Source organism: Rhodopseudomonas telluris (assembly GCF_042432815.1).
In the GTDB taxonomy this organism is placed as follows: domain Bacteria; phylum Pseudomonadota; class Alphaproteobacteria; order Rhizobiales; family Xanthobacteraceae; genus Rhodopseudomonas; species Rhodopseudomonas telluris.
In genome coordinates this window covers 1,250,264-1,307,934 of record NZ_JBHLWM010000001.1, presented here as the reverse complement: position 1 = coordinate 1,307,934, position 57,671 = coordinate 1,250,264, and the positions used below count along the sequence as shown (strand labels likewise).

41 protein-coding genes (1 of these 41 cut by a window edge) are annotated in these 57,671 nt (G+C 65.0%); 14 read left to right on the top strand and 27 right to left on the bottom strand.

Annotated features, from left to right (window positions below; all coding sequences use genetic code 11):
• Positions 1-109: 109 nt before the first annotated feature.
• The 4 genes from pimC to ACFFJ6_RS05905 all read right to left on the bottom strand — a co-directional run bounded on the left by pimC (position 110) and on the right by ACFFJ6_RS05905 (position 6,583).
• Positions 110-1,300, bottom strand: coding sequence for a pimeloyl-CoA dehydrogenase large subunit (gene pimC / locus ACFFJ6_RS05920; RefSeq protein WP_378385323.1), 1,191 nt, complete (start codon positions 1,298-1,300; stop codon positions 110-112).
• Positions 1,301-1,456: 156 nt separating this feature from the next.
• A complete protein-coding gene (locus tag ACFFJ6_RS05915) occupies positions 1,457-2,644 on the bottom strand; it encodes an acetyl-CoA C-acyltransferase (RefSeq protein WP_378385321.1) in 1,188 nt (395 codons plus the stop codon).
• Positions 2,645-2,662: 18 nt separating this feature from the next.
• The gene (gene pimA / locus ACFFJ6_RS05910) at positions 2,663-4,321 is read right to left on the bottom strand and encodes a dicarboxylate--CoA ligase PimA (RefSeq protein ID WP_378385319.1); all 1,659 of its coding nucleotides are present in this window, start codon (positions 4,319-4,321) and stop codon (positions 2,663-2,665) included.
• Between the two features lie 162 nt (positions 4,322-4,483).
• Complete coding sequence (locus ACFFJ6_RS05905) at positions 4,484-6,583, bottom strand: 3-hydroxyacyl-CoA dehydrogenase NAD-binding domain-containing protein (protein WP_378385317.1); 2,100 nt, start codon at positions 6,581-6,583, stop codon at positions 4,484-4,486.
• A gap of 151 nt (positions 6,584-6,734) precedes the next feature.
• Between ACFFJ6_RS05905 and ACFFJ6_RS05900 the strand changes: the two genes are divergently transcribed.
• The 9 genes from ACFFJ6_RS05900 to ACFFJ6_RS05860 all read left to right on the top strand — a co-directional run bounded on the left by ACFFJ6_RS05900 (position 6,735) and on the right by ACFFJ6_RS05860 (position 16,844).
• Positions 6,735-7,613: an IclR family transcriptional regulator gene (locus ACFFJ6_RS05900; RefSeq protein ID WP_378385315.1), complete on the top strand. Its 879-nt coding sequence runs from the start codon at positions 6,735-6,737 to the stop codon at positions 7,611-7,613.
• A gap of 63 nt (positions 7,614-7,676) precedes the next feature.
• A complete protein-coding gene (locus ACFFJ6_RS05895) occupies positions 7,677-8,474 on the top strand; it encodes an ABC transporter ATP-binding protein (RefSeq protein ID WP_054164293.1) in 798 nt (265 codons plus the stop codon).
• Entirely contained in the window at positions 8,471-9,184 is a 714-nt protein-coding gene (locus ACFFJ6_RS05890; protein WP_378385312.1) for an ABC transporter ATP-binding protein, read from the top strand. Before ACFFJ6_RS05895 ends, ACFFJ6_RS05890 begins: the two co-directional genes overlap by 4 nt.
• An 11-nt stretch (positions 9,185-9,195) precedes the next feature.
• Positions 9,196-10,074, top strand: a complete 879-nt coding sequence (locus ACFFJ6_RS05885; RefSeq protein ID WP_378385310.1) for a branched-chain amino acid ABC transporter permease — start codon at positions 9,196-9,198, stop codon at positions 10,072-10,074.
• Between the two features lie 2 nt (positions 10,075-10,076).
• Complete coding sequence (locus ACFFJ6_RS05880) at positions 10,077-11,090, top strand: branched-chain amino acid ABC transporter permease (protein WP_378385308.1); 1,014 nt, start codon at positions 10,077-10,079, stop codon at positions 11,088-11,090.
• Between the two features lie 265 nt (positions 11,091-11,355).
• Positions 11,356-12,585, top strand: coding sequence for an ABC transporter substrate-binding protein (locus tag ACFFJ6_RS05875; RefSeq protein WP_378385306.1), 1,230 nt, complete (start codon positions 11,356-11,358; stop codon positions 12,583-12,585).
• Positions 12,586-12,738: 153 nt separating this feature from the next.
• Positions 12,739-13,974 carry an ABC transporter substrate-binding protein gene (locus tag ACFFJ6_RS05870; protein WP_378385304.1) on the top strand — a complete coding sequence of 412 codons (1,236 nt, stop codon included), beginning with the start codon at positions 12,739-12,741 and terminating at the stop codon, positions 13,972-13,974.
• Positions 13,975-14,158: 184 nt separating this feature from the next.
• The gene (locus ACFFJ6_RS05865; protein WP_378385302.1) at positions 14,159-15,385 is read left to right on the top strand and encodes an ABC transporter substrate-binding protein; all 1,227 of its coding nucleotides are present in this window, start codon (positions 14,159-14,161) and stop codon (positions 15,383-15,385) included.
• A 229-nt stretch (positions 15,386-15,614) separates the two neighbouring features.
• Positions 15,615-16,844: an ABC transporter substrate-binding protein gene (locus tag ACFFJ6_RS05860; protein ID WP_378385300.1), complete on the top strand. Its 1,230-nt coding sequence runs from the start codon at positions 15,615-15,617 to the stop codon at positions 16,842-16,844.
• Positions 16,845-17,074: 230 nt separating this feature from the next.
• Here the strand turns inward: ACFFJ6_RS05860 and ACFFJ6_RS05855 are convergent, their stop codons facing one another.
• Complete coding sequence (locus ACFFJ6_RS05855; RefSeq protein ID WP_378385298.1) at positions 17,075-17,575, bottom strand: YciE/YciF ferroxidase family protein; 501 nt, start codon at positions 17,573-17,575, stop codon at positions 17,075-17,077.
• 136 nt (positions 17,576-17,711) lie between these two features.
• Positions 17,712-18,881: a M20 aminoacylase family protein gene (locus tag ACFFJ6_RS05850; RefSeq protein ID WP_378385296.1), complete on the bottom strand. Its 1,170-nt coding sequence runs from the start codon at positions 18,879-18,881 to the stop codon at positions 17,712-17,714.
• Positions 18,882-19,025: 144 nt separating this feature from the next.
• Here ACFFJ6_RS05850 and ACFFJ6_RS05845 point away from each other — a divergent pair, with 144 nt between their 5' ends.
• Together ACFFJ6_RS05845 and ACFFJ6_RS05840 are read left to right on the top strand one after the other, a co-directional pair.
• Positions 19,026-20,645, top strand: coding sequence for a GMC family oxidoreductase (locus tag ACFFJ6_RS05845; RefSeq protein WP_378385294.1), 1,620 nt, complete (start codon positions 19,026-19,028; stop codon positions 20,643-20,645).
• 212 nt (positions 20,646-20,857) lie between these two features.
• A complete protein-coding gene (locus ACFFJ6_RS05840) occupies positions 20,858-23,536 on the top strand; it encodes a response regulator (RefSeq protein WP_378385292.1) in 2,679 nt (892 codons plus the stop codon).
• Positions 23,537-23,542: 6 nt separating this feature from the next.
• Here the strand turns inward: ACFFJ6_RS05840 and hpnO are convergent, their stop codons facing one another.
• Both hpnO and hpnN read right to left on the bottom strand, forming a co-directional pair.
• Positions 23,543-24,934 carry an aminobacteriohopanetriol synthase HpnO gene (gene hpnO / locus ACFFJ6_RS05835; protein WP_378385290.1) on the bottom strand — a complete coding sequence of 464 codons (1,392 nt, stop codon included), beginning with the start codon at positions 24,932-24,934 and terminating at the stop codon, positions 23,543-23,545.
• A gap of 318 nt (positions 24,935-25,252) precedes the next feature.
• A complete protein-coding gene (hpnN, locus tag ACFFJ6_RS05830; protein ID WP_378385288.1) occupies positions 25,253-27,859 on the bottom strand; it encodes a hopanoid transporter HpnN in 2,607 nt (868 codons plus the stop codon).
• Positions 27,860-28,158: 299 nt separating this feature from the next.
• Here hpnN and ispH point away from each other — a divergent pair, with 299 nt between their 5' ends.
• Together ispH and hpnH are read left to right on the top strand one after the other, a co-directional pair.
• Complete coding sequence (gene ispH, locus ACFFJ6_RS05825; RefSeq protein ID WP_378385286.1) at positions 28,159-29,103, top strand: 4-hydroxy-3-methylbut-2-enyl diphosphate reductase; 945 nt, start codon at positions 28,159-28,161, stop codon at positions 29,101-29,103.
• Positions 29,104-29,143: 40 nt separating this feature from the next.
• The gene (gene hpnH, locus ACFFJ6_RS05820; RefSeq protein WP_378385284.1) at positions 29,144-30,304 is read left to right on the top strand and encodes an adenosyl-hopene transferase HpnH; all 1,161 of its coding nucleotides are present in this window, start codon (positions 29,144-29,146) and stop codon (positions 30,302-30,304) included.
• Between the two features lie 247 nt (positions 30,305-30,551).
• Here the strand turns inward: hpnH and ACFFJ6_RS05815 are convergent, their stop codons facing one another.
• The 6 genes from ACFFJ6_RS05815 to ACFFJ6_RS05790 form a co-directional block, all read right to left on the bottom strand.
• Complete coding sequence (locus ACFFJ6_RS05815; RefSeq protein WP_378385282.1) at positions 30,552-31,289, bottom strand: phosphorylase; 738 nt, start codon at positions 31,287-31,289, stop codon at positions 30,552-30,554.
• Positions 31,286-33,250, bottom strand: a complete 1,965-nt coding sequence (gene shc, locus ACFFJ6_RS05810; RefSeq protein WP_378385280.1) for a squalene--hopene cyclase — start codon at positions 33,248-33,250, stop codon at positions 31,286-31,288. The genes ACFFJ6_RS05815 and shc overlap by 4 nt, the downstream gene beginning before the upstream one ends.
• 46 nt (positions 33,251-33,296) lie before the next feature.
• On the bottom strand, positions 33,297-34,547 hold the full coding sequence (gene hpnE / locus ACFFJ6_RS05805) for a hydroxysqualene dehydroxylase HpnE (RefSeq protein WP_378385278.1): 1,251 nt from the start codon (positions 34,545-34,547) through the stop codon (positions 33,297-33,299).
• Positions 34,547-35,386, bottom strand: a complete 840-nt coding sequence (hpnD, locus tag ACFFJ6_RS05800; protein WP_378385276.1) for a presqualene diphosphate synthase HpnD — start codon at positions 35,384-35,386, stop codon at positions 34,547-34,549. Before hpnD ends, hpnE begins: the two co-directional genes overlap by 1 nt.
• Positions 35,383-36,261, bottom strand: a complete 879-nt coding sequence (hpnC, locus tag ACFFJ6_RS05795) for a squalene synthase HpnC (RefSeq protein WP_378385274.1) — start codon at positions 36,259-36,261, stop codon at positions 35,383-35,385. The genes hpnD and hpnC overlap by 4 nt, the downstream gene beginning before the upstream one ends.
• Positions 36,262-36,517: 256 nt before the next feature.
• On the bottom strand, positions 36,518-36,763 hold the full coding sequence (locus tag ACFFJ6_RS05790) for a hypothetical protein (RefSeq protein ID WP_378385272.1): 246 nt from the start codon (positions 36,761-36,763) through the stop codon (positions 36,518-36,520).
• A 400-nt stretch (positions 36,764-37,163) separates the two neighbouring features.
• Between ACFFJ6_RS05790 and ACFFJ6_RS05785 the strand changes: the two genes are divergently transcribed.
• Positions 37,164-37,664: a hypothetical protein gene (locus tag ACFFJ6_RS05785; protein WP_378385270.1), complete on the top strand. Its 501-nt coding sequence runs from the start codon at positions 37,164-37,166 to the stop codon at positions 37,662-37,664.
• Positions 37,665-37,891: 227 nt separating this feature from the next.
• On the opposite strand, the gene ACFFJ6_RS05780 is transcribed toward ACFFJ6_RS05785, so the two are convergent.
• From ACFFJ6_RS05780 to ACFFJ6_RS05720, 13 genes are all read right to left on the bottom strand, one after another.
• Positions 37,892-38,218 (bottom strand): AtuA-related protein, encoded by a 327-nt coding sequence (locus ACFFJ6_RS05780; RefSeq protein WP_378385268.1) that lies wholly within the window; start codon positions 38,216-38,218, stop codon positions 37,892-37,894.
• Between the two features lie 48 nt (positions 38,219-38,266).
• Positions 38,267-39,604 (bottom strand): acyclic terpene utilization AtuA family protein, encoded by a 1,338-nt coding sequence (locus ACFFJ6_RS05775; protein ID WP_378385266.1) that lies wholly within the window; start codon positions 39,602-39,604, stop codon positions 38,267-38,269.
• A gap of 119 nt (positions 39,605-39,723) precedes the next feature.
• On the bottom strand, positions 39,724-42,090 hold the full coding sequence (locus ACFFJ6_RS05770) for an efflux RND transporter permease subunit (protein WP_378385264.1): 2,367 nt from the start codon (positions 42,088-42,090) through the stop codon (positions 39,724-39,726).
• 302 nt (positions 42,091-42,392) lie between these two features.
• Positions 42,393-43,169: an ethanolamine ammonia-lyase subunit EutC gene (eutC, locus tag ACFFJ6_RS05765; RefSeq protein WP_378385262.1), complete on the bottom strand. Its 777-nt coding sequence runs from the start codon at positions 43,167-43,169 to the stop codon at positions 42,393-42,395.
• A gap of 60 nt (positions 43,170-43,229) precedes the next feature.
• On the bottom strand, positions 43,230-44,813 hold the full coding sequence (gene hpnP, locus ACFFJ6_RS05760) for a hopanoid C-2 methylase (RefSeq protein ID WP_378385260.1): 1,584 nt from the start codon (positions 44,811-44,813) through the stop codon (positions 43,230-43,232).
• Positions 44,814-45,062: 249 nt separating this feature from the next.
• Positions 45,063-46,445 carry an ethanolamine ammonia-lyase subunit EutB gene (locus ACFFJ6_RS05755; RefSeq protein WP_378385258.1) on the bottom strand — a complete coding sequence of 461 codons (1,383 nt, stop codon included), beginning with the start codon at positions 46,443-46,445 and terminating at the stop codon, positions 45,063-45,065.
• Between the two features lie 63 nt (positions 46,446-46,508).
• Entirely contained in the window at positions 46,509-48,212 is a 1,704-nt protein-coding gene (locus ACFFJ6_RS05750; protein ID WP_378385256.1) for a methyl-accepting chemotaxis protein, read from the bottom strand.
• A 53-nt stretch (positions 48,213-48,265) separates the two neighbouring features.
• Entirely contained in the window at positions 48,266-48,697 is a 432-nt protein-coding gene (locus ACFFJ6_RS05745) for a cache domain-containing protein (RefSeq protein ID WP_378385753.1), read from the bottom strand.
• A 199-nt stretch (positions 48,698-48,896) separates the two neighbouring features.
• Positions 48,897-49,775, bottom strand: coding sequence for a transglutaminase family protein (locus tag ACFFJ6_RS05740; RefSeq protein WP_378385254.1), 879 nt, complete (start codon positions 49,773-49,775; stop codon positions 48,897-48,899).
• The gene (locus ACFFJ6_RS05735) at positions 49,772-52,273 is read right to left on the bottom strand and encodes a circularly permuted type 2 ATP-grasp protein (protein ID WP_378385252.1); all 2,502 of its coding nucleotides are present in this window, start codon (positions 52,271-52,273) and stop codon (positions 49,772-49,774) included. Before ACFFJ6_RS05735 ends, ACFFJ6_RS05740 begins: the two co-directional genes overlap by 4 nt.
• Before the next feature lie 23 nt (positions 52,274-52,296).
• The gene (locus ACFFJ6_RS05730; RefSeq protein WP_378385250.1) at positions 52,297-55,641 is read right to left on the bottom strand and encodes a transglutaminase family protein; all 3,345 of its coding nucleotides are present in this window, start codon (positions 55,639-55,641) and stop codon (positions 52,297-52,299) included.
• A gap of 323 nt (positions 55,642-55,964) precedes the next feature.
• Positions 55,965-56,741 (bottom strand): HpcH/HpaI aldolase family protein, encoded by a 777-nt coding sequence (locus ACFFJ6_RS05725; RefSeq protein ID WP_378385248.1) that lies wholly within the window; start codon positions 56,739-56,741, stop codon positions 55,965-55,967.
• Between the two features lie 124 nt (positions 56,742-56,865).
• Positions 56,866-57,671: the 3' portion of a malate/lactate/ureidoglycolate dehydrogenase gene (locus tag ACFFJ6_RS05720; protein ID WP_378385247.1), read on the bottom strand. Its footprint extends 280 nt past the window's final position; the window shows 806 of its 1,086 coding nt (coding positions 281-1,086); its start codon lies beyond the right edge, outside the window; the stop codon is at positions 56,866-56,868.

Below are 57,671 nucleotides of genomic sequence, written 5' to 3'. Positions count from 1 at the left end.
ATCGACCGGGCGTCATTGCGAGGAGCGAAGCGACGAAGCAATCCGGCTTCCGTGCGTGTGGCTCTGGCTTGCTTCGCTTCGCTCGCAATGACGGAGGGGACGCCGCGCCTTACAGCCCGAGCACCGCCTTGGTGATGATGTTGCGCTGGATCTCGTTCGAGCCGCCGTAGATCGACACCTTGCGGTTGTTGAAGTAGCTCGGCGCGATCTGCGCGGTCCAATCCATCGTCTCGTTGCTGTCGTCGTCACCGTGCACGTCGTAGGGCGCGGCGAACGGGCCGATCACTTCCATCAGCAGTTCGGTGGTGGCCTGCTGGATCTCGGAGCCCTTGATCTTCAGCACCGACGATGCCGGGTTCGGCTTGCCCTTGCCGTGCTTGCCTTCGTCGGCGACGACGCGCAGCTGCGTCAGTTCGAGCGCCTTCAGCTCGATCTCGACCGCGGCCAGCTTCTCTCGGAACTTGCTGTCCTCGATCACCGGCTTGCCACCGGCTTCGACCTTGGAGGCGAGTTCCTTGATGCGGCGGATGCGCTCCTTCGACATGCCGACGCGGGCGATGCCGGTGCGCTCGTTGCCGAGCAGGAACTTGGCGTAGTCCCAGCCTTTGTTCTCTTCACCGACGAGATTCTCGATCGGCACCTCGACGTCGTCGAAGAACACCTCGTTGACCTCGGCGCCGCCGTCGATCGTCTGGATCGGGCGCACGGTGATGCCCTTGGTCTTCATGTCGACCAGGATGAAGGAGATGCCTTCCTGCTTCTTGGCGGTCGGATTGGTGCGGCACAGGCAGAAGATCCAGTCGGCGTATTGCGCCAGCGTGGTCCAGGTCTTCTGACCGTTGATGATCCACTTGTCGCCCTTGCGCTCGGCCTTGGTCTTGAGCGAGGCGAGGTCCGATCCCGAGCCCGGCTCGGAAAAGCCCTGGCACCACCAATCCTCGACGCTGGCGATGCGCGGCAGGAAGCGCTTCTTCTGCTCCTCGCTGCCGAAGGTGTAGATCACCGGGCCGACCATCGACACGCCGAAGGCGAGCGGCTGCGGCGCGGGCGCGGCCTGCAGCTCTTCGTTGAAGATGTAGTGCTGCACGCTGCTCCAGCCCGTACCGCCGTATTCCTTCGGCCAGTGCGTCACGCCCCAGCCTTTCTTGTGGAGGATGCGATACCACTCCACCATGTCTTCCTTCGACGGATGCCGGCCCTCGACCAGCTTCTGCCGGGTCTTCGGCGGCACGTTGTCCTTGAAGAACTGCCGCACCTCGTCGCGAAACGCGATTTCTTCCTTGGTGAAATTCAGATCCATCGGATCCTCCTGGGTCGAATTAGCTATCGAACTATCCGCGTCATTCCGGGGCGCGAGCGCAGCTCGCGAGCCCGGAATCCATACTCACCGCCAGGGGTTATGGATTCCGGGCCTGCGCCCCAAGAGGGGCGCATCCCGGAATGACGAACTCTTTTGTTACTGCACGATCTCGAACAAGCCCGCCGAGCCCATGCCGCCGCCGACGCACATCGTGACCACCGCATACTTCGCCTTGCGGCGACGGCCTTCGATCAGCGCGTGGCCGGCGAGGCGTGCACCCGACATGCCGTAGGGGTGGCCGACCGAGATCGCGCCGCCGTTGACGTTGAGCTTTTCCGGATCGATGCCGAGCTTGTCGCGGCAGTACAGCACCTGCACGGCGAAGGCCTCGTTGAGCTCCCACAGGCCGATGTCGTCGACGCTGAGGCCGTGGCGCTTCAGCAGGCGCGGCACCGCGAACACCGGGCCGATGCCCATCTCGTCCGGCTCGCAACCGTAGGAGACCATGCCGCGGAAGATGCCGAGCGGCTTGAGGCCCTTCGCGGCCGCGGTCTTGTCGCTCATGATCACCGTGGCGGAGGCGCCGTCCGAAAGCTGGCTGGCATTGCCGGCGGTGATGGTGAAGCCCTCGCCGCGCACGGCCTTGAGGCCGGCGAGACCTTCGGCGGTCGTCTCCGGCCGCGGACCTTCGTCCTGCGACAGGGTGATGTCCTTGAACGACACCGCGCCAGTGGCCTTGTCGACGACGCCCATCTTGGTTGCAATCGGCGCGATCTCGTCGGCGAACTTGCCGCCCTGCTGCGCGGCCGCGGTGCGGCGCTGGCTCTCCAGCGCATACTCGTCCTGCGCCTCGCGCGAGATGTTGTAGCGCTTCGCCACGGTCTCGGCGGTGTCGAGCATCGCCATGTAGACGTCGCCCTTCAGCGCTTCGAGCGCCGGATCGACGGCGTGGAAGGTGTTCATCTTGTCGTTCTGCACCAAGCTGATCGACTCACCGCCGCCGCCGACCGCGATCTCGACGCCGTCGAAGATCACTGAACGCGCCGCGAGCGCCATCGCCTGCAGGCCGGAGGCGCACTGCCGGTCGATGGTGGTGCCCGCGGTGGTCACCGGCAGGCCGGCGCGGAGCAGCGCCTTGCGGGCGATGTTGCCGCCGGTGGCGCCCTGCTGCAGCGCCGCGCCCATCACCACGTCTTCGACTTCCTTCGGGTCGATGCCGGCGCGCTTGACGGCGTGCTCGATGGCGTGGCCGAGCAGGGTCGCGCCCTCGGTAGCGTTGAGAGCGCCGCGATACGCCTTGCCGATCGGCGTGCGCGCGGTGGAAACGATGACGGCCTCGGTCATGAGCGGGCTCCTTGCCTGTTACGCTTGGGCTTTGAGGTGGGTTGAGATTTGACTACGTAGTTCGTGGCGCGACAGCTTGCCGACGGGCGTGCGCGGCAACTCGTCGACGAATTCGACGGCGGCGGGCAGCTCGTGCTTGCCGAGCTTGCCGGTGAGGAACGCCCGCAGGTCTTCGATGCTGAACGGCGCCGCGCCGTCGCGCAGCTTGACGAACGCCTTCGCGGCTTCGCCGCGATAATCGTCCGGGATACCGATCACGATCACTTCCTGCACGGCGGGATGCTCATAGATCGCCTGTTCGATCATCTGCGGATAAACGTTGAAGCCGCCGGAGATGATCATGTCCTTCTTGCGGTCGACCAGGAAGAAGTAGCCGTCGGCGTCCATATAGCCGATATCGCCGGTGAGAAAACGATCGCCCACGAAGGATTCCGCGGTTTCCTCGGGCCGGTTCCAGTAGCCCTTGGTGACGTTCGGGCCGCGTACGCGAATCTCGCCGACTTCGCCCGGCGGCAGCACCTTGGTGGGATCCTGCAGCGAGACGACGTCCATCTCGATGCCCGGCAGCATCAGACCGATCGAGCCGGGCTTGTCCGGTCCCACCGGCGGATGGCCGGTGCCGGGCGAGCAGGTCTCGGTCATGCCCCAGCCGCTCTTGAGCTGCAGCCCCGTCTTGCGCTCGAACAACCGCGCCACCTCGACGGGCAGCGGCGCGCCGCCGGAGCCGGCTGTCACCAGCGACGACAGATCGCGGCTCTCCAGCGACGGATCGTTGGCGAGCGCGATCCACATCGTCGGCACGCCGGGGAACGCGGTGGCGCGCTTGACCTCGATGTCGTGGAAGATCGCCGCGACGTCGAAGCGCTGATGCAACGACAGCAGCTCGCCGCGCTTCAGGCCGCGCGTCAGGATCACGGTCAGCGCGTAGATGTGGAACAGCGGCAACACGCAGATCACCCGCGACTGACCGTCCGGCGCGTCGCGCACTACGCGCCACAGATCGAAGATCGACACCGCCGCGGTGAGATTGGCGTGGGTCAGCATCGCGCCCTTTGGCAGGCCGGTGGTGCCACCGGTGTATTGCAGCAGGGCGATGTCGTGCTTGTTGATCACCGGCCAGGCGGCGGGCGCCTTCGCGTCCTTGACGAAGTCGGCGTAGCGGATGACGCGCGGATCGTTCGGCAGCGGTGCCAGCGGCGCGGTCGAGGCGCCCCACGCCGCATCGGCGCAGACGATCAGGCGGTCGAGCAGGCCCTTGGCGAGAAACTTCTCGGCCATCGGCAGCAGCGCGGCGGACTCGGTGGTGATCAGCACCCGCGCGCCGGAGTCGCTGAGCTTGTGTGACAGTGCGCGCTCGCCATCGAGCGGCGACAGATGCACGACGCGAGCGCCCGCCTTCAGCGCGCCGAAGAAGTTGATCGGATGGTCCGGCGTGTTGCCGAGGAACAGCGCAACAGAAGCGCCGGGGCCGTAACCGGCGGCGAGCAGCGCCGCGGCGGCGGTATCGGCGTAGTTTTGTAGCTGCGTGTAGGTGATCTGGCGGTCGCGGAATTCCAGCGCGGGGCGATCGGTGTAGTCCTTCGCGGCCTGCGCCAGCAGATCCGGCAAGGTGCCTGTCGCGATCTCCGCATCCCAGCGAAGGCCGGGCGGGTAGTACTGCTCACCGGGATGGGTCATGCACCAACCATTGCTGAATGAACTAAGGATTGTTCCGAAGCGAGGCGAGCGTATCTCCCCTCCCCCTTGCGGGGAGGGGTCGGGGTTGGGGGTCCCCAGGCACGGTGCCCGCGTCGCCCTCACCCCGGCCCTCTCCCGCAAGCGGGAGAGGGAGAAGAGCAATCACGCCGCCGCCTTGCTCGGCTGCCCGACGGAGGCGAAGGTCTTACCTTCGTCGGCGAGCTTCTTCAGCAGCGGGGCCGGCTCCAGCGACGGGTCGTTGGTGGCCTTGGCGTAGTAGCTGAGCCGCTCGGCGATGTGCTTGAGGCCGACGCTGTCGGCGTAGTGCATCGGGCCGCCGCGATAGATCGGCCAGCCGTAGCCGTACAGCCAGACCACGTCGATGTCGCTCGGCCGCGCCGCGATCTTCTCTTCGAGGATGCGGGCACCTTCGTTGATCATCGGATAGACCATGCGCTCGAGGATCTCCTCGTCGCTGATGTCGCGGCGCTTGAGGCCGAGCTTGGTCAGCGTGTCGTTGATCAGCGTCTCGACATCCGGATCCGGCAGCGGCGAGCGCGAGCCCTGTTCGTACTTGTAGTAGCCCTTGCCGGTCTTCTGGCCGAAGCGGCCGGCTTCGCACAGCGCGTCGGCGATCTCCGACTTGATGCCGCGGTCCTTGCGCGAGCGCCAGCCGATGTCGAGGCCGGCGAGATCGCCCATCGCGAACGGCCCCATCGGCATGCCGAACTTGGTGACGACGGCATCGACCTGCTGCGGCAGCGCGCCTTCGAACAACAGCTTCTCGGACTGCTTGGAGCGGGCCGCGAGCATGCGGTTGCCGACGAAGCCGTCGCAGACGCCGACCACGACCGGCACCTTGGCGATCTTCTTGGCGATCGACACCGCGGTGAGCAGCGCGTCCGGCGCGGTCTTGGCGCCGCGCACGATTTCGCACAGCTTCATCACGTTGGCGGGCGAGAAGAAGTGCATGCCGAGCACGTCCTGCGGCCGCTTGGTGGTGGCGGCGATGTCGTCGACGTTGAGATAGGACGTGTTCGAGGCCAGCACCGCGCCGGGCTTGGCGTAGGCGTCGAGCGCGGTGAACACTTCCTTCTTCACCGCCATGGTTTCGAACACCGCCTCGATGATCAGGTCGGCATCCTTGACGTTCTCGAGGCCGACCACGCCGGTGATCAGGCCCATGCGCTTGGCGGGCGCGTCCGCCGGGATGCCGCCGCGCGCCGCGGTGGCTTCGTAGTTCTTCTGCATGATGCCCATGCCGCGCTTCAGCTGTTCCTCGCCGGTCTCGATCAGAGTCACAGGGATGCCCGCATTGGCGAACGACATCGCGATGCCGCCGCCCATCGTGCCGGCGCCGATGATCGCGACGCGCGACACCGGGCGCGGCTTGGTGCCGTCCGGCACGCCGTCGACCTTGGCGGCTTCACGCTCGGCGAAGAACGCATAGCGCTGCGCCTTGGACTGATCGGACACGAGCAGCTTCAGGAAGCCCTCGCGCTCCTTCTTCATGCCCTCGTCGAACGGCAGATCGATTGCAGCCCCCACCGCATCGGCGCAGGCGAACGGCGCTTCGAGACCGCGCGCCTTCTTGGTCATCGCCGCGACCGCGTTGGTGAAGATCGAACGATCGGCCTTCGCAGCTGCGAGCTTGCTGTCGTCGTCGCGCAGCCGGCGCGTCGGACGCTTCTCGGCCACCACCTTCTTGGCGAACGCAACCGCACCCGCGGTCGGGCCTTCGACGATCTCCTGGATCAGGCCATGCTTGAGCGCCTCGGCCGCGCCGATCGGGCTGCCGCCGACGATCATCTGCACCGCGAGTTCCGGGCCGACCGCGCGCGGCAGGCGCTGCGTGCCGCCGGCACCCGGCAACAGACCGAGCTTGACCTCGGGCAGACCGAGCTTAGCCTCCTTCACCGCAACGCGGAAATGGCAGCCGAGCGCGACTTCGAGACCGCCGCCGAGCGCGGTGCCGTGGATCGCGGCGATCGTCGGCTTCGGCGAGTCTTCCAGCGCGGCGATGACGTCGGTGAGCGCCGGCGGCTGCGGCGGCTTGCCGAATTCGGTGATGTCGGCGCCGGCGATGAAGGTGCGCCCCGCGCACACCAGCACGATCGCCTGCACCTCGGGGTCCGCGACCGCCGCGTTGACGTTTTCCAGAATGCCGCGGCGAACAGCCGCACTGAGCGCATTGACGGGCGGACTGTCGACGGTGACAACCGCGATCGCATCATGGCGTTCGCGCGTTACGACTTCGCTCATTGCATTCTCCTTGGGTTCACGTTTCTTGATTGATCTCGACCGAGTTCGAGAGGTTTCGCAGTGCGAAATTTAATTCCACATCTTGACAGCGAGGGTTATTTTGAAGAGCGTCGCTTGTCAACGACCAGCATAATCAACAAACGCGTCGGGAATGAAACGTCCTCCGAAAAAAGCCGCGACAGATCGCAGTTTCGTCGTCGCGCTGTCGCGAGGGCTGGAGGTGCTCCGCGCGTTCGGTCCCAATGACGGACTGCTCGGCAATCAGGAAATCGCTGCGCGAACCAAACTGCCGAAGCCGACGATCTCGCGACTGACCTACACGCTGACCAAGCTCGGCTACCTCACGCCGGTGCCGCGATTTGAGAAGTATCAGCTCGCGCCAGCCGCGATGTCGCTGGGCTATGCGGCACTCGCCAATCTCGGCGTGCGTCATCTGTCGCAATCCTTCCGCGACGAATTGATGCAGGAAACCGGCGGCGCAGTCGCGGTCGGCGCGCGCGACCGGCTCAGCATGATCTATGTCGGACAGGCGCGATCGAGCCTCACTGTCGGCGTCCAGCTCGACGTCGGCTCGCGTATTCCGATCGCGACGACCGCGATGGGCCGCGCTTACTTGTCCGCGCTGCAAGGCGAGGAACGCGCGGCTTTGCTGCGCGACATGCGTGAATACTACGGCAGCCGCTGGCCGCGCATCAAAGACGGCATCGAGCGTTCGGACGAGATGGTCGCCAGATACGGATTCACCATTTCGGCCGGTGAGTGGCAGGACGACGTCCACGCCGCCGGCGTCGCGCTGACGATGAACGACGGCACCGGGCCTTACGCTTTCAACTGCGGCGCGCCTGCATTCCGCTTCACGGAAGAACGACTGATCAACGACATTGGACCTCGTCTGTTGGCGATGGTAAGGAAAATTGAAGCGGCGCTCGGCGGGACAGCGGCGCCGCTATCAAGACGAACCGACAAATCTGAAAACAAGAAAACTAAGTCAGGAGGGAAAGTTGCGCGTGTCGTCGAGGGGATCAGGTAGCATCCGTCGTCGCGAAGCGACGCCGATGATCATGCTCCGCCGCCCGGTTCAGGGCCGCAGCAAATGATGCAGGCACATTCGGGACAAACCGCGTCACCGCTACTCGCGGTGCGCGACGTCAGCGTCGTGTTCGGCGGCATCGTGGCGTTGAACGGCATTTCGTTCGACATGAAGAAGGGCCAGATTCTCGGACTGATCGGCCCCAACGGCGCCGGCAAGACCACGCTGTTCAACTGCCTGTCGCGGCTGTATCAGCCGAGCAAGGGCGACATCCTGCTCGAAGGCGACAGCATCCTCACCCGGCCGCCGCATCGCATCTCGGAGATGGGCATCGGCCGCACGTTCCAGAACGTCGCGCTGTTCCCGAATCTTTCGGTGCTCGACAACGTGCGCGTCGGCACGCATGCGCGCACCAACAGCGACATCGTTTCGGATTCCCTCCGGCTGCCGTGGATTCGTCGCGGCGAGAAGGAGATGAACAAGCGCGTCGACGATATCCTCGGCTATCTCGAACTGCGCAACGTCGCTCACACCCCGGTGTCGGGCCTGCCGTTCGGCACGCAGAAGCGCGTCGAGCTGGCGCGCGCGCTGGCGACCGAGCCGAAGATCCTGCTGCTCGACGAGCCGGCCGGCGGCCTCAATCACGAGGAAGTCTACATCCTCGGCGACCTAGTCAGGAAGATCCGCGACGACCGCGGCGTCACCGTGCTCCTGGTCGAACACCACATGGGTCTGGTGATGTCGATCGCCGACCACGTCGTCGCGCTGAATTTCGGCCGCAAGCTCGCAGAGGGAACGCCCACGCAGGTGCAGAACGACCCGGATGTGATCAAGGCCTATCTGGGGAGCAAGGACCAATGACAGCGCTGCTCAACGTTCGCGACCTGCGCGCCTATTACGGCCAGGTCCAGGCGCTGCACGGGCTCGCCTTCGAGCTGCAAGAAGGCAGCCTGACCACCCTGCTCGGCGCCAACGGCGCCGGCAAGACCACGACGCTGCGCGCGATCTGCAACATGGTCCGCTCCACCGGTTCGATCGAGTTCGAAGGCAAGTCGCTGACGAAGAGCTCGACCGAGTCGATCGTGAAGCTCGGGATCGCCCACGTTCCCCAAGGCCGCGGCACCTTCACGACGCTCACCGTGCACGAGAATCTCGAACTCGGTGCGATCAGCCGCAAGGACCGCAAGGCGATCGAATCCGATATCGAGCGGATGTACGCGCACTTCCCGGTGCTGAAGCAGCGCCATACCCAGCAGGCCGGTACGCTGTCCGGCGGTGAACAGCAGATGCTCGCGGTCGCCCGCGCGCTGATGCTGCGTCCGCGGCTGATGCTGCTCGACGAACCGTCGTTCGGTCTCGCTCCGCTGGTGGTGCGCGACCTGTTCAAGATCCTCGGCAAGATCAATCGCGAAGACAAGGTCAGCATCCTCGTCGTCGAACAGAACGCGCAGCTCGCGCTCGAACTGGCCGACCAGGCCTACGTCATCGAGACCGGCCGCATCGTGATGTCCGGCAAAGCGGACGACATCGCCAATAACGAAGACGTCCGTAAATCCTATCTCGGATACTGAGGAGACCTGCCATGGAACTTCTGCTGAATCAGGTCCTGGCAGGTATCGCCACGGGCGCCATCTACGCATGTATGGCGCTGGCCGTGGTGATGATCTATCAGGCGATCGACCACCTCAACTTCGCCCAGGGCGAAATGGCGATGTTCTCGACCTTCATCGCCTGGCAGCTGATGCAATGGGGCGTCCCCTATTGGAGCGCATTCGTGCTGACGCTGGCGCTGTCCTTCGCGGGCGGAATCGTCATCGAGCGCGCTCTGTTCAAGCCGCTCGGCAACGCGCCGGTGCTGACCCACGTCGCGGGCTTCATCGCGCTGTTCGCGATCATCAACTCGGTCGCGGGCCTGACCTGGGACTTCACCATCAAGCAGTTTCCGTCGCCGTTCGGCTCCTCGCCGTTCCTCGGAAGCCAGCTGATCTCGACCCACCAGGCCGGCATGATCGGCGTCACCTTGGTGCTGCTACTCCTGCTGTACTTCTTCTTCCAGTTCACCCGGATCGGTCTGGCGATGCGGGCGGCGGCGGCGCAGCCTGAATCGGCTCGTCTGGTCGGCGTCAACACCTCCTGGATGATTGCGCTGGGCTGGGGCATGGCGGCCGCGATCGGCTCGATCGCCGGCATGCTGATCGCTCCGGTGGTGTTCCTCGAGCCCAACATGATGGGCGGCGTGCTGATCTACGGCTTCGCCGCGGCGGTGCTCGGCGGTCTGTCCAGCCCGCTCGGCGCGGTGATCGGCGGCTTCCTCGTCGGCGTCTTCGAGAACCTCGCCGGCACCTACATCCCCGGTGTGGGCAACGAACTGAAACTGCCGATCGCGCTGGCGCTGATCGTCACCGTTCTGGTCGTCAAACCCACGGGCCTGTTCGGCCGCAACATCGTCAAGCGAGTCTGATCATGAGCGCGTTGCAGGAAATCGTAAACGACACCCAGCCGATCGAGGCCACGCCGAAGAAGTACTTGGCGCTGGGCACCTACGCCTCGGTCGTGGTGGTGCTGCTGCTGTGCATCGCACCACTGTTCATGAAGAACTTCGTCATCTTCCAGATGACGATGGTCCTGATCTACGCGATCGCAGTGCTGGCCCTGAACATCCTGACCGGCGGCTCGGGCCAGTTCTCGCTCGGCCAGAGCGCATTCTACGCGCTCGGCGCCTACACCTCGGCGATCCTGATGGATACGTTCGGCGTCAATTACGCGCTGACGCTGCCGATCTCGGGCGCGATCTGCTTCATCGCCGGCTATCTGTTCGGCCTGCCGGCGCTGCGGCTCAGCGGCATCTATCTGGCGCTCGCGACCTTCGCGCTCGCCACCGCGATGCCGCAGCTCCTCAAGCTGCACTACTTCGAAGCGTGGACCGGCGGCGTCCAGGGTCTGGTCATCACCAAGCCCGACGCGCCGTTCGGCCTGCCGCTGTCGCAGGACATGTGGCTGTACTACTTCGTGCTGGTGATCTCGATGGTGATCTACGTCGCCTCGGTGAACCTGCTGAAGTCGCGCTCCGGCCGCGCCATGATGGCGATCCGCGACAACGAAATCGCGGCCTCCGCGATGGGCGTGGACGTGGCGCTGTACAAGACGCTGGCGTTCGGCGTCTCGGCCGGCATCACCGGCGTCGCCGGCGGCCTCGGCGCCATCGCGGTGCAGTTCGTGGCTCCCGACAGCTACACCATCCAGCTCGCGATCGCGCTGTTCCTCGGCATGGTGGTGGGCGGCGTCGGCTGGCTGCCGGGCTCGATCGTCGGCGCGGCGTTCATCGTGTTCGTGCCGAACATCGCCGAGCACTTCTCCAAGGGTCTGTCGGGCGCGGTGTTCGGCCTGATCCTGATCCTGATCATCTTCGTCCTGCCGCACGGCGCGCGGCAGGTCGCCTACACGGTGCAGAACTGGGTCCACAAGGTACGCAAATAACGGACCCGGTCTGACGATGCCTGGCCCCCGGCGACACTCTCGCCGGGGGCTTTTTCTTTGGGCGACGCAGCTGTTCGCGCCATGGCAGGCACACCCTCTCCATGCGTCATGCGCGGCCATGACAGAATTGAACTCTCCACGACAGCCGCTGACGCACCCGACTGCGCATCTGCAGGGCTGCCCCACGATCGGATGATGCAACGTGGCGGCGATCGGGCGTATGGATGCCTCGTTCGCGCCGTGTGCGCCCTGCCAGAGATCGTCGATGCTGTCCTTCTGCCTTCGCCCCACGCGCCGTGGCGCACTTTTCGCGCTGCTTGCCCTCGTCTTTGCGACAGAAGCTTTCGCACAGAAAGCCTACGATCCGGGCGCCAGCGACAGCGCGATCCGGATCGGCAATCTGATGCCTTATTCGGGGCCTGCCTCAGCCTACGCGATCGTCGGCCGCATCGAGCAGGCCTATTTCCGGATGATCAACGACCAGGGCGGCATCAACGGCCGCAGGATCGAGTTCGTCTCCTATGACGACGCCTACAGCCCGGCCAAGGCGGTGGAACAGACCCGCAAGCTCGTCGAGAGCGATGAGGTGCTGCTGATGTTCAGCCCGATGGGCACGCCGTCCAACGCCGCGATCCAGAAATATCTCAACGCCAAGGGCGTCCCGCAACTGTTCGCGGCCAGCGGCGCGACGCGGTTCGGCGCCCCCCAGGCGTTCCCGTGGACGATGGGCTGGCAGCCGCCGTACCAGGTCGAGGGTCGGGTCTATGCCAAGTACATCATGGCGACGAAGCCGAACGGCCGGATCGCGGTGCTGTATCAGAACGACGACCTTGGCCGCGACCTCCTGAAGGGGCTGAAGGACCGCCTCGGCGACAACACCACGATGATCGTCGCCGAAGAGAGCTACGAGGTGACCGAACCCAGCGCCGACAACCATATCGCGCGACTGAAAGCATCCGGCGCTGACGTGTTCGTCTCGATCACCACCCCGAAATTCGCCGCGCAGAGCATCCGCCGCGCAGCCGAGATGGCCTGGCGGCCGCTCTACATCCAGGCGCTGGTGTCGGCCTCGATCGGCGCCGTGATCCGGCCGGCGGGCCTCGAGAACGCCCAAGGGCTGGTCTCTGCCGCTTACAACAAGGATGCAGCCGACCCGCAATGGACGGACGATCCGGGCATGAAGCGCTTCCATGCCTTCCTCGACGCCTATGCGCCGGACGTGAACCGCGGCGACAATTCCGTGGTTTACGGCTACGGCGCCGCGCAGTGCCTCGTCGAAGTGCTGCGCCGCGCCGGCGACACGCTGACCCGCGCCAATGTGATGCGCCAGGCCGCGAGTCTCAAAGGATATGCTCCCGATACGCTGCTGCCCGGGATCACGATCACCACCGCGCCGGACGACTTCCATCCGATCGAACAGCTCAGGATGATGCGCTTTTCAGGCGATCATTGGGAACTATTCGGGCCGGTGATCGAGGGCGAGCTGCGGAACTAACCGGCTCTGCCGTTCCACGTCCAGTTCTCGGCTGCCGGCGGCTTGGTCGCCGGTCCACACTCTTGCTGCAACAGCGAGAAATGTGTTCAATCCTGCTCGAACTCAACGATGTTCGAACAACAATAACAACCCGCGACCAAGGAGCCCTTCGTAATGCAAACTTTACGTACGCGCGCGCTCGTCTTTTCAGCAGCCGCCGCATTCAGCCTCGCCGCCTTCAGCGGCACGGCGTTCGCCCAGAAGAAATACGACACCGGGGCGTCCGACACCGAGATCAAGATCGGCAACATCATCCCCTATTCGGGCCCCGCGTCGGCCTACGGCACCATCGGCAAGACCGAGGAAGCGTATTTCCGGATGGTCAACGACAACGGCGGCATCAACGGCCGCAAGGTGACCTTCATCAGCTACGACGACGCCTATTCGCCGCCTAAGGCCGTCGAGCAGGTCCGCAAGCTGGTCGAGAGCGACGAGGTGCTCGCGGTGTTCAATCCGCTCGGCACGCCGTCCAACACGGCGATCCAGAAGTATCTCAACGCCAAGAAGGTGCCGCAGCTGTTCGTCGCCACCGGCGCCACCAAGTGGAACGACCCGAAGAACTTCCCCTGGACGATCGGCTGGCAGCCCTCCTACCAGAGCGAAGCGCAGATCTACGTCAAGTATCTGCTGAAGGAGAAGCCGAACGCCAAGATCGGTATCCTCTACCAGAACGACGACTTCGGCAAAGACTACCTGAAAGGCACCAAGGACGCGCTCGGCGCCAAGGGCGCCTCGATGATCGTCGCCGAGGAGACTTACGAAATTTCGTCGCCGACGATCGACAGCAACATCGTCAAGCTCAAGTCCGCCAACCCCGACGTCGTGCTGCTCTACGTCACGCCGAAGTTCGGCGCGCAGTCGGTCAAGCGGATCGCCGAACTCGGATGGAAGCCGCTGGTGATCCTGACCAACGTTTCCGCCTCGGTCGGCAGCGTGATGCAGCCCGCCGGCTTCGAAAACGCCCAGGGCGTGCTCTCGGCCAGCTACGCCAAGGACGCGACCGACCCGCAATGGGCCAACGATCCGAAGTTCAAGAATTGGTATGCCTTCGTCGACAAGTACATGCCCGGCTCGAACAAGTCGGACAGTAATATGGTGTACGGCTACGGCGCCGCCCAGACGCTGCACAAGGTGCTCGAAATGTGCGGCGACGACCTGACCCGCGCCAACGTCATGAAGCAGGCCGCCAGCCTGAAGGACTTCGAGCCCGACACCCTGCTGCCCGGCATCAAGATCAACACCTCGGCGACCGACTTCGCGCCGATCAGCCAGTTGCAGATGATGCGCTTCAAGGGCGACAAGTGGGAGCTGTTCGGCGACATCATCTCGGGCGACGTCAAGACCGAGTAACCGCGAGCACCGCGCCGGGCGCATAGCGCCTCGACGCAACTGGTGCTAACTGAACAAAATGTAACCCCCGGCGAGCCGCATCGCCGGGGGTTATTTGTTGCCGGTTCCGGACAAACAGGTTTCAATCCGAGCGACGCCGCCCGATCAACGAGGCGGCGACACCTGGTTCAGGAGACGACCCACGATGTCCATTTCGCGTTCTGCTCTCGCGACGCTTTCGGCCGCGGCACTGCTTGTTGCGGCTACCAGCCACGGCGCCTTCGCTCAGAAGAAATACGATCCGGGCGTGACCGACACCGAGATCAAGATCGGCAATGTCGAGGCGTATAGCGGCCCGGCTTCGGCTTATGGCGTCATCGGCAAGACCGAAGAAGCCTACTTCCGGATGATCAACGATCAGGGCGGCATCAATGGCCGCAAGATCAACTTCATCAGCTACGATGACGCCTATTCGCCGCCGAAGACCGTGGAGCAGGTGCGCAAGCTGATCGAGAGCGACGAGGTCTTCCTGGTGTTCAACGCGCTGGGCACGCCGACCCAGACAGCCGTGCAAAAATATCATAACGCCAAGAAGATCCCGCAGCTGTTCGTCGCAACCGGCGCGAGCAAATGGAACGACCCGAAGGACTTCCCCTGGACCATGGGCTTCCAGCCGAGCTACCGGGTGGAAGCGCGGATCTTCGCCAAGTACATCCTGAAGGAGAAGCCGAACGCCAAGATCGCGGTCTTCTATGCCAATGACGATTTCGGCAAGGATTACGTCGCCGGGCTGAAGGACATCCTCGGCGCCAACTCCAAGCTGATCGTCGCCGAAGAGAGCTACGAGACCTCCGAGCCGTCGATCGACGCGCACATCGTCAAGCTCAAGGACACCGGCGCCGACGTGTTCGTCAACATCTCGACGCCGAAATTCGCCGCCCAGGCGATCAAGAAGATGGCCGAACTCAACTGGAAGCCGATGCACCTCATGACCGACGTGTCGATCTCGATCGGCGCGGTGATGAAGCCGGCCGGCCTCGATGCCTCGGAAGGGGTGCTGTCCGCCGGCTATCTCAAGGACGCATCGGACGCGCAGTGGAACAACGACGAGGGAATGAAGAAATTCAAGGCCTTTCTCGACAAGTACATGCCGGGCGCGAACATCGCCGACACCAATCTGGTGTACGGCTATACTGCGGCGCAAACCATGGTGCAGGTGCTCAAGCAGTCCGGCGATAACCTGACCCGCGCCAACGTCATGAAGCAGGCCGCCAGTCTCAAGGATTTTGCCGCCGACACGCTGCTGCCCGGCATCACGATCAACACCTCGGCAACCGACTTCGCCCCCATCGAGCAGTTGCAGATGATGCGATTTACCAAGGGCAAATGGGAAATGTTCGGCGACATCATCAGCGCCGAGACCGGCGGCTGACCGACGCCACTCCGAGGTGAACCAACCGGTACGAGCCATGCGTAAATACGCCTCGGACTTTTACTAACAGCCCCCCCCTGTTAGCACCGCACTGCAACAAGCCCCTGCCACGTTGTCGCAGGGGCTTTTTGTTGCTGGCAGTTGGCGAAAGGTGTTGAATGTCCCGGCAGGGCCGCCAAGAGCCCGAACAACAACACACAATCAACAGACCAAGAAAAGGGAGTCAGAAATGCCTTCACTCCGTACTCGCGCGGCTGCCCTCTCGGCCGTCCTCGCCCTGACGCTGGCGGCGTCGAGCAGCGCCCTGGCGCAAAAGAAGTACGATCCGGGCGTCAGCGATACCGAGATCAGGATCGGCAACATCATGCCCTATAGCGGCCCCGCCTCCGCCTACGGCGTGATCGGCCGCACCGAGGCTGCGTATTTCAAGAAGATCAACGATGCCGGCGGCATCAACGGCCGCAAGATCAACTTCATCAGCTACGACGATGCCTACTCGCCACCGAAGACGGTCGAGCAGGCCCGAAAGCTGGTCGAGAGCGACGAAGTGCTGCTGGTGTTCAACTCACTGGGCACGCCCTCGAATTCGGCGATCCACAAATACATGAACAGCAAGAAGGTGCCGCAGCTGTTCGTCGCCACCGGCGCGACCAAGTGGAACGATCCGAAGGACTTTCCGTGGACGATGGGCTGGCAGCCCAGCTACCAGAGCGAGACCCAGATCTACGCCAAGTACATCCTGAAGGAGATGCCGAACGCCAAGATCGCCGTGCTCTATCAGAACGACGATTACGGCAAGGACTATCTCAAGGGGCTCGAGGACGGGCTCGGCGAGAAGGGCAAATCGATGATCGTCATGAAGGAGAGCTATGAAGTCTCCTCGCCGACGATCGACAACCACCTCGTCAAGTTGAAGGCGAGCGGCGCCGACGTCTTCATCAACATCACCACCCCGAAATTCGCCGCTCAGGCGATCAAGAAGAACGCGGAAATCGGCTGGAAGCCGGTTCACTTCCTCAACAACGTCTCGGCTTCGGTCGGCAGCGTGATCAAGCCCGCCGGGTACGAGGCCGCGCAGGGGGTGATCTCGGCCGCCTATCTCAAGGACGTCAGCGACGATCAGTGGAAGGACGACGCCGGCATGAAGGAATTCCTCGCCTTCATGGACAAGGACTTCCCGGACGGCAACAAGCTCGATGGCGGCACGATCGTCGGTTACGGCGTGGCGCAGACCCTGGTCGAGGTGCTGAAGAAGTGCGGCGACAATCTCACGCGCGAGAACGTCATGAAGCAGGCCGCCAGCCTGAAGAATTTCCGCACCGAAGTTCTGCTGCCCGGCATCGCCATCAACACCTCCGCGACCGATTTCGCGCCCATCAGCCAATTGCAGCTGATGCGGTTCAAGGGCGAGAAATGGGAGCTGTTCGGCGACGTGATCAGCGGCGACGTTGGAGGCTGAGCCTGCCGGGTCGAAAAGCAGCGTTTGTGTCGTGCAAAGCCCCGGACGCGCGAAGCGCCCGGGGCTTTTTACAATCCGCGACATTCTCGACGTCGTGGCCGGCTTGTCCCGGCCATCCGCGCCTTTCCTCGACTCCAGTGCGAAAGGACGTGGATGTCCGGCACGAGGCCGGGCATGACGAGTGATCATTCGACACCGAACGCGATGCTCGACGATCGGTGACGAAACGATCAGGCCGCGGCAGCGAGGTTGACCGCGGTCTCGGCGAGCTTGGTCAGGTTGACGTCGGTGGTCTTTTCCTGCTGCAGCGTCTGGTCGAGCAGCTTGGCGGCGTCCTTCATGCCGAGCTGGGTCGCCCACTGCTTCAACGTGCCGTAGCGCGAGATCTCATAGTGCTCCACGGCCTGCGCAGCGGCAAGCAGCCCGGCGTCGAGCGCCTCGGTGCCCTTGTACTCGCTCATGATCTCCTTGCCCTCTTCGAGGATGCCCATGATCGCGTCGCAAGTCTTGCCGCGCGCCGGCTTGTCCAGCAGCTCGAAGATCTGCTCCAACCGATCGATCTGGCCTTCGGTCTCGCCTTCGTGCTTCTCGAACGCGGCGCGCAGCTTGTCCGAGGTGGCCGCCTTCGCCATCTTCGGCAGCGCCTTCAGAATCTGCTTCTCGGCGTAGTAGATGTCCTTGAGGGTGTCGAGGAAGAGATCGTTGAGAGTCTTGTCTTTGGCAGCAGCCATTGTCGCCTCCGGTTGGTGTGCAGGTCGTCTCAGACCTGCGCCCAACGCAACTTGGAGGTGATTGTTCCTGTAACTACGCGCGCCCGCGCCAGATGCGCGAGCGTCGATCAATTGAGGCGACGCGCGAGGTGCGCGGTCAGGCAGCGAGCTGGGTCTCGACCAGCTTGATCCAGTACGACGTGCCATAGACGATGGCGTCGTCGTTGAAATTATAGGCCGGATGATGCAGCCCGGCGCTGTCGCCATTGCCGAGGAAGATGAAGGCGCCCGGTCGCGCTTCCAGCATGTAGGCGAAATCCTCGGCCCCCATCAGCGGCGGCATCGACATCACGTTGGCGTCGCCGGCGATGTCGCGGGCGATGCGCTGCGCCACCTGGGTCTGGTCGGCGTGATTGACCACCACCGGATAGCCGCGCTCGTACTCGACGGTGATCTTCGCACCGGTCAACTGCGCCACGCCGGCCGCGACCTCGTGGATGCGCTTCTCGACCAGGTCGCGAACTTCGGCCTTCAGGGTGCGGACCGTCCCCTTCAGCTCGGCGATCTGCGGAATCACGTTGCGGGCATTGCCGGCATGGAATTCGCAGATCGACACCACCGCCGCTTCGAGCGGATCGACGGTGCGCGACACGATCGACTGCAGCGCGGTGATGAGCTGCGCGCCGACCAGCACCGAGTCGATGCACATATGCGGCCGGGCGGCGTGGCCGCCCACCCCCTCGATCCGGATGTCGACCGAGTCGGTCGAGGCCATGATCGGCCCCGGGCTGATCGCGAAGGCGCCGACCGGAATGCCGGGGCCGTTGTGCATGCCATAGACCTGCTCGATGCCGAACCGGTCGATCAGGCCGTCCTTGATCATCGCGGCGGCGCCGGCGCCGCCTTCCTCGGCCGGCTGGAAGATCACCACCACGTCGCCGGCGAAGTTGCGGGTTTCGGCGAGATAGCGCGCCGCGCCGAGCAGCATGGCCGTGTGGCCGTCGTGGCCGCAGGCGTGCATCTTGCCGGGCACCTTGGAGGCGTAGGGCAGATCGGTCGCCTCCTCGATCGGCAGCGCGTCCATATCGGCGCGCAGCCCGATCACCTTGAGCTCGCCGCTGACCGGCTTGCGGCCCCGGATCACCCCGACCACGCCTGTCCGGCCGAGGCCGGTGACGACCTCGTCGCAGCCGAATTCCCGCAGCCGGTCGGCGACGAAGGCTGCCGTCCGGTCGACGTCGTACATCAGCTCGGGATGCTGATGGATGTCGTGGCGCCAGGCCATGATCTCGGGTTGCAGATCGGCGACGCGGTTGATCACGGGCATGAGGCTGACAGGCTCCAAATTTCACGATCCGAAATGGCAGGCTAACCGCCCTGCCGCTCCGCAGCAACTGTACAGCGTCGCCGCAGGGGGCTAAGCGTCTGCAAAATCACGAAGGCACAGGCCGCAGCGCGTGGGATGGAATGGATGACGGCGCAGATCGAGGGCGAATTCGACTATATCGTGGTCGGTGCGGGCACCGCGGGTTGCATCGTCGCCAATCGGCTGTCGGCCGATCCGAACTGCCGGGTGCTGCTGCTGGAAGCCGGCGGCCGCGACAACTGGATCTGGTTTCACATCCCGGTCGGCTATCTGTTCGCGATCGGCAATCCGCGCTCGGACTGGATGTTCAAGACCGATCCGGAGCCCGGCCTCAACGGCCGGTCCCTCGCCTATCCGCGCGGCAAGGTGATCGGCGGCTCGTCGGCGATCAATGCGATGATCTCGATGCGCGGACAGGCCGCCGACTACGACCATTGGCGCCAGCTCGGCCTCTCCGGCTGGGGCTGGGACGACGTGCGGCCGGCGTTCCGGCGGCTCGAGGACCATTTCCTCGGCGACAGCGAGCATCATGGCGCCGGCGGCGGCTGGCGGATCGAGGCGGCGCGGCTGTCCTGGCCCATCCTCGACGCGGTGGCGGATGCGGCGGGCGAGATGGGCATTCCGCGCAGCGCCGATTTCAACACCGGCGACAATGAAGGCGTCGGCTATTTCCACGTCAACCAGAAGCGCGGCCGGCGCTGGTCGTCGGCGCGCGGCTTCCTCAAGCCGGCACTGCACCGCAAGAACCTGCGGCTCGAGACCAACGTGCTGACCGAACGAGTCATCGTCGAGAACGGTCGGGCCGTCGGCGTCCGCTTTCTGCACAATGGCGCAGCGGTGGAAGCGCGGGCGCGGCGCGAGGTGGTGCTGTGCGCGGGTTCGATCGGCTCGGTCCAGGTGCTGCAGCGTTCGGGTATCGGACCGGCCGAATGGCTCAAGCCCCTCGGCATCGAGCCGGTGCTGGATCGCCCCGGCGTCGGACGCAATCTGCAGGACCATCTGCAGCAGCGCGCGATCTATCGCGTCAGCGGCGGCCGCACGCTCAACGAGATCTATCATTCGCTGCCGCGCCGCGCCTGGATGGGCATCGACTACGCGTTTCGCCGCCGTGGCCCGCTGACGATGGCGCCGTCGCAGCTCGGCATTTTCACCCGTTCCGATCCGCATCAGGAGCGCGCCAACATCCAGTTCCACGTCCAGCCGCTCTCGCTCGACAAGTTCGGCGATCCGCTGCACCGCTTCCCGGCCATCACGGTGAGCGCCTGCAATCTGCGCCCGACCTCGCGCGGCGAGATCCGGATCAAGACCGCCGCGCTCGACGCGGCGCCCTCGATCGCGCCGCATTATCTCGAGACCGAGGACGACCGCCGCGTCGCCGCCGACGCGATCCGCGTCACCCGCCGGCTGATGAAGCAGGCGGCGCTGGCGAAGTATCAACCGGAAGAGTATCTGCCGGGCCCGCTGGTCGGTGACGACGACGCATCACTGGCCAAAGCCGCCGGCGATATCGGCACCACGATCTTCCACCCGGTCGGCACCGCCAAGATGGGTCTCGCCAGCGACCCGATGGCGGTGGTCGACGACCGGCTGCGCTTCCACGGCCTGCAAGGCCTGCGCGTCGTCGACGCCTCGGTGATGCCGACGATCACCTCCGGCAACACCAACACGCCAACGGCGATGATCGCCGAGAAAGGCGCGGAGATGATCCTCCAGGACGGGAAGTGAGTCCGGCGGGACGCCGCCCCGCCTAGCTCGCAAACGTAGCCTGATCACAGTCAGACCAAAGGAGAACACGTCCGAAATTGGACATGGGGTTTGCGCGGAACAAACTATCATCCGATCAGCGGTCGGATCGTTGATAATCGTTATCAGATCGCGACTTTGCGGCTTTCGAGAGTCATCTTGCCCGAGTGGCATTTTGCATCAGAGGCAAGCAAATGGTCGACGTGCATGCCCCGCAGGGAGTCCGATCTCCATGGCGACAATGGCGCTGGCTGCTGGCGGTGCTGATCGCGGATTTGCTGGTGATCGTGCTGGTCTCGCTTTCGATCTGGCACAGCTATCGCGTCCACGAAGAGGCCGCCGCCGTCACAACCAGAAACACAGCCCGGCTGCTGAGCCACGATGTTGCGGCCGGCCTCGACAAGATCGATCTGGCGCTGCTGACGCTGAAGGACGAGCTTGAAACCAAGCAGGAGCTGGTGAGTCCCGGCGCGATCGCAGCCGCGGCCGACCGCCAATTTCGTCGGCATCGCCGGTTGGAATTCCTGCGCGTGACGAACGCGGCCGGCGACGTTGTGGCAGGCTCGGGCTTGCCTGAAGGCAACCGGGTCAACGTATCGCAGCGCAACTACTTTCTGCGTCTTCGCAACTCGACCGATGCCGGCCTCGTCGTATCCGAGCCGCTGCAGAGCTACGGCGACAAGATCTGGTCGATCGTGCTGGCGAGACGCCTGGATCGCAGCAACGGTGATTTCGCCGGCGTGGTGTTCGCGGTCGTTTCGCTGAAATCGATTCAGGATCTGTTCAGCAGCATCGATCTCGGAAGAAAGAGCGCAATCAGCCTCCGCGCACTCGATCTGTCGACCGTCACCCGCTTCCCGCCGCCAGAAGCGGCAGGCATCCTGCCCGGCGACAAGAGCGTCACGGCGGAGTGGCGCGCCCATCTCGCTCGATATCCAAACTCCGGAACATACTACGCCGTCAGCCTGGACAAGGTGCCGCGGCTGCTGTCCTACGACAAGGTTCCGAACTATCCGTTCTATGTCGTCGTCGGCCAGTCTCCGACCGACTACTCGTCGAGCTGGAGGAAGGAACTCGCCGCGACGGGGGCGCTGACGCTGGCGATCATCGCGACGTCGCTCGTTGTCGCATACGGCTGGCGCCGGCACAGCATCGACGCGCGTCGAATCGTGGATCTGCAGGCGCGCGCGCTGCAATCCAGCCGGGAGCACCTCAAGCTGGCGATCGACGGCGCCGACATGGGCACATGGACCGCGCATGTGACGATGCAGACCACGACGATCAGCGAAAAGGCGCGTGGGATTCTCGGCGGCCCCGCGGAAGAGACCACCGACACCGCTTACTTCATCGGTCTCGTTCATCCCGACGACCGCAAGATCGTCGGAGCAGCGATCCGCAAGGCGATCGACTATGGCGCGATGTTCGAGGTTCGCGCCCGGATCAAGCATCCCGTGCTCGGCTTCCGCTGGGTCCACGTCACCGGCCAGTGGCTCAGCCAGAGTGGTGCCCGCGACACCATGATCGGCATCATCCGCGACATCACCTCCGAAATCGACGACATCGACGCGCTCAAACGCGCCAAGGCGGACGCCGACGCCGCGTTGGAAGCCTATGCGGCGAGCGAACGCGAGCTGCGCCAGCTCACCTGCAGCCTCGAGCAGCGGGTGCAGGACGAAGTCGCACGGCGCGAGGCCGTGCAAGCACGGCTGGCGCATGCCCAGCGGATGGAGGCGATCGGCCAGCTCGCAGGCGGCATCGCGCACGACTTCAACAATGTCATCCAGGTCGTGCAGGGCTGCGCCGAGATGATCGAAGCCGCTCAGAACAATCCGCCCCAGACCCGCCACATGGCGCAGATCATGCTCGACGCGTCGACGCGGGCCGCCGCCATCACCAGCCGCCTGCTCGCGTTCTCCCGCCGCAGCGATCTCAGCGCCGATCAGGTGGACGTCTATGCGATGCTCGAATCGCTCGAACAGATGCTGTCGCACACGCTGGGCGACGGTATCGCCATCGAACTGCTGATCGAACCCGGCCTGCCTGCGCTGAAGGCCGACAAGTCGCAGCTGGAAACCGTGCTCATCAACATCGCGGTCAATGCCCGCGACGCGATGAATGACACCGGGACGCTGTACATCTCGGTCTGCTCGGAGAGGATCGAGCAAGACCACGAGCACGGCCAGATCACGCTGCTGGCGCCGGGGCCGTATCTGCGGATCACCATCTCCGACACCGGCGCCGGCATGACGCCAGAGGTGCTTGCGCGGGCGTGCGAGCCGTTCTTTTCGACCAAGGAGATCGGACAAGGCACCGGTCTCGGTCTGGCGATGGCCAAGGGCTTCGCCGAACAGAGCGGCGGTGCGCTGGACATCGAAACCGAGCTTGGGCGCGGCACGTCGGTGAAACTGTGGTTCCCCGCGGCCGAGGCCGACACCGGCCGTCCGGTGCAGGACATCGCGCCAGCCCCGCAGACGCGGCGGCGCAGCGACACGACGCTGCTGATCGTGGACGACGACCCTCTGGTACTCGATATCCTGGTCCGCCAGATGCAGCGGCGCGGATTTGCCGTGCGGCGCGCCGCGTCGGCCGTGACCGCACTCGATCAACTCGATGCCGGCATCGATCTCGTGATCACCGATCTGTCGATGCCGGGCATGGACGGCTTGGCGCTGATCGAGGAAATCCACCGCCGCAGGTCGGGCTTGCCGACTATTCTGCTGACGGGTTTCCCCGGCAAGGCGCTCCACATCGAGGCCAGCAAAACCTGCGTTGTGATGCGCAAGCCGGCGAATGCCGATGACCTCGCCCGGCAAATCGACGACATGGCCGGCGACTCATCGACTCCGCAGCGCGTGCTCGAGCGGACGTCGTAGCTGCGCCTATGCCGACTTGCGCATCGCGTTGTCGACGAGGGTCTTGCCGAGCGACCAGATCGCGCCGGGGACCTTGTGGCTGTCGGCGATGACCTGATCGAACGAGCGTTCGATCCAGGCGCAGTCGTCTTCGGTGATCGTCAGCGGCGGCAGCAGCTTGATGGTGTGCAGGCCATGGCCGGCCACCTGCGTCAGGATCTTGTGATCCTTGAACAGCGGGACGGTGATCAGCTGGACGAACAGGCCCTTGTTGGCGCTTTCCAGCATCGTCCACGAGGCCTTCAGCCGCAGCGACTTCGGCGGACCGAACTCGACGCCGATCATCAGGCCCTTGCCGCGGACTTCCTTGAGCAGCTCGTAGCCCGGGACCATGCGGGTCAGCGCCAGCCGCAGCTCGGCGCCGCGCTTGGCGGCAGCCTCGACCAGCTTCTCGGCCTTCAGCACCTCCAGCGTCGCAATGCCGGCGGCCATTGCCAGATCGTTCTTGGCGAAGGTCGAGCCGTGCACCACCGCGCGGTCCATGCGGTTGAATATCTTGTCGAAGATCGACTTGCGCGTCAGCACCGCGCCGACCGGGACGTGGCCGCCCGACAGCGCCTTCGACAGCAGCACCATATCGGGCTCGACGTTCCAGTGCTCGACCGCGAGGAAGCGGCCGGTGCGGCCCATGCCGGTCTGGATCTCGTCGGCGACGAACAGCGTGCCGTAGCGCTTGCACAGCGCCGCCGCGCCCGGCAGGAACTCGTCGGTGGGCATGTTGACGCCCTTGCCCTGGATCGGCTCGACGATGAAGGCGGCGACCTCGCGGGTCGACAGCACCTTCTCCAGCGCGGCGAGATCGTTGAACGGGATCGTGGTGACGCCCGGCAGCAGCGGCCCGAAGCCGCCCTGGAAATTCTGGTCGTCGGTCAGCGACAGCGCGCCGTAGGTCAGGCCGTGATAGCTGTGATCGCAATTGACGATGCCGTTACGGCCGGTGGCGCCACGCGCGAACTTGATCGCCGCCTCGACGCTCTCGGCACCGGAGTTGGCAAAGAACACCTTGTCGAGATACGGCACCTGCTCGAGCAAGCGCTCCGCCAGAATGCCGGCCAGCGTCGAGACGTCGAGCTGCACCAGATTGGGCAGGTCGGCGTCCAGCACGCTCTGCAGCGACTTGCGCAGCACCGGATGGTTGCGGCCGAGCGCGAAAACGCCGAAGCCGCTCAGCAGGTCCAGGTAGCGCGCGCCATCGCGATCGTAGAGATACTGGCCGACGCCCTTCTGGAAACCGACGTCGTAGCCGATAGTCTTGAGGACACGGACGAGCTGCTCGTTCAGATGCCGCGCGTGCATGTTGCTGCGCTGCGACTCGCGGGCCGCGAACATCTCGGCGAGGTCTAAATTCGGCTGGTTCATGGGCTAGTTACGTCGCTTGTTGGAGCCGCCGTCAACACAAAAGGCAGACGTCGTACCGCGCTCGAGCTTTCTTTCCGGAATTGTGATGCGCGAGCGACATGCCAATATTGCGGCAGTGGCCCCGCGGCTTACGAAAGACGCCCCCACCTTCGTATAGTCCGATCCGGCGGGGCGGCGCCAGCCCCGTAACGCCCCCTGCGGCAATCGTGACAGCTTGCACCGTGCGGCACCGGTTTCCTCCTCCGGAACGCGGCGGCAAGGGAAAACTCCTCCCCTGCCGGTCGCGTCCAAACAGGTGGCGAAGTCGCCCTCGCCGACTCAGAGATCGGTGTCGCCGCTTTCGTCGATGTGCCGCGGCTTGCCCATCAGCGCCGGCTGGAACAGCAGCACAGCGCCCAGCGTGGTCAGCAGCGACAGTGCCAGCAGCTTGCCCATGCTCGCGGTGCCCGGATGGTTCGACAGCCACAGGCTGCCGAACGCGGTCGCGGTCGTCAGCGCGCTGAAGAAGATCGCCCGGGTGAGCGCCGACTGCAGCAGATTGGTGCGTCCCGAGCGCCACGCCGTGACGTAGTAGATCTTGAACGCGACGCCGACGCCGAGCAGCAGAGGCAGCGCGACGATATTGGCGAAGTTCAGCGGCAGATCGATCAGCACGCAGATCTCCAGCGTCACCGCGCCCGCCACCAGAAGTGGAACCAGCGTCAGCAGCACGTCCGTGAAGCGCTTCAGGGTGATCCACAGCAGCAGCGAGATCGACAGCAGCGCCCACAGGCCGGCCTGAATGAACGAGCCGACGATGGTGTCGCCTGACTTCAGGATCGACACCGGCCCGCCGATCGCGTTCGGCTCGACCTTCAGCACCGCCGCGGCGAATTTGCGCAGCGTGTCGTTATCGTTCGGATCACCATTCGGCAGCACCTCGACGCGGGTCTGACCGTCCTTGGTCTTCCACGACGACACGATGTCCGGCGGCAGGTTCTCGAGCGTGACCGGCTGGGCCTGCAGCATGCTGCGCAACTGATCGAGCGCGATCTTCAGCGGCGTCACGAATACCGCCTGGGCGTGCTCGCGCGTCGCCTGGTCGGCGGTCGCCAGCGCCGCGAGGGCCTTGGCGAGCCGCCGCGCGGCATCAGCGCCCGCACCGCTGGCATTGCCGGCGGTCTTGCGCAGCGCTTCCGCCGAGCTGTTCAGCGAGTCGACGTTTTCCTTGTCGGTCGGCGGCGGATCGACCTGGTCCGGATTGAGGGCCGGCTCCAGCACCTTGGCGCCGGCCTGGATCAGCTTCAGCTTGGCCGGCTGGTCGGCCGGCACGAAGGTATCCAGTGACAGCGTGCGCGACACTTCCGGCAGCTTCGACAGCTTGGCCTCGATCTGGCGGGCATCCTGCTCCGACGACGCCATCACGTTGACGGCGTTAGCACCGGTATTCGGATCCTTCCGCAGGTCGAGGAAGGTCGCGATCGACTCGACCTTCGGGTTCCGCAGATTGATCGGGTTGAAGTCGAACTGCATGTAGTAAAGCAGCGGCAGGCCGGCGAGCGAAACGCCGATGGTGCCGGCGATGATCGCAATCCGGTACTTCTCGAGGAAGTGGTCCACCGGCGCCAGGAACGCGTAGCCGAGCGGCTCCTTCTCGCCGGGCGGGTTGAGCAGCTTGATCAGCGCCGGCAGCACCGTGATGCTGGACAGAAACGCGATCGCCATGCCGGCGCCGGCGATCTCGCCGAGTTCAGAGATGCCCTTGTAGGACGTCGGCAGGAACGACAGGAAGCCCGCGGTGGTCGACATCGCCGCCAGTGACAACGGCACGGCCGAATAGTCGGCAGCCTGCACCAGCGCCTTGTCGAGGTCTCCGGTCTTGTGACGCTCCGATCGGTAGCGAACGCTGTACTGAATGCCGAAATCAACCCCGAGACCGACGAACAGCACCGCGAAGGCAATCGACAAAAGGTTCAGCGAGCCGACCATCAGCAGTCCGACCGCGGTGGTGATCGCAAGCCCGACGAACAGGTTGGCCGCGACGGCGAAGATGATCTTCGACGAATGCAGCGCCAGCCACAGGATGAACAGCACCACGACGACGGTGCCGATGCCGTTGACGACGGCGCCATCCTTGACGGTGGCGAACTCCTCGTTGGCGATCGGCACCGGGCCGGTCAGCCGGACCCGCGCGCCAAACTGTTGCTCCAGCTTGAGGTCCACCGCAGCCTGGCGAATCGCGTCGGTCGCGTCCTTGCCGGGCTCCAGCGCCTGGAAATCGAGGATCGGCTTGATCTCAATGAACTGTCGCTTGTCGCCATCGGTGAGCGGCTCGGGGCTGCTCAGCCCGCGCCAGGAGAAGAAGGTCTCGCGCTTGGCGAGGACATCCTCGACGGTCTGGCTGATGGTATTGAATGGTGCCGCAGCACCGTCGAGCTTGACCTGGCCGCGTTGGACGCCGACCAACCCGGTCTCCAGCGCCGCCGTGAGACCACGGATGCTCGGGTCCCCGGCCATGATTTCGATCAGCGGAACCGCCGACTGGAACTGGCCGGTGATCTTCGCAACTTCTTCGGTCGGCAGGAAAAGCAATCCGTTGCGGTCGAAGAACGGCCCCCCGCCGAGCCGCTTCACCGACTCGAAGTTCTTGGTGTTGCTCGACAATTTCTGGAACAGCGCCGCCGCGGCGGCGTTGGCGAATTCCGGAGTCGGCGCTTCCACCACCGTCAGGATCAATCTTTCCTGATCGAATGCCTTCTCGAAAGCGATATCACGCTTCCGCCAGTCGAGATCGGCCGAGATCAAATGATTGATATCGGTGTTGATGGCGAAGTGTTTGAAAGTATAGAAGCCGCTGGCGATCGCCAGAAGTACTCCGATCGTGACAGTAATAGACGCAAACCGGGTGCTGGCTTTGACAACGGAAACGACGGCACTTTTCAGCACATTTGCTCTTTCTATTGCTATCGGCTTGCCTAGAATGCGGCGGCTCCGCCGGGTATCGGAAGATGATCGAACTGGCCTCTGTGTTCCAGCGACCACAGAACCAGGAAATACCCATGAAGCCCGCGGGCGTCGTGGCCGGAAGTAATCTTAACAGGCAGGATTGCCAAGGGCGTTTTGATGAACGGCCCGCGGGAACCCTGCGCCGCCTGCGTTGTGGGTGTCACCGTACCGACTAGATGTGGTATGGGATTTGCCGATAATGTTGCCAGGATACGGAACAACGATGAGCGTGGTGCCCTTTGTCTGACGTTCGCCCTCTCGAAGTCTTTCTAGCCCAACCCCGCGGATTCTGTGCCGGCGTCGTTCGTGCGATCGAGATCGTCGAGCGCGCGCTGGAGAAATACGGCCCGCCCGTCTATGTGCGGCACGAGATCGTGCACAACAAATACGTGGTGGAAAGCCTCAAGGCCAAGGGCGCGATTTTCGTGGAGGACCTGTCCGAGGTGCCGCCGAAGGCCGTGACGGTGTTCAGCGCCCACGGCGTGGCGCGCAGCGTTGAGGAAGAAGCCGCCGCACGTGACCTCCCGGTGCTGAATGCAACCTGCCCGCTTGTGACCAAGGTGCACAACCAGGGCAAGCGGTATACGTCGAAGGGTCGCACGCTGATCCTGATCGGCCACGCCGGCCACCCCGAGGTCGAGGGTACGATGGGTCAGGTTCCCGGCCCGGTGCTGCTGGTGCAGAACCTGCAGGACGTGGCGTCGCTGACGCTGCCGTCCGACACGCCGGTGGCCTATATCACCCAGACCACGCTGAGCGTGGACGACACCAAGGACATCATCGCTGCGCTTTCAAAGCGATTCTCGGATATCCAGGGCCCGGACACCCGCGATATCTGCTATGCCACGCAAAACCGGCAATCGGCGGTGCGGGACATGAGCAAGCTGGTCGACCTGATCCTGGTGGTCGGCGCCAACAACAGTTCCAATTCGAATCGGCTGCGGGAAATAGGTACCGAAGCCGGCATCCCGAGTTATCTCATTGCCGACGGCAGCGAGCTGAACCCGGAATGGCTCGTCGGCAAGAAGGCGGTGGGCATCACCGCCGGCGCGTCCGCGCCAGAAGTCCTGGTGGACGACGTGATCGAAGCGCTGCGCCGGATCGTTCCGGTGACCGTGTCGATGCTCCCGGGCCGCGAGGAAAACATCGAGTTCGTTCTGCCCGCGGAGCTGGCAACGGCCTGATCCGCACATCGACGATTTGAATGAGAGAGAAGTACACGTAATGGCAATACCGTTTCACAAGGAGATCGTGATCGGCAGCTACCTGCTCAAGCAGAAGCTGCTGGGACGTAAGCGTTATCCGCTGGTGCTGATGCTCGAGCCGTTGTTCCGCTGCAACCTCGCCTGCGTCGGCTGCGGCAAGATCGATTACCCCGATGCGATCCTGAACCGCCGCATGACCGCGCAGGAGTGCTGGGACGCCGCCGAGGAATGCGGTGCGCCGATGGTCGCCATCCCGGGCGGCGAACCGCTGATCCACAAGGAGATCGGCGAGATCGTGCGCGGCTTGGTGGCACGCAAGAAGTTCGTGTCGCTGTGCACCAACGCGCTGCTGCTCGAGAAGAAGCTCGATCTGTTCGAGCCCTCGCCCTACTTGTTCTTCTCGGTGCATCTCGACGGCCTCAAGGAGCACCACGATCAGGCGGTGTCGCAGAAGGGCGTGTTCGATCGCGCGGTGTCGGCCATTAAGGCCGCTAAGGCGCGCGGCTTCGCAGTCAACGTCAACGCGACGATCTTCGACAACCATCCGGCCGAAGAGATCGCCAAGTTCCTCGATTTCACCGCAGAGCTGGGCGTCGGCGTCTCGATGTCGCCGGGCTATGCCTATGAGCGCGCGCCGGATCAGGAGCACTTCCTGAACCGCACCAAGACCAAGAACCTGTTCCGCGACGTGTTCGCGCTGGGCAAGGGCAAGAAGTGGAACTTCATGCACTCCGGCCTGTTCCTGGACTTCCTGGCCGGCAACCAGTCGTTCGAATGCACCCCGTGGGGCATGCCCGCGCGTAACATTTTCGGCTGGCAGAAGCCCTGCTATCTGCTCGGTGAAGGCTACACCAAGACCTTCAAGGAGCTGATGGAAACCACCGATTGGGACACCTACGGCACCGGCAAGTACGAGAAGTGCGCGGACTGCATGGCGCATTGCGGCTACGAGCCGACCGCCGCGGCCGCCTCGCTCAACAACCCGCTGAAGGCCGCCTGGGTGGCGATTCGCGGCATCCGGACCTCGGGTCCGATGGCGCCCGAGATCGACCTGTCGAAGCAGCGCCCCGCTCAGTACATCTTCTCCGAGCAGGTACAGAAGAAGCTGTCCGAGATCCGTCGCGACGAAGCCTCCGAGGCCAAGGACAAGCGCCAGCCGCAGGCCTCTACCGCGGCCTAATCGCGGAAGCAGCTCACAAATAAAAAAGCGCGGCCCACGGGCCGCGCTTTTTGTTTGGGATGGGATGGGATGGGGCGGTCTCGGATGCTCGGCCAGTGCCGCGGCGGTCATCCCCGCGCTCGGCTGTCATCCCCGCGAAAGCGGGGATCCAGTATCCCAGAGCGTCGCGAATGGTCGCCGAGGCTATGGGTTACTGGATCGCCCGGTCGAGCCGGGCGGTGACATTGGTGAGGGGCTCGTGCGAGCGTCAGGCCTCGGCGACGAGACCGGCGCGGCCGAGAACGGCGTCCATCATGAAGCTGCGGCAGCCGCGCAGGCTGCGGAGCGCGCGATTGAAGTCGATCCCGGTGGTCACCAGCGAGCGGATCGACGTGGGGTGACGCGCGAGGCCACGCAGCACCTTGCGCAGATCGACGTCACCATTCGGCTTGATCGCGGTGGAGACCACCTGTGGCAGGCTGCGATTGGCAGGGTCGCTGATCACCCGGAGCGCCGCGAACGGCAGATTGGCCGCAGCGGCGTAGTCGGCAGCGATGTGGCTTTCCATGTCCACCGCAGCCGCGCCCGTCTCCGACCGCAGCGCCGCCTTGGAATCGCGAGCAGCCACCACGGCTTCGACGCCGACCAGCCCGCCGCGTACGACGCGCTGCCGGCCGAGACCGGCGCTTCGCAATAATTCGTCGCTCAGGGAAACTTCCGAGGCCCAGCGGCGTTCACCCGCCACAACTTCCGTCGCGATGACGACATCGCCGGCCTTGAGCGACGGGTCGAGACCGCCGGCCACGCCGAAGCTGATGACACCCCGGATCGAGGTGGCGTCGAAGCTCGCCATCATGCGGCGCAACTGCTTCGGATCGCTACTGCTGCAGATCACGGTAAGACCCGGACCCTCTGCGATACGCGCTTCCTGTATCAGCCCCGTCACGATCAGAACCGGCCGCGGATCCCTGTCCGCAACCGCTTCATTCCTAGCCCCCAGAATCACATTCCGACCCCTACGACCTTGCTGTTCGTGGATCTCAAATTTCGATACCGCGCCAGCGCCCAGAGCGGAAAGAACTTTGAGTAGCCATGATAACGCAGATAAAACACGCGCGGAAAGCCCGTACCGGTGTAGCGCTGCTCGTCCCAGAGTCCTTTTTCGGTCTGTGTGCCTTTTAGGTACTCAATCCCGCGCGCGACGGCTGGATGATCGACTTCCCCTGCAGCCATCAACGCAAGCAAGGCCCATGCCGTCTGCGAGGCCGTGGAGGCTGACCTTTCGTAGCCCCGGTAGTCCAGACGGTAGCTGACCGCATCCTCGCCCCAGCCGCCGTCCGGGTTCTGGATGGAGGCCAGCCACTCGACCGCCTTGCGGATCGCCGGGTCCTGATGGTCCACGCCCGCGGCATTCAGCGCGCACAGCACCGACCACGTTCCGTACACGTAATTGAGGCCCCAGCGGCCGTACCACGACCCGTCCGGGAGCTGCGTCTTGCGCAGATATTCGACGCCGCGCGCCACGGCCGGGCTCGACTCGGGTGTCTCGCCGAGTTGCGCCAGCATCGACACGCAGCGTGCGGTCACGTCCTCAGTCGGCGGATCGAGCAGCGCGCCGTGGTCCGAGAACGGGATGTTGTTCAAATAATACTCGGTGTTGTTCACGTCGAAGGCAGCCCAGCCGCCGTCGTCGCTCTGCATCCCCTCGATCCACTCACGAGCGCGGGCGATGGCGGTGTCGTAGGCCGGATTCGGCGCGTCCTTGCGGGCGCGGTCGAGCGCCATCACCACCACGGCGGTGTCGTCGAGGTCGGGATAGTGGCCGTTGTTGTACTGGAACGCCCAACCACCCGGACGGACGTCCGGCGCCTTGGCGGCCCAGTCGCCCTTGAGGTCGAGCACCTGGCGCGGCAGCAGCCAATCGAGCGACGGCCGCACCGATTGAGCCCCCTCCGCGCGATCAGCCTCGAACACCGCGTGGCTGGCCAACGCCGTATCCCAGATCGGCGAGACGCAGGGCTGGCAGTAGGCCTCGTCGCCACGATCGACCAGCAGCAGCTCGATGCCGCGGCGCTGGCAGGCCCGCGGCGGATAGTCCTCGCCGTAGCCGAGCGCGTCGTACATCATCACGGCATTGGCCATCGGCGGGAAGATCGCCCCGATGCCGTCCTCGCCGTTGAGGCGCTCTTCGAGGAACGCCAACGCCTTCTCCATCGCGAGCTTGCGATATTTCTTCGGCATGAACGGCTCGATCGCCCGCAGCACCGCGTCGATCGAACCAAACAGCTTGAACAGAAAGGCGTTCTGATGCGGCGCCTTGGCCAGCAGGCCAATCGATTTCGGATCCTGCAGGAACAGCTCATCGATGCCGACGCCCTTGGCGTTGCGCGCCAGCGGCTTCAGCACCGACAGCACCATCAACGGCACGATGGTGGTGCGCGCCCAGTACGAGATCTTGGTCAACGTAAATGGCGACCATTTCGGCAGCAGCATGATCTCCACCGGCAGCACCGGTACGGCGCGCCACGTGGTGACGCCGTACATGGCCAGCATGAAGCGCGTGAATACGTTGCTGTGGATCGCCCCGCCGCGCGAGCGGATCGCCTCACGGGCGCGCACCATGTGCGGCGCATCGATGTCGTCGCCGATCATCTTCAGCGCGAAATAGGCCTTCACGCTGGCGCTCATGTCGAAGTCGCCTTCGTGAACCAGCGGCCAGCCACCATGCGCGCCCTGGGTGCGGCGCAGATAGACGGCGATCTTGGCCTCAAGCTCGGTGGCGACAGGCTCGCCGAGGAAATGGCGCATCAGCACGTACTCGGCCGGGATCGTCGCGTCCGCCTCGAGTTCGAAGACCCAGTGGCCGTCGTTGCGCCGGAAGCCCATCAAGGCACTGCGTGCGGCGTCGATCGACGCCTCCAGCGTCCTGCCGCGTTCAGCGCCCGAACTGTAAATGCCGGAATCCATTTTTTCGTCGTCTCCGTGGTCACCGGCCCGGCGAAACCGCCCGGGCCTAGCCCCGTGCCAGCACCAGATCCGCGGCGCGATTGCCTGACCGGACCGACCCTTCGATGGTGGCCGGCAACCCCGTATCAGTCCAATCGCCTGCGAGGAACAGGTTTTTCCACTGGGTGACCGGCCCTGGACGCAGGGCGTTCTGGGCCGGTGTAGCCTCGAAGGTCGCACGACGCTCGCGGACAATTTGCCACGGCGGTAGATTCGCCGTGATACCGGCGACCTTGCAGATCTCGGCCCAGATTTCCGCCGCGAGCTGATCGCGCGGGGCATCGACGAGACGGTCGCCGTTGCTGATGGTCACCGACAACCGGTTCGGGAAAGCGAACAGCCACTCCACGACGCCGCCGATCACGCCGGTCAGCGCCGGCATGCCGGGCGGCGGCGCATAGGCGAAATGGGCGTTGACGATCGCCCGGTACTTCTGCGGCGTCGTCAGGCCTGGCAGCAGGGACGCAGCCGGGCGCGGCGGCACCGCCAGCACCACGGCATCGTCCGGACCGACCGTCACCACGTCCTCGCCGCCGAAATTCAGCCCCCCGACGCGGTCGCCCGCGGCGGTGAACGACCGGAGCTCATGGCCGAACTGTACCCCGGGACCGCTACGCTTGAGCAACTCGACCGCCGGCTCGACCAGCACGGCGCTCAGGCCGTCGCGGGCGATCAAAGGCCGGCAAGCCTGGCCGCCCGCCATTAGGGTCTCGCGCACCACGGCGCCGGCAAGCCCAGCCGAACCTTCCGGCGGATCGACGTTCAGCGCGGCGAGCAGCAGCGGCGCCACCAGGCGATCGTAGAGCGGACCGCAGCACGGGATGGTATCGCCGATCAGCTTGCTGGTCGGCGCCCACATCAGGGGAGCCAGCGCGAGATAATCGCTGATCGCGGTGTCCGGCACGCGGCGCTTGGCATCGAACAGCCACAGCGGCAGCCGGCCGCTGCCGAGATCGAGATTCCAGCGCGCATTCGACTTCAGATCCATGAAGTCGAACTCGGCACCGGCCGGGCCGACCAGCCCCGCCTCCGTGCCGATCGAGCGCGCATAGTCGCGCGCGGCATGGTTGCCCGACAGCAGCAGATGGTTGCCGTTGTCGATCACCAGATTGGTCTGGGCATCGAAATACGAGCGGCAGCGGCCGCCGGCCTGCTGCATCGCTTCGTGAACCCGGACGGTGAAGCCCTTGCGGGCGAGCCGGGTCGCGGCCGCAAGACCGGAGATTCCAGCACCAATGACGTGAACGGTTTTCGACATCACACGATCGCGTATTGCAGAAGAATGCCGATCTTCGCCGCCTTGCCGAGCTTGACCGGCGCCCGCGGCGGCGCAAAGCCGCGCGCGATCAGCAGTTGAAGAATCGAGAAGTAGTACTTGCCCATGATCCGCGGCGCCTTGACCACGCGACGCGGATTGCGGCTCATCACCACGTCGGCCGCGTCGAAATGCTTGAGCGCCCGCGCGACCAGCGGGGCGCAGACGTTCGGCAGCGCCGGATCCTCTGCGACCGTCATCGGATCGAGGCTGCTGATGCCGGCCGCAAGCAGGCCCTCGCGCGGCAGATACAGCCGGCCGAGGCCGGCGTCCTCGTCGATGTCGCGCAGGATGTTGGTGAGCTGCAGCGCGCGCCCGAGATGGTGCGCCAGCAGGATGCCGTCCTGCTCCGGCAGCCCGAAAATCCGTACCGACAGCCGGCCAACTGCGCTGGCGACCCGATCGCAGTAGAGATCAAGCGTCGCGTCGCTGGGCGCACGGATGTCGGCGGTGACATCCATTTCCATGCCGTCGATGATCGCAAGGAAATCCTCGCGCTTCAGCCCGAAGGCGCGGACCGACTGCTGATAGTCCGCGAGCCGCGGCGGCGGCGAACCGCGGTACAGCGCGTCGATATCATCGCGCCAGCGCTGCAGGCCGGCGGCCCGCACGTCGCGCGGCTGATCGGAATCGGCGATATCGTCGACAAAGCGGCAGAAGCTGTAGACCTGGAACATTGCCTCGCGCTGTGGACGCGGCAGGATGCGCATCGCTGCGTAGAAGGAGCTGCCGACGGCGACGCCCTGGTGCTCGGCGGGATCGGACGTGGTTTGCATGGTCATGCGCGCGGCGCCGGCTTCGACACCGGCCCCCTTCCGAAGGTGCGGCGTGCGATTTCCGATCCGAGCGCGCCGACCGAGGCGAACAGAAATTCGATCGGCTTCAGATGCACGCGCTCGCTCAGCGGATCGCGCACCTTCAACATCTTGACGATACGATCGGCGAAGCTCTGGATGACCGAGACTTCGAGCCCGAGGCGGAAGTCCTTGACCTCACCGGCCAGCGGGCGGCCCTCGCCGAGCAGTACGTCGTTGCGCGCGGCCAGGCCCTGCAGGCATTGCAGCAGCGCCGGCGAGGACTTCAGCAAGCCAAGCTCATCGACCTTGGCGCCGACTGCGTCCAGCGCATCGCGCGGAAGGTAAACGCGGTTGAGATTGCGATAGTCCTTGCCGCAATCCTGCAGGTGGTTGTTGATCTGGAGGCCCGCGCACAGCGCATCGGAGGCCGGCCAGGTCGATGTGCTCTCGCCATGGACGTCGAGCATGAAGCGGCCCACCGGCATCGCCGAATAACGGCAATAGTGGATCACCTCGTCCCAGTCTTCGTAACGCAGCTTGGTGACGTCCATCCGGAAGGCGGTCAGCAGATCGAGTGCGTGGCGCGGCGGCATCCCGCGCGCCGCCAGCGCCTTGCGCAGAATCACCGCCTCGGCCTGGGTCTCGCCGCGGCCGAGCAATTCGGCTTCGAGCAGATCGAGAAAGCTGAGCTTGGTCGGCGCATCGAGCATCGCATGATCGGCGATGTCGTCGGCGGTCCGGACGAAATTATAAAAGGCCAGAATCAACTCGCGATGCCGCGGATGGATGATCCACGACGCGACCGGGAAGTTCTCGTCCCGGTGGGTCTTGCCGGATCGCAATTCGCTCGCAGACGTCATCGTTCTGGCTAACGCTCGCTTCGGACATGGACGTCCGGACACCCGAGGTCGGACGCTCAAGTTCGGACATGGAAAAACGCCGCGAACGGACCCTCCCGGTATCCCGGGCTGATCCGTTCGCGCACGCCATATACGGGAAATTCGCCGGTGAAACCAACGATATTGACGCGGGCCGGTTGCGACCAGACAACTCCCGCCTCAGATCGTAACCGCAAAGACGCAGCGGGCCATCGGCCCGCCCGCCCGACGAATGCGATTATTGGCCGTGATTGAGCAACACCTGGTTGCAGGCGCGGCTGATCTTCGGACGGTTTTCCTTGAGGCAGGCGAGGATGGCGAAATCGCCCTGGTCCATCAGTGCACGGCAGTGACGCGACACGTCCCGCGAGCAGGCGGCCTGCTCTTCGGGCGTTCCGCTGCGCTGCTGCTGTTGCTGTTGAGCATAGGCGCCGGTCGACACCGGGACGAGCAGCAACGTCAGCGCAACCAAGATCTTATGCATTTTCTTCCTTCGGTGGTGCGGGGATTGAATCAAGCGTCGATTAGCGGCAATGCGGAGCCAGCGGCTGCGAAGCGCGATCGACTCGGGATATAGAGCCTTTCAGCCCCGAATGCGGCCGAATTTGCGCCGATACTGCGACACATGCGACCATGTTTCAAATGCAGTCGGAAGACCCAAGGATTTCTTCGCGGGACGTTGCGAATTTGCGACAATTGCGGCCTGTTCCACGCGCGGCCGGCCGTTGCCGGCGTGCTACACTCCCGGTTTGCTTTTCGCCGGGTTCGTTTGCACGGAACCAAGCGCGATATTATTTGATTTGAACCTGTCGGTACGCAAAGACACTAACAGGCTGATACGGCGCAGCGTCGTTTCGGCACGATCTTTTCAGGGGTAGACAAGAATGACACTGCTTCGTTCATCCTCTTCGCTTCATGCGCTGAAGGCCGCTGGCGTCGCCGCTGCGATGCTGCTGTCGGCCTCGGCCAGCTACGCCGAGGGGCCGTTCGCAGGCTTCGAGGGCGCGTGGTCCGGCACCGGCACCGTCGCGCTGTCCGACGGAACGAAAGAGCGGATCCGCTGCCGCGCCACCTACAAGGTCGGCGGCGGCGGCAACCAGCTCGCCCAGACGCTGCGCTGCGCCAGCGACAGCTACAAGTTCGACCTGTCCGCGGACGTCGCCAGCAACGGCGACCGCATCTCCGGCAACTGGAGCGAATCCAGCCGCAACATCAACGGCAACCTGCAGGGCAAGGCCGGCGGCGGCACCATCGAGGTGTTCGTCGAGGCTGCCGGCTTCGCCGCCAGCATCTCGCTCACCACGCGCGGCAACAAGCAGTCGGTCGCGATCAGCTCCAAGGGCGACATCCGCGGCGTCAACATCAGTATGACGAAGGGCGGCTGATCGCACGCCCTTCGTATGCACCGAATTGAAACACTGAAGCCCCGGACGGATCGTCCGGGGCTTTTGGTTTTGAGCGATGCTCTCGTCATACCCGGCCTTGTGCCGGGCATCCACGCCTTGCTGAATAACCGCGCCAAAGGCGTGGATGGCCGGCACAAGCCCGGCCATGACGAACGCAAACTCTGCGCTCTGCGAGATCGTTGGCGGGCAGCCCGCCAGGACGCGCCTCAGATCGACTCCGCGGCGCCCTGCTCCGGCAATTCAAGCTCCAGCAACGCCGAGCTGAGGCTCTTGCCGTGGGCGTCGAGCGCGAGCGAGCGCGTGACGCCGCCGCCTAGCGCGTTGGTCAGCACGAAGTTCAGCGCGGCGATGTTGGGCAACTCGTAGCGCGTGACCTCGCCGTGGACGATGCCGGCGAACAGCGCCTTGACGCGCTCCGGCGTCACATGCTCGCGGAGAAATGCGTAGTTCGCCGGATCGAAGGCGATCACCGAGATGTTCGAGGTGTTGCCCTTGTCGCCGGTGCGGGAATGAGCGAGATCGCGCAGCTTCATGGCGGAAATCTCCGGATTATATCGCAGGCAGGCCGCGGCGCGGGCCGATTACACGTCGAACATCTGCAGCGTCGGCGACGCTAGCTTCTTCGGCACCAGCACCGATGCCACTGCGATCACTTCGCGCGTCGCCTTGAAAGCCCCGCCACCGCCGGCCGGCCCGTTAGTGTAGAGCGTCTCAACCTCGTTGCCGACCAGCACCGCGTCCTCGCGGTTGGCCGTGCGGCCGGCGACGCGGATTCGGACCTCGTAGGGCTCGTGCTGCCTCGACAGTTCGGCGCCATGCAGCGCGTCGATGCCGATCAGGTCGTAGCGAACCTCGTCGAGCGGAACGCCGCAGAGCGCGAGCCGCTCGCGAACGATATCGAGCGCGAGCCGCGCCCGGGCAACCGCGCCGGGGCCCGCATAGGACATCTGCCCCTCACCCACATAGCTGTCGATGAAACCGACCGAGGTCTTGAACGTGTCGCTGGCTGGTTTGCCGGTGGCGCCGGAGACGCGGACGCGATCGGGACCAACCTGCTCGATCCGGACCTGCGAAAAATCCGCGATGACGTCTGGCTGAATGTAGTTGGCCGGATCGTGGATCTCGTACAGCAACTGCTCCTTGCAGGTCGCCTCCGTCACCGCGCCACCAGAGTCCGCCACCTTGGTGATGACGACGTTGCCATCTTCACTGACCTCGCCGATCGGGAAGCCGAGCCGCGCCAGACCCTTGATATCCTTGAAGCCCGGATCTGCGAAGTAGCCGCCGGTGATCTGGCCGGCGCACTCAAGCAGATGGCCGACCAGGACGCCCTTGCCGAGCCGGTCCCAGTCGTCGAGCGCCCAGCCGAATTCGTGGATCAGCGGCGCCAGGAACAGTGCCGGATCGCTGACGCGGCCGGTGATCACGACGTCGGCGCCCGCTTCCAGCGCCCGAACGATCGGCTCGGCGCCGAGATAGGCGTTGGCCGACAACAACCGGTTGCCGAGGTCGCCGACGCGACCCTCGAACTCCAGGAACGGCAGATTGCCGTCGCGGCATGCGTCCAGCACATCGTCGCCGGCCACCGCGGCGATCTTCGGCGTCTTCACGCCGAGATCCTTGGCGATCCGCGCCGTCGCCATCGCCGCGGCGCGCGGATTGGCGGCGCCCATATTGGTGATGACCTTGATGCCTCTGGCCTTGCAGATCGGCAGCACGGCGCGCATCCGCCGCTCCAGCAGCGGATCGAAGCCGGCTTGCGGGTTCTTCAACTTGTCCTGCTGCGCCAGCGCGATCGTCCGCTCGGCGAGGCACTCGAAGCCGAGATACTGGATGTCACCTTTTTCGGCGAGTTCGACCGCGGGCTCGATGCGGTCGCCCGAATAGCCCGCGCCGGAGCCGATCCTGATGGTTCTCACGCGGGCACCTCCATGGTCAGGGCGGACAGATGCCGAAGGCCAGGGAGGCGAATGTCATCACCACCCGTAGCTTCGCTGTGTCCCGACGAAATCCGCCTGCGTTCGGCCGACCGACGTCGTCAGATCACCGAGCCCGCCTTGCGCGCACCGCGCAGCCGTTCGGCCGTGCTGATCAGCCACATCGCAGTCGGACGCAGGATGAACAGGTCGGCGATCAGCGCCGCCACCATGGCGAAGGCGCTGAGCCAGCCGAATAGCCGCAGCGACGGCAGATCCGAGAACACCGTGACGCCGAGGCCGCAGGCCAGCACCACCGTGGTCAGGATCAGCGCCGGGCCGACCAGCACGGTCGCACGCTCGACCGCCAGCGCGGCGCTGGTGCCCGGCGGACTTTCGAGCCGCAGCCGGTTGAGGAAGTGAATGGTCGCGCTCAGGCCGAGGCCGAACGACACCGTCAGCGCCACCACGCTGGCGAATTGCAGCCCCTCGCCCATCAGCCAGAGCAGCGTTCCTGACAGCACCACCGGGAAGATGCCCGGCAGGATGCAGGCCAGCATCACCACCACGGAGCGGAAGGCGAGCCCGATAAACACCGCGACCAGCAGGAATTCGATGGTGAGACCGTGGTTGAGCTTGGAGATCATGTCGGCGCTGTTGCGCGCGGCGATCGCCGACAGACCGGTGACCGCGACTTCATAGCCCGGATACTTCTTGCGCACCGTATCCAGCGCGTGGTCGAGTTTCTGCACCACCGGCAGGATCTGCGCGGAGTCCAGATCCGGCACGCGGCCTGACACCACCACCGCGGTCTGGTCGGCGGAGATGAAGCGCCGCGTCAGATGCTCCGGGATGACGTCGACATATTCTTTCAGCGTCGCGACGTCGTTGGTGTGCGCCTTCTCGGCGAGCCAGCGCCGCAGCGTCTCCAGCGACCAGACGTTGCCGACGCCGGCCTGCTTCTCGACCATGCTGTGAACGTCGGCAATGACCTGCAGGGTTTCAGGCGAGTACAGCGTCTGGCCCTTGGGGAATTCGATCAGCACGTCGATCGGATTGGCGCCGGTCAGCTTGGCGTCGAGCCGGTCGCTGGCCTGAACCGCCTGCTCCTTGTCGGGCACCTGATCGGCGAGCCGGTAGCGCGGCTCGAGGTTGGCGTAGATCACGCCGAGTCCGCCGACCAGCAGCAGCGCCAGCACGCTGAATAGCCCGGGATGACCGACCATCCGCACCGCGATGAACGCGCAGAACCGGCGCAGCGCGTTGACGCCGAGGTCGGCGCTCTGGAACTTGGCCGCGAAGGCCTGCTCGTGGCGGACCAGCAGCACGCCGAACACCGGCACCAGCGACAGCACCGCGATCAATGCGATCACGGTGGCGACGAGGCCCGCCTCGCCGAAGGCGCGGATCAGTTCGGAATCGGAGAACTGCAGCGCGATGAAGGAAATGCCGGCGGTGGCGTGGGTCAGCACGCAGGCGGGCCCGACCACGAGCACGGCGTTCCTGAACGCCGTGTATTTGTCCTCGCCGGCGATCAGCCGGTCTCTGGCCGCGAAGGTGAGCTGCATCGAGTCCGCGAAACTGATCACCATGATCAGCGGCGTCATCACGTTGAGGAACATGTTGAGGCTGAAGCCGGCCCAACCAAGCACGCCCAGTGACAGCAGGATCGCCAGCAGCGGCGGGAATGCCGCGATCACCATGAATGAGATCTTGCGGAAGAACAGGATGGCGATGATGCAGCCGGCCAGGATGCCGGCGATGTTGTAGATCAGACCGTCGCGCTCGACCGCGTTGCGGATTTCGAGCTGCATCACCGGCACGCCGGACAACTGCCGCGACAGATTGCTGCCTTCGAGATCCTCGGCCATCACCTTGCGGATTTCGCCGATGGTCGTCGACAACTTGTTGTTGCTGACGATCTCGGGCGACAGCGACAGCACGATCAGCGCGAGCGTCCCGTCCTCAGACAGCAGCTTGCCGCGGATGATCTCGTTGCTCTTCACGGTCTGGATGAACTTGTCGTACGCCTCGCCTTCCGGCAGCTCGTTCGGAAACAGCGCGGCGGGCAGCTTGCCGGGCTCCGGCGCCTGCCGCGCCGAGAACAGCGAGATCAGGCCGCGCACGCCGTCGACGAGCTGCAGATCGGTGACGAGGTCGCGCACCTTTTCGAGGTTTTCGCGCTCGAGCAGCGTCTTGCCTTCGACCACCACCAGCACGTCGTATTCGGTCGAGGGGAAGCGCTTGGTGACCTCTTCGTACTGCTTGAATTCCTTGGTGTCGGACCGGAACAGCTGGCTCAGCGAATCGTCGATCTTGATCCGCTGGATGCCGAAAATGGCGGCCACAACCAGCGCGACGAGGATCAGGCAGGACAGGATGGGCGCGCGGACGGCGATCAGCCCCATCCGCTCGAGCCCGAAGGCGATGCTGAGCCTTCTGCGCTTCAACTCGTCGACTTCGGCGTCGTTGACGTTCTTGTGCAGCATGCTCTGTTCCGTTCTGGCGATCGTCCAAGTCCGCGACAATTCCGGCACGATTGCGACGTTGTCGCACCGAAAGACGCCGAGCATGCCGGTTCTGATCGAATCAGACCCGGCGCTCTAGGATAATTTCGACGCGTTTTCGTGATGCGAACCGGACACCACTTCGCTCGAAAACGCTGCCTTCCGTGACGACATGGGATGAATTCGTGGTGTGGAGTACAGCCCTGAGGCCCCCTGCGAGGGAGCACACGGGGCACACTCGATCAGATTCGCGCGGCCCGCGCGATCCGTCGCCATGCCGCGCGTCACACGGGCGCCGTCAGCTCCGGTGCGGAGGCACCTTCCCCGCTTTCGTCCTTCAGGGCAACACCGGACACGCCCCGTGACAGCGCCTCACGCACCAGCCACGCGATCTTGAACGCGGCCTCGTCGGCCGAAATGCCGGCGGCGTGAATGTTCGAGACACAATTGCGGTCCGCGTCGGTGAGGCCGAGTTTGGGTCCGAGCGTCACATAGGCGCCGAGGCTGGCCGGCGCCGACAAGCCAGGGCGCTCCCCGATCAACACCAGCACGATCCGGGCGCCGAGCAGCGCGCCAATCTCGTCGCCAAGCGCCACCCGGGCGCCGGTGGCAACGACCGCAGGGCCAACGCTGATGCCCGCGGCGGCGAGCCGCGGCAGCAGACGGCGGACCACCTCGACGGCCTGAGCCGAGACCGCCACCGGCGACAGGCCGTCGCCGACCACGATCGCCAGATCGGCGGCCGAGGCCTGCGGCTCCAGCACGGCCCGGGCGGACGGATCGAGCTGGCGGCCGAGATCGGGCCGCGCCAGGTAGTCCCGACGGCTGCCCGCCCGGCTCGCAACCTGCAACGGCGTCAATCCGAGCGCCCCGAGATCGGCGGCGATCCCCTCGCCATCGAACGGCGCATGCACCGCATCCCTCGCCCGGGCATGAGCCAGCGTGAAATCCAGCAGCGCGTCGGTGGTCAGGCTGACGCCGGATCGCCCCAGCGCCACCCGCGCCGGGGTGAGGCGGCGCAGATCGGTGAAGGAGCGCGGAGTCATCGAAGACGAAGTCATGCTTGCACCCTTTGCGGCCCGCGCGGCGCCGGACGACAGGAGAAAACAACCGCCATCCCGCTACTCCGCCGGCACCGAGGCTTCACGCAGCCGGATCGAATAGTTGGACGCGTTGGCTTGGCCACGCGACGCATCGCGCGCATAGATGATCAGATGGTGAGCCACCACCATCACCAGCAGCAGGTTTTCGATGTCGCCACGGATCAGGCGCTTCAGCGCGAACTTCCAGAACGCCAGCTTGTAGTCGCCGCGAATGCCGATCTGCCAGATGATGTTGCGCAACATGATCATGCCGCGCTTGATGTTCGCCTTGGAGGCACGCTGCGGCGTCCGCGGATGCAGGCGTGTCGCGTAGGCGTTCTCGATCTGATACTCGTAACGCTTCAGCAGCGACTCGGGCTCGTAGGCCCGCGCCATGCAGTCCTTCCACATCGTCACGACCTGGTCGTGCGGCAGCAGGAAGTCGACATTGGACTCGCGATTGTCGTCGTGGACCAGCCGGCCTTCGCGCTCCAGCCGGTCCCACAGCGGCGTCTTCGGCAGCGCCTGCAGCAGGTTGATGGTGAGCAGCGGAATCTGCGACTGCTCGATGAACTGCATCAGGAATTCGCCGGTCTCCGGCGTGTCGGTGTCGAGGCCGAGAATGATGCCCGACACCACTTCGATGCCGTAGCTCGATATCGTCCGCACGCCTTCGAGGATCGGGACCATCATGTTGTGGTCCTTGTGCATCGCCTTGAGCGCGGTCGGGTCAGGCGTTTCGATGCCGCAGAAGATCGTGCAGAAATACGCCTCGCGCATCAGCGACAGGATCTCCGGTCGCTTGGCGATGTTCAGCGTCGCCTCGCAGGCGAGCTGCAGCTGGAAGCCGGTGCGCTTCTGCCACTCGACCAGATGCGGCAGCAGGTCGAGCGCGGCCTTGCGGTTGCCGATGAAATTGTCGTCGACGAAGTACACCGAGCCGCGAACGCCGCATTCGACCATGCGGTCGAGTTCGGTGATGATCTGCTCGGGCGTCTTCAGCCGCGGATTGCGGCCGTACAGCCCCGGGATGTCACAGAATTCGCATTGATACGGGCAGCCCGACGAATATTGCACGCTGCCGAGCAGATATTTGCTGCATTCCGCCAGCTCATAGGCCGGGATCGGAAACAGCGTCATGTCCAGCCGATCTTCGGTGGTGAACACGATCTGCCGCGGCGGCCGGGTGACATCGTGCGCCAGCCGCGCGATCAACTGATCGGTGGCGTCGCCGAGCTCGCCGACGTGCAGATAGTCGAAATTCGGGTAATGATCCGGGCAGGCGCTGACCGAGGGACCGCCGATCGCCACCGGCAGATCGTAATCATGCGCACGCCGGCAGATGTCGGTCATCTGCTGGCGCTGGATGTGCATGCCGCTGACGAACACCGCGTCCGCCCATTCGAAATCGGCCGGGGTCGCGGCGCGAATGTTCTCGTCGATGAAGCGAACCGACCAGTCTTCGGGGAGATAAGCCGCGATCACCAACAGGCCCTGCGGCGGCATGAAGGCGGCAACGCCGTCCATCAGGGGGTAGGAGTTCTGAAAAGTGCCGAACGACTTAGTGTAGCGTGGAAAGACGCACAGAATGCGACGGCTGGTATTGCCGGACTCAGCTCTCATCAGACTCCCCAAGGAACAAATTCTGGAAACCCGTCCTTGATTGTTAGCCGGAGCGCGGGAACGGTTCGAATGACGGGCTTAATTCAAGCCGTCTGCCATAACTTCCAATGACGAATCTGGTTCCGAAATCCCCAAAACAATACCGGTCGCAGGCGCGCTATGCCGATCTAATCACGGCACAATTGGCACGGCCACCGATTTCTTTGCCGGCGATTCCGCAAAGCCTTTGCCTTGCGGCGGCGGCGGGCCTCAGGCGATCAGGCGGGCGGCGAAGTCCGGCAGGCGGCCATCGGCCGCTGTGAGGCGAAAATCCGGGTTCGCAAGGCCGGCGCGCACCAGCCAGACGTCGAATTCCGGCGCCCGTTTCAGGCCGAGCAGATCTCGGACGTACAGCGCGTCGTGAAACGAGGTGGACTGGTAATTCAGCATGACATCGTCGGCGCCGGGGACGCCCATGATGAAGCTGACGCCGGCCGTCGCCAGCAGCGTCAGCAGCGTGTCCATGTCGTCCTGGTCGGCTTCGGCGTGGTTGGTGTAGCAAATGTCGACACCGAGCGGCAGGCCGAGCAGCTTGCCGCAGAAATGGTCCTCCAGCCCGGCGCGGATGATCTCCTTGCCGTCGTAGAGATATTCGGGGCCGATGAAGCCGACCACGCTGTTGACCAGCAACGGCGCATACGCGCGGGCGACGGCGTAGGCGCGGGCCTCGCAGGTCTGCTGATCGACGCCGTGATGGGCATTCGCGGACAGCGCGGAGCCCTGCCCCGTCTCGAAATACATGACATTGTCGCCGACCGTGCCGCGCTTCAGTGCCAGCCCGGCCTCGTGTGCTTCCTTGAGGATCGCCAGGTCGATGCCGAAGCTGCGATTGGCAGCTTCGGTGCCGGCGATCGACTGGAACACGAGATCAACCGGCGCGCCCTCCTCCATCAGCTTCAGCGAGGTGGTGACGTGCGTCAGCACGCAACTCTGGGTGGGAATATCGAGCCGCGTGATCACGTCGTCGAGCAGCCGCACCAGATGGCCGAGCACGGCCGGATCATCGCTCGCCGGATTGATGCCGATGCAGGCATCGCCGGCGCCGAGCAGAAGGCCGTCGAGCGTCGATGCGGTGATGCCGCGGGCATCGTCGAACGGATGGTTCGGCTGCAGCCGCACGCTCATCCGGCCCGGCAAACCGATGGTGTTGCGGAAACGGGTGATGTTGCTGCACTTCTTGGCGACCAGGATGAGGTCCTGATTGCGCATCAGCTTGGACACCGCCGCCGCCATCTCGGGCGTCACGCCGCGGGCGATCGACGCCAGCGTCACCGAGGTTGCAGCGTCGGACAGCAGCCAGTCGCGAAATCCGCCGACGGTGAGCGACGCGACCGGCCCGAACGCCTGCGCATCGTGGCTGTCGACGATCAGCCGCGTCACCTCGTCGTCTTCGTAAGGAATCACGGTCTCGTCGAGGAAGCGGCGCAACGGCACTTCCGCAAGCGCCATACGTGCCGCGACCATCTGCTCGGCGCTCTCGGCTGCGACGCCGGCGAGACGATCACCGGAGCGCGGCGGGGTGGCCTTGGCAAGCAGATCCCGCAAATTGTCGAAGACGTAGGTGACGTTGCCGATAGCGTGACGATAGCTCATGACATCCTCGCGTGCCACGCTCATGGGCGCTGGCAACGCGGGAAGCTAGCATCGGGACGAGAGCTACGCGACCCGGACGGTTGCGAGAAATTTTTGCACTTCGGCGCGCAAACGGCCACTTTCGCTGGACAACATTTGCGCAGAGGTCAGCACGCGTGACGATGCCTCGCCGGTGTCGGCCGCGCCGCGGTTGACGTCCGCGATACTGGTCGCAACCTGGTTGGTGCCGGCTGCCGCCTGTTGCACGCTGTGCGAGATTCCCTGCGTCGCAGTTCCCTGCTCGTCGACGGCCGCCGCGATGGTCGAGGCGATGTGTGCGACCCGTCCGATGGTGCCGCCGATCTCCTTGATGGCGACCACCGACTCGCGCGTCGCGGACTGGATTTCGTTGATCTGGGCGCTGATCTCTCCGGTCGCCTTGGAGGTCTGCTCGGCCAGCACCTTCACCTCCTGTGCCACCACGGCGAAGCCGCGGCCGGCCTCGCCGGCACGCGCGGCTTCGATCGTGGCGTTGAGCGCGAGCAGATTGGTCTGCTCCGCGATCGTATTGATGAGCTGGGTGACGTCGCCGATCCGGGTCGCGGCCTCTGCCAGCTTGCCGATCCGGCTGTCGGTCTGCTCGGCCTGCGTCACCGCTTCGGCAGCGATGTTCCGCGACTCGCGGACCTGACGGCCGACTTCCGCGACCGAGGCATTCATCTGCTGCGCGGCCGACGCCACCGACTGGACATTCTGCGAGGTTTCGGTCGAGGCCGCCGCCACCACGTGAGACAGTTGCTGCGTTGCGGCGCTGCCCTTGGCGAGCGCATCGGCCGAATGCTCGAGTTCACGCGACGCCGTGCCGACCGTCTCGATGATCTGCCCCACCGCGGCCTCGAAGCCGTCGGCGAGCTGATGCAGTTCGGCGCGGCGGCCCGCCGCGGCCTCGCGCTCCTGCTGCTCACGCTCGGCGTGCTCGCGTTCCGCCTTGGCGACCGCCTGCAGCTTGAACTCCTCGACGGCGCGCGCCATTCGGCCGACCTCATCGCCGCGCTCAAGCCCCGGCAGTTTCACGCCGAAATTCCCGGAGGCCAGCTCGTGCATCGCACCGGACATCGCCAGCACGGGCTTGGCAATGCCACGGCCGATCAGGACCGAGATCAGGATCCCCACGAAGGAGACGCCGAGCAGGATCGCGCCAAGCATCCATTGCTGGCGATCCAGTGCGATCGCCGAGCGAGCGATCTCGCGATCGCGGCTCTCATTGCTGGCGACGATCAGGTCGCTGATCAACGAGTCGATTTCGGCGAAGCTCTTCTCCGCGCTTTTGATGAACAGCATCGCCGAACCGGCGTCGCCGTCGGCCATCTCGATCGCGTTCTTGGCCTGCTTCTGATAGGCCGCGGTGGCGGCCTTGAGCTTCTGGAAAGGCGGCAGCGCCGCGGCGCTTCCGAGCGCCTGTTCGACATCCGAAAGCGCGGCCGGAATTTGCGCCAGCGCGGCGCCGGCCTCTTTCGATACTGCGGCAAGCTTGGCGTCGTCGCTCTCGTTGGCGGCGGTGGCGGCAAGCCGGTAGAGCTTGGCATGCGCGGTCCACGCCGCGTTGTTGAGCTCGCCCGCCTGCTCAGCCAGGCGCACCGGCCCGGAGATCAACGCATCGACGCTCTGTTGATTGACGCGCAGCGATTGGAGAGCGAAACCGCCGATCCCCAGCAGCGCCAGCACGAGCAGAGCGGGTGCGAGTTGCACCTTCCACGACAGCCCGATGGTCTTCATCCCGCGCCCCATATCGAAAGCCGTGTTTCGTCTCGCGCCAAACCGCAAGGGGCGGAACACTCTCGTCAAAGCTTGTAAACGCCCGCGCACACCGCGGTGTTGTCGAGGCGCTCGCAGTACATCTCCTTCGGCTCGACCTTCTTGCTCACCGGATTGACGAACTTGTAGTCCTGCCAGAATGAGGGCTGCTTGGCGGCGAGTTCGACGCGCTCCTTGACGTAGAGCTTGCCGTCGACGTCCTGTGCGTCGATCATGTCCTTGCCGATGAACTTGGCGTTGGCGCCGTGGGCCAGCACCTTGCCGTCGAGCTGATACACCACGACGTAGAGATCGTCCTTGACGAACGGACCGGCCTTGTCGCTGATCAGCGGATACGTCTTCTCAGCCCCATCGAACTTGATCGCCGCGACAGCTTTCTTGACCATCGCAACCGCATCATCCTTGCTGGCCTGCGCAAAGACGGGCGAAATTGCACCGGCGGCGACAACGACACCGATGGCAAACCACAACTTCCTGGACACGCGCAATCTCCTGCGACCCGTCGAACCAAATGGCGACACGTCACATTCTCAACCAAACGCGAACGAGGCGTTAAATCGGCACCTCGCTTAGTTACGAGGCCCGTCGCCTGGCAGAACTACCTGGAATCAACAAATCCGAAACCAGCTCATCGCCATTCGCAACTCATCATCGCCGCTACTCGACCGGGATGACGTCCACTGCGACCGAGAGCTTTTGACGACGCGAGCCGACGATGACGCCGTCGACCGGCGATACATCCGAGAAGTCCCGACCGACCGCCAGCACGATATGATCGTTGGCGACCAGCAGGTCGTTGGTCGGATCGAAACCGACCCAGCCGGTCTCGTTGCCGCACCACACCGACACCCAGGCGTGGGTCGCGTCGGCGCCCTGCAGCCGCTCCTGGCCGGCCGGCGGATAGGTTCGCAAGTAACCGCTGACATAGGCGGCCGACAGGCCGAGCCCGCGCAGGCCGGCGATCATGACGTGCGCGAAGTCCTGGCAGACACCGTGCCGCTTCTCGAATACTTCGGCGAGCGGCGTCGAAATCACCGTCGCTTTCGGATCGTAGCGGAACTCGGTGTGGATCCGGCGCATCAGATCTGCCACCGCAGTCAGGATGCCGCGCGCCGGCGGAAAACTCTTCGCCGCATAGCGGGTCACGGCCGATTGGATCGGCGCGAGCGCGCTTGGAAACACATAGCCGACCGGTGCATGGGCATCGAGGCTGGCGCAATCCAGCGCAGCTTCGCGAACGCTTTCCCACGCGCTGCTGCCGGCATCGCGCGCCGGCGGCACGCGATCGACCTCGACGCGCGAGCGGCTGTCGATCCTCAGCGCCTTGTGGGGCGTTTCGATCACGATGCTCTCGGTCGGAATACCGAAGAAATCCACGCGCGTGGTGCGCGTCGCCGGCTTCGGTTTGATCTCGATGCTGTGCGAGATCAGCCTTTGATGCACATCGCTCAGCGGCGTCAGCCGCAGCGAGCAGCGCGCGAAGCTGACCTGGCTGCCGTAGCTGTAGCTGGTGACGTGACGGATATCGTAGATCACGCCAGCCCCGTCAGTTTCTCGGGCCGGGTCGCGCTGGCGCCATGCGGAAAGTAGTGCGAGCCGATGGCGTCGGCCAGCGACAACAGATCCTGCTCCAGCGCGAACAGCTTGCGGCTGTCGAGATCCGATGCTTCCGCGGTGGTCAGCGTCGCCTGTAGCGCGACCGCGAGGCGCTGCGGCCGCTCGATCAAACCGCCTTCCTTGAGGGTCGGCAGGCTGGCGATGTGATCGTTGAGTTCCTCGACCTGAAACGCCACCGAGCGCGGGTTGTACGGGTCGAGCACCGCGAGATCGCGCACCGGCGCGAGCAGCGGCGCAACCAGATAGCGCGACCGATAGGTGATCTGGCAGTCGATCAGCGTCAGCAGTACGTCGAGATCTTCGGCCGAAGCGTCTTCGTCGGCGAACTGCCGCGTCCAGCGCGTGGTGTTGATCGCGCGTTCGACACGGCGGCCGAGGCGCAGGAAGCGCCAGCCGGCCGCGCGGTTCATGTTCTCCTGCGACAGGCCGGAGAAGCTGGCGAGCTCCTGCAGGGTGATCTCGGCGAGCGCGATCACCGCCTCCTCATCCTCGGCGGGCAGCGCCAGCCGATCGGCGGTCTGGCTGATCACCTGCCAGGCATCGGGCGACAATCGCTCGCGCAGCGACGAGGCATTGCGCTGAGCGGCGCGGACCAGCGACAGCGCCGAGCCGAACTCTTCTTCGCTGTGCAACGCATCGGCGGCGATCTTTGACGTCTGGGCGCGCGCCGCCAGTGAGGTCGCGCCCCAACTGATCAGCAGCCGCTGGATGCGCTCGATCGCCTGATGCAGCGGCCCCTTGCCGGGGTCGCGCTGCGGCACGCTGAGCGCGCGCACAAGCCGCAGCGTCGCCTCGGCGCGTTCGAGATAGCGGCCGAGCCAGAACAGATTGTCGGCGGCGCGGCTCGGCAGCAGGCCGGTGATGCGCCGGATGCGGACATTCTCGACGGCCGGCAGCAGCGAGGCGGTCGACACCGCGCCTTCCGACACCACCCAAACGTCGGCGGCGCGGGCGCCTTCGCCCATCGACACCGCGCGCGAGTCCAGCCGCTCGGCGATCCGGCAGAAGCCGCCCGGCATGATCGACCAGCCGTCCTCGGTGGCGGCGGCAAACACCCGCAGGACGAACGGGCGCGGCGCCAGCTTGCCGTTGTCCCACACCGGCGTGGTGGACAGCCGTACCTGCTCCTGCGCCACGTAATCCATGCCGCGCGTGGCGATCGCGTCGCGCAGACGATCGCGCACCACCGGCGGCAGCTCCGCGGGCAGCACCGGGCCCTTGTGCGAGAAGCCCGGCAGCGTCGCGCCGTATGCGGCCTCGATGACGAAATCGTCGAGCCGCGACAGCACTTCCTCGCGCGCCGAGGTCTGCCCGCACCACCAGGTGGCGATGTGCGGCATTCTCAGGTCTTCATCGAGCAGGCGGCGGCTGAGGCTGGGCAGGAAGCCGAGCAGCGCGCGGGCCTCGATAACACCGGCGCCCGGCATGTTGGCGACGACGACGCCGTTCTTGCGCAGCACGTCGATCAGGCCCGGCACGCCGAGTTGCGACGAGGCGTCGAGCTCGAGCGGATCGAGTGAATTGGAATCGACCCGGCGCAGCAGCACGTCGAGCCGCTTCAGCCCGGCCACGGTGCGGATGTGAACACGATCGCCGGACACCGCGAGGTCGTCGCCCTCGACCAGCAGGAAGCCGAGATAGCGCGCGAGCGTGGCGTGCTCGAAGTAGGTCTCGCTGAAGGGGCCGGGCGTCAGCAGGCCGATGCGCGGCTCGTCGCGGTCGGCACTGGCGCGCAGACTGTCGCGAAACGCCTCGAAAAACGGCGCGACGCGCTCGACATTCATCGATTTGTACAGATCGGTGAAGGCCCGCGACAGCACCAGGCGGTTTTCCAGCGCGTATCCCATGCCGGACGGTGCCTGGGTGCGATCGCCCAGCACCCACCAACGGCCGTCGGGACCGCGGCCGATATCGGCCGCATAGATCCGCAGATAGCGTCCGGCCGGCGGCTTCACGCCGGCGACGGCGCGCAGATATTCCGGGCTGCCGGCGATTGCCGCTGCCGGAATCGCCCCCGAGGCGATCAGTCGGCCCTCGCCGTAGAGATCCTGCAGCACCTTTTCCAGCAGCGTGGCGCGCTGGGCGATGCCGGCGGCGATCTGCTGCCATTCGGAATCATCGATCAGCAGCGGGACATTGCTAAGCGACCAGGCGCGCTCGGCGGCATCGCCCGGGGCCCGGTAGGTGACGCCGGCATCGCGCAGATGGCGATCCGCGGCGCCGAAGCGGCGGTCGACCTCGTCCGGCGACAGCGCCGCAAAGGCGTCGAAATAGCGCGACCAGACCGGCCGCGGCGCGCCGCCTTCGCCGAGGAATTCGTCGGGAATGCCGGGCAGCCGCGTATAGTCGCGCGTCCACTGCGCGACCTTGCGGTCGCGCGGACGGACGCGTTTCGCCTGACTGCCGCCCTGCGCCATGGAAGCCCCCTCTGCAGGTTGAATCAATGCAGCAGTGGGGTCCGCAAGTCGAGGGTCAACGGGAATTCAAGTGTGCGTTCTTCGTGCGGCGGCTCGATCCGGCCCGGCGTGTGGCCGTGATCCTGGAAGCGCGCCAGCCGCCGCGCCTCGGCCTCGTAGGAATTGACCGGCCGGGTCTCGTAGGAGCGCCCGCCGGGATGCGCCACGTGATAGACGCAGCCGCCGAGCGAACGGCCGTTCCAGGTGTCGACGATGTCGAACACCAGAGGCGAGTGAACCGGGATGGTGGGATGCAGGCCGGAAGCCGGCTGCCACGCCTTGAACCGCACCGCCGCCACCGCCTCGCCGGAGCGCGCGGTCGGCGTCATCGGCAGCCGGCGCCCGTTGCAGGTGATGACGTGACGCCCCTCGACGAAGCCCTCGGCCTTGACCTGCAGCCGCTCGACCGAACTGTCGACGAAGCGCACGGTGCCGCCGGGGGTGCCTTCCTCGCCGAGCACATGCCACGGCTCCAGCGCCTGACGCACTTCCAGCGTGACGCCGCCGTGATACACGCTGCCGAACACGGGAAAACGGAATTCGAGCTGAGCGGTGAACCACTCCGGCTCGAATGCGTAACCGGCGCGGCCGAGCTCGCCGAGCACGTCGCGGAAGTCCTCCCACAGGAAATGCGGCAGCATGAAGCGATCATGTAGCGCCGTGCCCCAGCGGACGAACTTGCCGTCCAGCGGCTGCTTCCACAGCATCGCGATCAGCGCACGGATCAGGAGCTGCTGCGCCAGCGACATCCGCGGATCCGGTGGCATCTCCAGAGCACGGAATTCGACCAGACCGAGCCGGCCGGTCGGGCTGTCCGGCGAGTACATCTTGTCGATGCAGATTTCGGCGCGGTGCGTATTGCCGGTGATATCGACCAGGATGTTGCGGAATAGACGGTCGGCAAGCCACAGCGGCGCCTTGACGCCGGGCCGCGGCACATGCGCCAGCGCAATCTCCAATTCATACAGCGAATCGTGCCGCGCCTCGTCGATCCGCGGCGCCTGGCTGGTCGGGCCGATGAACATGCCGGAGAACAGATAGGACAGCGACGGATGCCGCTGCCAGAACAGCACCAGGCTTTTCAGCAGATCGGGCCGCCGCAGGAACGGCGAGTCCGCCGGGCTGGCGCCGCCGACCACGACGTGATTGCCGCCGCCGGTGCCGGTGTGTCGGCCGTCGATCAGGAAGCGGTTGGCGCCGAGCCGAACCTGTGCGGCCTCTTCGTAGAGACCGAAGGTCGTCTGCACCGCTTCGCGCCAGTTCTGCGCCGGATGAATGTTGACCTCGATCACGCCGGGATCAGGCGTGACCTTGATAACCTCGATGCGCGGATCGTAGGGCGGCGGATAGCCCTCGACGTGAACCTGAAGCTGCATCTCCTCGGCGGTCGCTTCCACTGCAGACACCAGTTCGAGATAATCATCGATGGTCTCGGTCGGCGGCATGAACGCGCACAGCACACCTTCGCGGATCTCGATCGACATCGCGGTGCGCACGCCGCCCTTGCGCAGCTTCTGCTCCTCGACGGTCTGGTTCGCAGCGCCCGCAGCACTCGCCGATTGTTCGAAAACCTGCATCTGCTCGGCTTCGACCGCAGGCGGCGGTGCGAAGGTCATGGGCGCGAAGCTCGGTAGCGGACCGCGCGGATCGAGCGGGTCACGCTCGACGATATAGGGATAGTCCTCTTCGGGAATATGCGGCAGCGACGCGATCGGCAGTCGCAGTCCCATCGGCGAGTCGCCCGGCACCAGGAAGAGATTGCCGCGGCGCAGCTTCCAGCGCTCGCTGCGCCACCGCTTCTTCGGCTGCGGCGCCTCGGCCTGCCACGCCTGAATCGGCAGCACGAAGCCCTTCGGCGTCGTCAGCCCGGAATCGAACACCCGCGCCATGCGCGCGCGCTCTTCCGGATCGGCAAGCTTGCTGTCGGATGGATCGACATTCGGCGGCAGCGTGGCTTCCTTCTGGAGCCAATGGCTCGGATCCTCGAACGCCGGCAGCACGTAGTCGGTGTCGATGCCGAGCCGCTTCGCGGTGCCGATCGCGAATTGTTCGGCTTCCTCCAGCCTGGCTGGGCGCGCGCCGAACACCGGGGCGATCAGGTTCGGGTTCTTCCAGATCGGCTGGCCGTCCTTGCGCCAGTACAGCCCGAAGGCCCAGCGCGGCAGGCTTTCGCCGGGATACCATTTGCCCTGCCCGTAATGCAGCAGCCCGCCCGGCGCAAACCGCGTGCGCAGCCGGCGGATCAGATCATCGGCCAGCATGCGCTTGGCACCGCCAACCGCCGCGACGTTCCACTCCGGCGATTCCATATCGTCGATCGACACGAAGGTCGGCTCGCCGCCCATCGTCAGCCGCACGTCCTGCGCGGCAAGATCGGCATCCACCTTCTCGCCGAGCGCATCGAGCCGCGCCCAGGATTCGTCCGAGAACGGCAGCGTGATCCGTGGCGCCTCGCGAATCCGCTCGACCTTCATCTCAAAATTGAAGTCGACATTGGCGAAGCCGACCACGCCGGAGATCGGCGCCGCCGTGCGATAATGGGGAGTGGCGGCGACCGGGATGTGCCCCTCGCCGGCGAGCAAGCCCGAGGTGACGTCGAAGCCGACCCAACCTGCGCCGGGCAGATAGACTTCGGCCCAGGCGTGCAGATCGGTGAAGTCGTTCTCGGCGCCCTTCGGCCCGTCGATTGCCTGAATGTCGGGGCGAAGCTGGATCAAGTAACCGGAGACGAAGCGCGCCGCGAGGCCGAGATGGCGCAGCGTCTGGATCAGCAGCCACGCCGAATCGCGGCACGAGCCGCATCCCTTGCCGAGCGTCTCCTCCGGCGTCTGCACGCCCGGTTCCATGCGGATGATGTAGTTGACGCGCTCGCGCAGCTTGGCGTTGAGATCGACCAGGAAGTTGACCGTGCTCTCGGCCTGACGCGGAATCGAATCGAGATAAGCCTGAAACAGCGGTCCGGGCCGCTCGGTGATCAGATACGGCGCGAGTTCGTGCTGCAGGTCGGCGCTGTAGGCGAAGGGGAAGCTCTCGGCATAACTTTCGACAAAGAAGTCGAACGGATTGATCACCGTCATTGCCGCGGTGAAGTCGACTTCGATCTTGAGCTCGTCCGCCTTCTCGGGAAACACGAACCGCGCCAGCCAGTTGCCCTGCGGATCCTGCTGCCAGTTGATGAAGTGGTTCGCTGGCGTGACCTTCAGCGAATACGACAGGATCGGCGTCCGCGTATGCGGCGCCGGGCGCAGCCGGATGGTCTGGGGGCCAAGGTCGATGGGGCGGTCGTATTTGTAGTGCGTGACGTGATGTAGAGCGACGAAGATCGACACAGGGCAACTCCAGCATTCTTTTTGAGCAGAACACCGGAACCGGAAGGGATCAAGCGCTAACAAAGGGCAAGGGATGCATAAGGAGGGGGCGCATCCGGAGACAAAGGGAGTGGCGATCGAAGCTTCGCACCATTTACAGCGTCATCGCCCGCGAAGGCGGGCGACCCAGTATCCCAGAGCGCTCAAGGCTCGAAACGCTCTGGAATACTGGATCCTCCGCTTTCGCGGAGGATGACGGCCTTGGATGGCGAACACGGGAAAGACGAAGATGACAGCGGCTCGAGGAGACGGTGGCAGACGCACGAGCGCCGACCGGAACCCCGCTACGCCTTCCCGCCCGAGTTCTTCCGGGTCTCGGCGACCCAGCTGCGGGCTCCGATCGCCATGATGCCGCTGTCGTTGAGCAGCGTCACCAGCTTGAAGCCGAGCGCGATGTTGCGGGCAGCGCCTTCGGGGCCGGAGCAATGGATGCCCGGGTAGATGCCACGCTTGTCGCACTCCTTCAGCAGCTTGTCGTAGATCTTCAGGATCTCCGGCTCGTCGCGGTCGAGCTTCGGCACCAGCCCGTAGGAGAAGCCGAGATCGCTCGGCCCGATATACACGCCGGCGATGCCCTCGACGTCGAGGATCGCCTCCATGTTCTCGACCGCAGTGCGGGTTTCGATCATCGGGATGCACAACGTCTCGTCGTTGGCAGTCGTCTGGTAATTGCCCGACGAGCCATACAACCCGGCGCGGATCGGGCCATTGCTGCGCGTGCCGCGCGGCGGGTACTTGCAGTATTGGACAAAGTTCTCCGCTTCCTGCTTGGTATTCACCATGGGGCAGATCACCCCGTAGGCGCCGCCGTCCAGCACCTTGCCGATGATGCCGGGCTCGTTCCACGGCACCCGTACCATCGGCGTCACCGGATGCGCCTGCATCCCCTGGAAGCAGGTCACCATCGACTGATAGTCCTGCACGCCGTGCTGGATGTCGACCGTGATGCTGTCGAACCCGCATTGCGCCATCACCTCGGCCGAAAACCCCGACGGAATCGCCAGCCAGCCATTGACCACGACTTTGCCGTCGGCCCAGAGTTGTTTCACTTTGTTTGCCATTGCTACTTCCTACCGTCGCTTGTTACTGACCTCGCCCCGTCTTTGCGAGCGAAGCGAAGCAATCCAGTTCCGTGCACTGAGCTGGATTGCTTCGTCGCTTCGCTCCTCGCAATGACGGAAAACCTCACATCGTCGCCGCCTGGATGGCCTGCTCGGAGACGCCCACTTCGCGCGCCGTGGCGACGATGGCGGCCCAGGTGTCGTCGGGGAGCGGGACGCCGTTCGCCGTGCGTTCGGCGCGGGTCTTCTGTTCGGGATCGCCGGGGATCAGCACCTGGTCGACGCCCGCGACCGTCTTGGCGCTCTTGAAGTAATCGATGTAGCGCGTCACTTCAGCGTCGAACACATGCGACGGATCGATCCACTGCGGATCGACATAGATCGAGAACATGCCGTTGGCGAACGGCCGGTTCGGCCCTGTCGCGCCGTTGCCGGTGAGCGCGCCGCCGAGCAGTTCGCAGATCAGCGCCAGGCCCGAGCCCTTGTGCTCGCCGAAGGCGCGGATCGCGCCCTGGCCGTTGGCATGGTTGATGGGGCCGTCCTTTTCGTGCGGGCCGTAGAGAGTCGCCGGATCCTGGCTGAGGCTGCCGTCCGGGTTGATCAGCGCACCTTCCGGCAGCGTCTTGCCACCGCGCGCCGCGACCAGCACCTTGCCTTCGGCCACGATCGAGGTCGCGAGATCCAGCACCACCGGCGGTGCGCCGTACCGCGGAATGCCGACACAATACGGCGCGGTGGACAGCCGCCGCTCGACGCCGCCGAACGGCGCCACCAGGATGGATCCCGCCGCGGTGACGAAATGGATCGACACCAGTCCTTCGGCCGCCGCCATCTCGGCCCAGTCGCCGATGCGGCCGATATGCCCGGCGTTCTTCAACCCGACCGCAGCAAGGCCCTGCGCCTTGCATTTGTCGATGCCGATCCGCACCG

What these genes read in the sequence shown, in the direction of transcription:
- pimC (WP_378385323.1), bottom strand. Translation starts at nt 1,300, where the DNA reads ATGGATCTGAATTTCACCAAGGAAGAAATCGCGTTTCGCGACGAGGTG.
- ACFFJ6_RS05885 (WP_378385310.1), top strand. Translation starts at nt 9,196, where the DNA reads ATGGAACTTCTGCTGAATCAGGTCCTGGCAGGTATCGCCACGGGCGCC.
- hpnD (WP_378385276.1), bottom strand. Translation starts at nt 35,386, where the DNA reads ATGACCATGCAAACCACGTCCGATCCCGCCGAGCACCAGGGCGTCGCC.
- ACFFJ6_RS05855 (WP_378385298.1), bottom strand. Translation starts at nt 17,575, where the DNA reads ATGGCTGCTGCCAAAGACAAGACTCTCAACGATCTCTTCCTCGACACC.
- ACFFJ6_RS05840 (WP_378385292.1), top strand. Translation starts at nt 20,858, where the DNA reads ATGGTCGACGTGCATGCCCCGCAGGGAGTCCGATCTCCATGGCGACAA.
- pimA (WP_378385319.1), bottom strand. Translation starts at nt 4,321, where the DNA reads ATGACCCATCCCGGTGAGCAGTACTACCCGCCCGGCCTTCGCTGGGAT.
- hpnP (WP_378385260.1), bottom strand. Translation starts at nt 44,813, where the DNA reads ATGAGAGCTGAGTCCGGCAATACCAGCCGTCGCATTCTGTGCGTCTTT.
- hpnH (WP_378385284.1), top strand. Translation starts at nt 29,144, where the DNA reads ATGGCAATACCGTTTCACAAGGAGATCGTGATCGGCAGCTACCTGCTC.
- ACFFJ6_RS05725 (WP_378385248.1), bottom strand. Translation starts at nt 56,741, where the DNA reads ATGGCAAACAAAGTGAAACAACTCTGGGCCGACGGCAAAGTCGTGGTC.
- ACFFJ6_RS05850 (WP_378385296.1), bottom strand. Translation starts at nt 18,881, where the DNA reads ATGCCCGTGATCAACCGCGTCGCCGATCTGCAACCCGAGATCATGGCC.
- ACFFJ6_RS05735 (WP_378385252.1), bottom strand. Translation starts at nt 52,273, where the DNA reads ATGGCGCAGGGCGGCAGTCAGGCGAAACGCGTCCGTCCGCGCGACCGC.
- hpnO (WP_378385290.1), bottom strand. Translation starts at nt 24,934, where the DNA reads ATGAACCAGCCGAATTTAGACCTCGCCGAGATGTTCGCGGCCCGCGAG.
- ACFFJ6_RS05780 (WP_378385268.1), bottom strand. Translation starts at nt 38,218, where the DNA reads ATGAAGCTGCGCGATCTCGCTCATTCCCGCACCGGCGACAAGGGCAAC.
- shc (WP_378385280.1), bottom strand. Translation starts at nt 33,250, where the DNA reads ATGGATTCCGGCATTTACAGTTCGGGCGCTGAACGCGGCAGGACGCTG.
- ACFFJ6_RS05790 (WP_378385272.1), bottom strand. Translation starts at nt 36,763, where the DNA reads ATGCATAAGATCTTGGTTGCGCTGACGTTGCTGCTCGTCCCGGTGTCG.
- ACFFJ6_RS05870 (WP_378385304.1), top strand. Translation starts at nt 12,739, where the DNA reads ATGCAAACTTTACGTACGCGCGCGCTCGTCTTTTCAGCAGCCGCCGCA.
- ACFFJ6_RS05865 (WP_378385302.1), top strand. Translation starts at nt 14,159, where the DNA reads ATGTCCATTTCGCGTTCTGCTCTCGCGACGCTTTCGGCCGCGGCACTG.
- ACFFJ6_RS05750 (WP_378385256.1), bottom strand. Translation starts at nt 48,212, where the DNA reads ATGGGGCGCGGGATGAAGACCATCGGGCTGTCGTGGAAGGTGCAACTC.
- ACFFJ6_RS05890 (WP_378385312.1), top strand. Translation starts at nt 8,471, where the DNA reads ATGACAGCGCTGCTCAACGTTCGCGACCTGCGCGCCTATTACGGCCAG.
- hpnC (WP_378385274.1), bottom strand. Translation starts at nt 36,261, where the DNA reads ATGACGTCTGCGAGCGAATTGCGATCCGGCAAGACCCACCGGGACGAG.
- ACFFJ6_RS05900 (WP_378385315.1), top strand. Translation starts at nt 6,735, where the DNA reads ATGAAACGTCCTCCGAAAAAAGCCGCGACAGATCGCAGTTTCGTCGTC.
- ACFFJ6_RS05915 (WP_378385321.1), bottom strand. Translation starts at nt 2,644, where the DNA reads ATGACCGAGGCCGTCATCGTTTCCACCGCGCGCACGCCGATCGGCAAG.
- ACFFJ6_RS05895 (WP_054164293.1), top strand. Translation starts at nt 7,677, where the DNA reads ATGATGCAGGCACATTCGGGACAAACCGCGTCACCGCTACTCGCGGTG.
- ACFFJ6_RS05880 (WP_378385308.1), top strand. Translation starts at nt 10,077, where the DNA reads ATGAGCGCGTTGCAGGAAATCGTAAACGACACCCAGCCGATCGAGGCC.
- hpnE (WP_378385278.1), bottom strand. Translation starts at nt 34,547, where the DNA reads ATGTCGAAAACCGTTCACGTCATTGGTGCTGGAATCTCCGGTCTTGCG.
- eutC (WP_378385262.1), bottom strand. Translation starts at nt 43,169, where the DNA reads ATGACTTCGTCTTCGATGACTCCGCGCTCCTTCACCGATCTGCGCCGC.
- ACFFJ6_RS05860 (WP_378385300.1), top strand. Translation starts at nt 15,615, where the DNA reads ATGCCTTCACTCCGTACTCGCGCGGCTGCCCTCTCGGCCGTCCTCGCC.
- ACFFJ6_RS05905 (WP_378385317.1), bottom strand. Translation starts at nt 6,583, where the DNA reads ATGAGCGAAGTCGTAACGCGCGAACGCCATGATGCGATCGCGGTTGTC.
- ACFFJ6_RS05875 (WP_378385306.1), top strand. Translation starts at nt 11,356, where the DNA reads ATGCTGTCCTTCTGCCTTCGCCCCACGCGCCGTGGCGCACTTTTCGCG.
- ACFFJ6_RS05785 (WP_378385270.1), top strand. Translation starts at nt 37,164, where the DNA reads ATGACACTGCTTCGTTCATCCTCTTCGCTTCATGCGCTGAAGGCCGCT.
- ACFFJ6_RS05770 (WP_378385264.1), bottom strand. Translation starts at nt 42,090, where the DNA reads ATGCTGCACAAGAACGTCAACGACGCCGAAGTCGACGAGTTGAAGCGC.
- ACFFJ6_RS05845 (WP_378385294.1), top strand. Translation starts at nt 19,026, where the DNA reads ATGACGGCGCAGATCGAGGGCGAATTCGACTATATCGTGGTCGGTGCG.
- ACFFJ6_RS05755 (WP_378385258.1), bottom strand. Translation starts at nt 46,445, where the DNA reads ATGAGCTATCGTCACGCTATCGGCAACGTCACCTACGTCTTCGACAAT.